Consider the following 56,244-nt stretch of genomic DNA (forward strand, 5'->3'; position numbering starts at 1 on the left):
CGGTTGTGCGCGCGATTCCGCGGGAGCTCAAGGGCAAGCTGGAGCCGGCCGAGGTCTTTCACCAGCTGCTCGACCACCGCTGGTTCATGGCGCAGCACCAGGGCCGCGACATTCCCCTCGCCGAAGCCGTCACCTCGTACGTGCAGGATGTCCTGCGTCACCGTCGCGATGAGGTCACGGTGATCGACCCGCCGACGGGTTCGATCACGATGCCGATCTCGGTAGCCGGCGGGGCCGACGACGAGAGCGACTGGCGGCTGAAGGTCTAGTCACCGTTTCGGTGATCGCGACCACCGCTCGACTCCCCGCTTCTCCGCGAGCAACCAAAATTAGGAGCGGAGGTGTGTCGTGGGCCTTCTGACAGGCTCGTGAGCGCGACACGCCTCTCCGCTCCTTCTTTTGGCCGCGGCCACTCGTCAACCACTGGGATGGGACGACCACCGAGATGCGAAAAACGGTGCCGCCCCGAAGGGACGGCACCGTTTTCGTCAAACGAGAGCGCGAACGCTAGACCGCTGCAGCCTTCGCTGCTTTGTTGGCAGCCTTCGTCGCTGCCTTCACGGTGGAGGCCTCCGCACGCAGGCGGGAGATCTCGTAGAGCGTGACGCTAGCCGCGATACCGGCGTTCAGCGATTCGGCTGCGGCGCTGATCGGGATGGAGACGATCGCGTCGCAGGTTTCGGCGACGAGGCGCGAGAGCCCCTTGCCTTCGCTGCCGACGACGATCACGATCGGGCGGTCGGCCAGGCTGAGGCCGGGCAGCGACACGTCGCCGTCGCCGTCGAGGCCGAGCACGAACACACCGCGCTCCTTGAGCGCCTTGAGCGTCGCGGTCAGGTTGGTCGCCATGGCAACGGGGGTGCGAGCTGCCGCACCGGCCGAGGTCTTCCACGCCGACGCCGTGACGCCGACCGAGCGACGCGCCGGCACGATCACGCCGTGACCACCGAAGGCGGCGGTCGAACGGATGATGGCACCCAGGTTGCGCGGGTCGGTGATGCCGTCGAGGGCAACGAACAACGGCTTGTGGCCGCGGCTGATGGTCAGCTCGAGCAGTTCGATCGGGTGCGCGTACTCATAGGCCGGAACCTTGAGGGCGACGCCCTGGTGCACGGCGTCGCGACCGGCGAGACGGTCGAGTTCCGGACGCATCACCTCGAGGATCGGGATGCCGCGGCCGGTGGCGATCGACAGGATCTCCTTGGTGCGGTCATCCATTTCGATGCGCGTCGCGATGTAGAGGGCCTTCGCGGGGATCTTGGCGCGCAGCGCCTCGAGCACCGAGTTGCGGCCGGTCACGATTTCGTGCTCGTCGATCTGCTTCACGTTGCGGGTCGACGAACCGCCGCCGCCGGTGTTGCCGGTTCCGCCGCGGTTGGAGCCGCGGGCTCCACCGCCCTGCGCACCACCCTGGTAGCCGCCACGCGACTCGGCGCCGTCGGCACCCTGTCGCTTGCGGGTTCCACCGGCCGCGGCAAAGCGATCCTGAGCAGCCTTGCGCTTGCCGGCGGGGTGGTACGGACGGTCTTCGGCCTTCGGCGTCGGCTTCTTGCCTTCGAGCGCCTGGCGCCCCTGTCCGCCCGAACCGACCTGCGGTCCGCGGCTTCCCTTGCGTACGGCGCCGGTGCGCGCCTTGCGCTCTGTGTTCTTCATTAGTCAAAACTCCAATGGGCACCCGATGGGGTGTCTTCGATGGTGATTCCGGCGTCGACGAGTTCGCTCCGGATTCGGTCTGCGGCCGCAAAATCACGGCTCTGCCTGGCGATTTCCCGGTCGGCGAGCAGGCGCTCGACGAGGGCGGTCAGTGCGACCATGGCTGGTTCATCTGTCGCCACGGCCCAACCGGGCGACAGGGGGTTGATTCCCAAGACCTCGCTCATGGCGAGAACGTGGGAGCGGGCGGATGCTGCGGCGTGCAGGTCCTCGGCGTCGAGCGCGGCATTGCCGGCCCGCACAGTCTCGTGAAGCACACCGAGCGCCTGCGGAACGGCCAAATCGTCGTCCATTGCCGCAGCGAACTCATCCGGCACAACTTCGACGCCTGCCCCGGCGAACCGAGTATCGGCGAGTCGGCGGTCGGCACGGTCGAGGAAGCTTTCGATGCGCTCCAGCGCCGCTTCAGCCTCGGCGAGGGAGCCGGGCAGAAAGTCGAGGGTCGAGCGGTAGTGGGCGGCGCCCAAGTAGTAGCGCACGACGATGGGTCGCGCCTGCTCCAACAGTTCGGCCGCGAAGACCGAGTTGCCGAGCGACTTGGACATCTTCTGACCGCCAACGTTGACGAGCCCGTTGTGCACCCAGTAGTTGGCGAAGGCGTCGCCGGCCGCGACCGACTGGGCGAGTTCGTTTTCGTGGTGCGGAAAGCGCAGGTCGAGGCCACCGCCGTGAATGTCGAACTGGCTGCCGAGGTAGCGGGCGGCCATGGCCGAGCACTCGATGTGCCAGCCGGGGCGTCCGTCGCCCCACGGCGACGGCCAGGAAGCGGACGCCGGCTCATCGGCCTTGTGTCCCTTCCAGAGTGCGAAGTCGCGGGGGTCGCGTTTGCCGCGCGGGTCGGCATCGACCGCGGCTTCCATGTTGTCAAGGCTCTGCCGGGTGAGCTCGCCGTAGGCCGGCCAGCTTCCGGTGGCGAAGTAGACGTCGCCGGAGCCGTCGGCAGCCGGGTAGGCGTGGGCGCGGTCGACCAGGCGCGCAATGATGTCCTGCATCTGCTGCACACTCGCGGTGGCCCGCGGCTCGTAGGTGGGGGCGAGGATTCCGAGGCGCTGGTAGCCGGCGGTGAACTCGAGTTCGTAGCGGTAGGCCAGCGCCCACCATTCTTCGGTCGAGCCCTGGGCGTTGACCAGAATCTTGTCGTCGATGTCGGTGACGTTGCGCACGAAGGTCACATCGTTGCCGCGGTAGGCCAGCCAACGGCGCAGCTGGTCATAGACGAGCGCGCTCCGCAGGTGGCCGATGTGCGGCGACGACTGCACGGTGGGACCGCAGACGTAGATCCCGACTTTCCCGGGCACGAGGGGAATGAAGTCGCGAAGGGCTTGAGCCTTCGAATCGTAAAGTCGCACAGTCACGCCTCCCAGCTTAGGACAGCACTCTGCACGGTTACCTGGGGCGTCCCGCCCGGGGCCGAGGAGACGGGAACGGATGCGATGGGAACGGATGCGATGGGAAGGAGAAGGGCGGTGGCCGATGCGGCGATGCCCTCGCCCCGACCGGTAAAGCCGAGCGCGTCGGTCGTCGTCGCCGACACGTTGACCGGGGCGTCGAGGATGCCGCTGAGCCAGGCCTCCGCCTCGGCCCGACGCGGGGCGAGCTTCGGCCGGTTGCCGATGATCTGCACGGCGACGTTTCCGACCCGGAATCCCGCCTCGGTGAGCAGGCGCAGTGTCTCCCGCAGAAACAGCTCGCCGTGCGCATTGGCGTAGCGGGGATCTGAGGTGCCGAAGACGCCGCCGATATCGCCGAGCCCGGCGGCGGAGAGCAATGCGTCGCAGATGGCGTGCACCGCGGCGTCGCCGTCGCTGTGCCCGGAGAGGCCCCGCTCCCCCGGCCAGTGCAGGCCTGCAAGCCAGAGCGGGGAGGCATCGTCGAAGGCGTGAACGTCGAGGCCCGTGCCGATGCGCGGGATGAGCGGCGCGACAGGCGTGTGCGGAGAGAGCAGCAGCTCGGCCCGGCGCAGGTCGGCGTCGGTGGTGATCTTGAACGCGAGCGGGGAGCCGTCGATGACGTGCACGGGGTGACCGGCGGCTGCAACGAGCGCCGCGTCATCCGTCGCCTCGGCCGTTGCCGCGGCAGTGGCTGCCTCGGCCGCGGCGACCAGCATGGCGCGCGGAAAGCCCTGCGGCGTCTGCACGGCCGCAAGCTCAGACCGGTCGAGCGTGGCCTGCACTGCCCCGGCAGCGTCGACTCGTTTGATCGTGTCGACGACGGCGAGGCCGGGCAGAATACCGGCGCCGGTGGAGCAAACAGCGTCGACAACGGCGTCGAACAGCGTTGACGGGGTGAGGGCGCGGGCTGCGTCGTGCACAAGCACCGTGCGAATTTCGGGGCGCAGCACGGCCAGGCCGCGGTTGACGGAATCTTGCCGGGTATCGCCACCCGCCACGACGGTTCCGACCAGATCGAAGCCGCCCGGGATGCCGCGGGCTGCGTGATCGCCCATCGTCCGGGCCTCACCGAGCAGGGCTTCGGGGGCGACGACAATGATCTGCGTCGGCTCCTGCATCCCGAGAACGGAACCGAGTGCGCGCTCGAGCATGGGCACCCCGGCAACGGGCACGAAAGCCTTCGGCAGGGTGCGACCGAGCCGGGTGCCACTGCCCGCGGCGACGACAATGACCGCGACGGTCGGGGCAAGCAGTTCAGTCATGTCAGGAGGCTATCTGGTGGGGCCGACGCCGTAAACGAGCATCAGGGGGAACGGGGAGTGAATGAAAACGAGAAAGGCGGCACCTCGCGGCGCCGCCTGATACTGATGAAAAGACTAGGAAGCAAGTACCTCGTCGAGAACTGTTGATGCCTTCTCTTCGTCGGTCTTTTCGGCCAGGGCCAGTTCGGAAATAAGGATCTGACGCGCCTTGGCCAGCATCCGCTTTTCGCCTGCTGAGAGGCCGCGGTCTTGGTCTCGACGCCACAGGTCGCGCACAACCTCTGACACCTTGATGACATCGCCGGAAGCGAGTTTTTCCAGGTTTGCCTTGTAACGACGCGACCAGTTGGTGGGCTCTTCGGTGAACGGTGCGCGGAGCACATCGAAAACCTTGTCGAGCCCCTCTCGGCCAATCACGTCACGCACGCCGACAAGATCAACATTCTCGGCAGGGACTTCAATGGTCAGGTCGCCCTGGGTAACATTGAGCTTCAGGTACAGCTTCTCTTCACCCTTGATGATCCGCGTCTTCACTTCAGTGATAGTTGCGGCTCCGTGGTGGGGATATACGACAGTTTCGCCAACCTCAAACAGCATGTATTTGTATCCCTTCAGCAACCTCTAGGATACCACAGCGCCAAATGGTAGGGTTCGGCCCGATCACTCTCTGCTCCGAACACCGATAAGCTAAACTCAAAGCGTAATTTTGCGGCGTTCTGACCGGTCAGGTTGAACGTCGAACCGTTGTGGAGGTCTTGTGAGGGCGCGTATCGCTGCATCCGTCGTTTTGGCGGCTGGCATTCTGTTGGGCACGAGCGCCTGCAACTTGTTTGCACCTCAGGCGACCACGATTCACTATGACGCCAGTGATGGCGTCAGTGGCAACGTGGGTGATCTCGCCATCCGTAACGCCATCGTCATTTCTGACAACGGCGAGCTCGGCAACCTGCTCGTCACCGTCGTGAACTCAGGCAAGACATCGCAGGATCTGAAGATCCAGTACGAGGCGAAGGGGGGCAAGAAGGTCTCGCAGGAGGTCGAAATTCCCGCCAACTCATCGATCCCGATCGGTGACCCCGGCTACCCGAGTGTGCAGCTCGAGCGGATCGATACCATTCCGGGCGCCTTGCTTCCCATGTTCTTCCAGTACGGCGAAGAGACCGGCGTTGAGCTTCTCGTGCCGGTTCTCACCAACCAGCTGCCGCAGTACAAGACGCTCGCTCCGACCCCGGAGCCCGTCGCCACGCAGCTTCCCGCAGTGACGCCGACCGCAGAACCGACGGCCGAGCCGACGACTGCCCCGTAGCACCGCTCACAGAAACGCCCGGTCCGTGCGGCTCCTGCCGCCAGACCGGGCGTTTTCATGTGCCTGAATGGGTCACGCCTCGAAGCGGTAGCCCAGCCCTCGAACGGTGACGAGCATCGTCGGCTCGGAGGGAGTCTGCTCGATGCGTGAACGGATGCGCTTGATGTGCACATCCAGGGTCTTGGTGTCGCCGAAATAGTCGGTTCCCCAGACGCGGTCGATCAGCTGACCGCGGGTGAGCACCCGGCCCGCGTTGCGCAACAGAAACTCGAGCAGCTCGAACTCCTTCAGCGGCATCGGAACCACGGCACCGGAAACCGAGACGGTGTGCCGTTCGATGTCCATCTGCACGGTGCCGGAGCTCAGCACGTTCTCGCCGTCGTCACCCTCGTCGATGCGGCGCCGCATCACCGCCCGGATGCGGGCCAGCAGCTCACGGGTCGAATAGGGCTTGGTGACGTAGTCGTCGGCCCCGAGCTCGAGGCCGACCACGACATCGATCTCAGAGTCTTTGGCCGTCAGCATGATGATCGGCACGTTGGAACGCGTGCGGATCTCTCGGCACACCTCGGTGCCAGGGATGCCCGGGAGCATCAGATCGAGCAGAATCACATCGGCGCCGGCTCGGTCGAACTCGGCGAGGGCACTCGGCCCGTCTTCGGCCACCACCACCTCGTAGCCTTCCCGTTCAAGTAAGAAGCTCAACGGTTCGCTCAATGAGCTCTCGTCTTCAACCAGAAGAATGCGTGTCACGGGGTGGTGTCTCCTGTCGCCGCCAGCGCGGTTGTGGTGGGTAGTGCGTTCGGCCCGGTCACCGGAGCTTCCGGAATTCTGATGGTGAAGGTCGAGCCGTGGCCGAGCTGCGACCAGACACGGATGTCGCCGCCGTGGTTCTGCACGACGTGCTTGACGATGGCGAGGCCGAGGCCCGTTCCGCCGGTGTTGCGGGCTCGCGCCTGGTCGACGCGGAAGAACCGCTCGAACACGCGGTCAAGATCGACCTCGGGAATGCCGACGCCCTGGTCGGTGACAGTGATCTCGACGGCGCCGCTGTTGCGGCGCACGCCGACGCCGATCCGCGATCCCTCGGCCGAGTACGCGACAGCGTTGGCGACCAGGTTGTTCACCGCCATCACCAGCAGTTGCTCGTCGCCGTAGACGTAGGCACGGGTCTTCTTGCCGACTGCGATGGTGATTTTCGCGGCGTCGGCGACAACCCGGTTCTGATCGACGGCATCGGCGACGATCGCATCGACACTGACCAATTCGGGCAGCGCGAGCGCCTCCTGCGCCTGCAGGCGCGACAGCTCGATGATTTCCTGGGTGAGGCGGGCGAGGCGACGCGACTCCGACGTCAACCGGTTGGCGAACCGGCGAACCTGCACCGGTTCATCCGCCGCCTGATCGAGAGCCTCGGCGAGCAGGCCGACCGCGGCAATCGGGGTCTTCAGCTCATGGCTGATGTTCGCAACGAAGTCCCGGCGCACCTCGTCGAGCCGGACCGCCTCGGTGTGGTCGTCGGCGAGTAGAAGCACGTAGCGGGTGCCGAGCGTGGCCAGGCGCACCCGAAAGTGCATGCTCGCCTCACCGAACGGCCCGCGGGCGAGTTCGAGGTCTTCGGTGATCGTCTCACCGCTGCGTCGCACCTGGCCGACGAGGTCGACCAACTCGGGATGCACCAGCTGACGGTTGAAGACCAGGCCGAGTGAGAGGGCGCCCGGCGACGCCTTGATGACATTGTTCGACGGGTCGAGTACGACGCCGGCTGACTCCAGCGCATCGAGCACCTGATCGATGCCGTCGGGAACCGCGGGGTTGACCACTTCAGCTGCCTGTCGGCCGTGTCGTTCAGCCGCATAGAGCAGAGTGACGAATCCGGCACCGACTGCCAAACCCAAAGCCAGGCAGACAAGCACCAGCCACGTCGATTCCATTCTTCTAGGTTAGTGACTCGCGCAGGGGTCGAAGCCGGTAAACGAGGTCGGCCACGATACTTTAGGAAGTGTTCAAGCCCGCGGCACCTGCCGTTAACCTGACCCGGGCATGCTAGCTCGGGGACCAGTCGGGTCTCATCGGCCCGCGAGTTGCGCGGCCAGGAAGGACCACACCGATGCGCGAAGTATTCCAACAGGAGCTTGCCGAGGTGCAGGAGCGTCTCGTCGAGATTTCCCGCCTCGTTGCTATCTCGATCGACAAAGCGACACGAGCCTTCAACGAGTCCGATGTCGGGCTCGCCGAGGAGGTCATCGCCGATGACGACAAGATCGACCTGCTGACCGTCGAACTCGATGAATTGGCCATCACCATCCTCGCTCGGCAGCAGCCGGTCGCCCGCGACCTGCGCATCGTCGTCAGCGCCCTGCGCATCAGCGCGTCGCTTGAGCGGATGGGCGACATGTCGACCCACATCGCGCAGCTGGCCCGCTACCGGTTCCCCGACAAGGTGATTCCGAAGAGCCTGCGCCCCACCTTCGCGCAGATGGGCGCGGTCGACGTTGCGATCGCCAACATGCTCACCGAGCTTCTCACCACCGAAGACATGCAGCTGGCCGAGACCATCCGCAATGAAGACGACAAGGTCGACGCGCTGCACCTCAGCGTGTTCGACGCGGTTCTCGGCGAGACTTGGAAGGGTCAGGCTGCTGACACCGTCGATGCGACTCTCGCGAGCCGTTACCACGAGCGTTTCGCCGACCATGCGGTCTCGATCGCGAAGAAGGTTCAGTACCTCGGAACCGGCGACTGGCACCAGGACAGCGGTTCCTAGTAGCCTTCCGGGCCCGGGTTAAGCGCGGGTTAAGTAGATACGACGAAGCCCCGGGAACGTGCGAACGGTCCCGGGGCTTCGTCGATGGCGGAGAGGGGCTACTTCTTGCCCTGCGCGGCAACCGCCGCGGCGCCGGCAGCGGCGGCTTCGGGGTCGAGGTACTCGCCAGGACCAAGCGGCATCAGGTCTTCGCCCAGCTTGTAGACAAGTGGGATGCCGGTGGGGATGTTGAGCTCGGCGATGTCCTCATCGGAGACACCGTCGAGGTGCTTGACCAGCGCGCGCAGCGAGTTGCCGTGGGCGGTGACGAGCACGGTCTTGCCGGTCTTGAGGTCGCCGGCGATGTCGGACTCCCAGTAGGGCAGCATCCGCTCGATGACGTCTTTCAGGCATTCGGTGCGGGGCACCGCGTCGCCGAGGTTGGCGTAGCGGGCGTCGCCGACCTGCGACCACTTGGCGTCGTCGGCCAGCACGGGCGGCGGCACATCGAAGCTGCGACGCCAGAGCTGGAACTGCTCCGGACCGTACTTCGCGAGGGTCTCCGCCTTGTCGAGGCCCTGCAGAGCGCCGTAGTGGCGCTCGTTCAAACGCCAGGAACGCTTGACGTCGATCCAGAGACGGTCGGCCTGCTCGAGCGCGAGGTCGGCGGTCTGGATGGCGCGGGTGAGCACCGAGGTGTGAACGATGTCGGGGAGGATTCCGGCTTCGGCGAGGAGTTCGCCGGCCCGGCGGGCCTCGATGATTCCCTGTTCGCTCAGTCGAACATCCACCCAGCCGGTGAAGAGGTTCTGCTGGTTCCACAGGCTGTTGCCGTGACGGAGGAGGACGAGTGTGTATGGCGCAGACATGTTTCAACTCTAGCGAGAGGGGACAATAGGAGTATGCCGGTCGGAACAATTACACGTGGAACCACGAACACGAACCGGCTCCGCCGCATTGACCGTTGGATCGGTCATCTGCGTGTGCTGCGCCACGTCGCCGACCCGCTCGTTGTCGACCTTGGTTACGGCGCGAGCGCGGTGACCGCCCTCGAGCTGCACCACCGGCTGGCCAAGAAGCGACCGGATGTGCAGGTGCTCGGTCTCGAGATCGACCCGGCCCGGGTGCGCGGTGCGAACGAGCAGCTGGCCGAGGTGCGGGAGGGCAAGACCGGTTTCGCCACCCACGCGCATGTCTCCTTCGCGGTCGGCGGCTTCGAAGTGCCGTTGCCGAAGGGTCGCACGGCCGCGATCATCCGGGCGCAGAATGTGCTGCGCCAGTACGACGAGTCGGAGGTGCTACCGGCCTGGAAGATGCTGGTGACCCGGCTCCAGCCGAACGGTGTGCTGATCGACGGCACCTGTGACGAGATCGGGCGCATCCACGCCTGGGTGGATGTCGCTCCGGGCGGACCGTCCCACTTCAGCATCTCGCTGCGCCTCGACGACCTCGAGCGTCCGTCGATCGTCGCCGAGCGCCTTCCGAAGATTCTGATTCACCGCAATGTGCCCGGCGAGAGGGTGTACGAATTATTGCGGGACCTCGACCGTCACTGGCAGCATCAGTCACCGCTCGGCGCCTACGGCCCGAAACAACGCTGGGTCGCGACCGTTGCCGCGCTCAAAGCGCAGGGCTGGCCGGTGCAGGGCGGGCCGGCACGCTGGAAGCTCGGCGAGCTGACGCTGCCGTGGGCATCCGTGGAGCCGAACGGTTTTCGCTGGGATTAGTCGGTGGTCGAGCCTGTCGAGACCCGGTGGGCCAATCTCGCGAGCCGGTCACGGGATCTCGACAAGCTCGATCACCGAAGCGGCTCGATCACCGAAACGGTGGTCGAGCCTGTCGAGACCCGGTGGGCCAGTCTCGCGAGCCGGTCACGGGATCTCGACAAGCTCGATCACCGAAGCGGCTCGATGAGTGAACGACAGCGAGGGTTGCCTAGCGCGGCGGACGCACGCCGAGCCGCGGCATCCGCGGGATGTCGAGCACCGCGCCGGCCGATTGCGGCACGATCACTTCTTGGCTGGCCGCGATCGAGACGCCCTGCGACTCGACATAGACGGTGACGCTGGCCGGCACCGCCCGCTTGACCACGGCGAGCGCGATCGGTCCGAGCTCGAAGTGCCGGGCACTCGAGGTGATGGCGCCGATCGGGCGTCGTTCGGGCTCGCTGCCGGGCAGCACCCGGTCGGCCGAGACCTCGTCGCCGTGCACCGGAAGGATTGAGTCGGAGCCGTCGAGGTGCAACAGCACGAGACGACGCGGCGGGTGCCCGAGGTTGTGCACCTTGGCCACGGTTTCCTGTCCGCGGTAGCAGCCCTTGTTCAGGTGCACCGCGGTGCGCAGCCAGTCCAGTTCGTGCGGGATAGTCTTCTCGTCGGTCTCCAGGGCGCGGCGCGGGCGCCAGGCCGCGATGCGCAGCGCTTCGAAAGCGAGGATGCCGGCGACCTGCAACGACCCGGCCGTGACCGCGTCGCGCAACTCACTGAGCGCGGCACGCGGAATCAGGGTTTCACGCCAGTGCCAGGATGCGCCGGGGTGCTCAGCGGTCTCGGCGTACTGGTGGCCACCCGGAGTCACGTGTTCCCACGGGTCGTTCCAGACGAGCGCCACACCGTTCGGGGCGGCCGGCGTGAGCACAGCGAGCCGAGTTGGCGCCGCATCCGCGCCCATCGTGCCGATCGTCGCGTACTCATGCGTGTGGTCGCGCACCTCGACACGCAGCATGAAACGCATCTTGTCGAGCCAGGCGTGCAGGCCCGGTAGTTCGGCGGCTTCGACGAGCAGCCAGGTTTCAACGCCGTCGTCGATCACCTGCATCGCGTACTCGACGCGTCCGGTCTGGTCGAGCATCAACGTTTCGGTCGACTCCCCCGGCGTCAGCCCGAGCAGCGCCTGGCTTGAGATCGAGTTGAGCCAGCTCAACCGGTCGGGCCCGGCGACGCCGAGCACGCCGCGGTGGGAGAGATCGACCACGGCATCGCCGGCCAGCAGGTGACGCTGTTCAATCATCKGGTTGCCGTAGTGGGCGGCGACGCCGACATCGAGACCGTCGGCTTGCACCGCCCCGTCGAGCTCAAGAAGGGGGGAAACCATTGGTTCGGTCATGGTGTGTCTATTCCACTCGTGCGAGGCGGCCCGACGCGTGAGTGCGCAGACCTTGGCCGAGGGCGGCGATGTCCCACGCCCACAGCAGATGATTCTCGACCAGGCCGTAGAGCCGGGTCGCCGCCGTGTAAGGCTTTGCAGTCTCACTGTGTACAACGGCGTCGGTGGCCAGATCGATGCGGGGGCCGGCGACCTGTCCGAGGTACAGTTCTGCGACGCCGCCCGGATGCACCAGGGTGACCTCGATGTCGAACCCGCCGGCGTCATTGCGAAGGGTTTCGACCGATTCAGCATCGGTGAAGGGGGCCGCGCTCCGCGCAGGCAAGAGTCCGGGGCCCGGATCGCCGTCACCCTGCGGCCGGTGCAACCGCCAGTAGCCGGTCTCGGTGGCCAACGGGGTCTTCTCGTCACTGTCCGAGCCCTCTTCGGGTTCGAGCCAGGTGTACGAGCTGTAGTTCAGGTACGGCAGTCCGTCATGGCTGAAGCTCATCCGGTGTCCGAATTCGCGGGTGACGCTCTCGTCACCGACCGCGTAATCGAGTACGCCGGAGCCTTCCCAGACCCCGATCAGCCACGACAGCGGCACGAGTTCGGGCGGTAGACCGACCGGCAATTCGATCATTGAAACTACCGCTGACCCCGGAAGAGGTTCAGGAGGACGACCACTGAGACCCACGCGATCGACAGGCTGGCCAGTCCGAGGAGGCCCAGAAAGAGGATTTCGAATGCAAGCGGCGACATGCTTCAACTCTACTGCTCTGCGACCAGCGGTTGCTTCAGTCGGTCAGCGCGTCAGCGCAGTCAGGCAGCGCAGCCAGGGAGATCGGTCAGAGCAGCCCGACCAGAACGAAGATCCCGGTCGCTGCGCCCAGCACGAGAACGGAGCCGACGATGCTGGCGGTCACCCGGTCCACGTAGCCTTCCGGACGCCCACCGGCGAGCTGGATGCACAGTGTCACGATGGTGCAACCGGCCACGGAGAGGCCGATCCAGGCCAGGTATTGGCCGGGAACGGAGAGCAGCCCGACGAGCAGCGCGCAGACCACGCTCAGCAGCCACACAACTGCGACGGATTTCCACTGGCTCTTCACGCTCCCCATTCTGCCCTGCCGCGGCCGGAATCTCGCGCACTGTAGTATTGGCGCACGATCCTTGGAGGATGCGGTTGGCACAGTTGTTGATCCTTACCTCGGCGGTCAACAATGATGTTCTCCCCGCCCTGGCGTTGCTCTCGCACGGCATGACTTATCTCCCTGCCCAGCCGGGACAGATCTTGACAGCGCCTGATTCCGATCTGATCCTCATCGACGCCCGCACGAACCTCGTCGCAGCCAAAGGCCTCTGCCAGATCTTGCGGTCCAGCGGCGCCGAAACTCCATTGCTGCTTATCATCACTGAGGGCGGCCTCACGGCGGTCAGCCCCGATTGGGGCATCGACGATGTGATTCTCGACTCGGCTGGTCCGGCCGAAATCGATGCGCGCATCCGTCTTGCTGCAGGTCGCACCCCGCGCGACGTTCCCGCTCCCCTGATTCGGGCTGCCGGCGTCGTGATCGACGAGGCGAGCTATTCGGCCAAGGTGCATGGCAAGCCACTCGACCTCACTTATAAGGAGTTCGAGCTTCTGCGCTTCTTGGCCGCGCATCCGTCGCGGGTGTTCACCCGGGAGCAGCTGCTCAGCGAGGTGTGGGGTTACGACTATTTCGGCGGCACCCGCACGGTCGACGTGCATGTGCGGCGTCTGCGCGCGAAGCTGGGTGACCAGGAGTCACTGATCGGCACCGTGCGCAACGTCGGATACCGGTTCACTGTGCATGAAGAGGAAAATGGCTCGCGTGTCTCTCTCACTGAGATTTCTTGATCTGACGGATGCCGCCTCCTCGGCTGCATTTCGAGAGGTCGCCGATACGGCAACCCGGTTCGACGGTTACCACCCCTTTAATGAGCAGAGCCTGCTCGATGCGGCGGCGGGACGGCGGCGGGCGGCCTTGATCATGAAAGAGGGAGCTCCCGTCGGCGGCGCGATCCTCGGCGACGGCGAGCTCGATCTGGTGATTCTGCCGGCGTATCGCGGCAACGGGTTGGGAACCGAGGCGGCTGCCGCATTGTTAGGCGAGATCGACCCCGAAGCGGCGCTCACCGCGTGGGCACACGGCGATCACCCGGCTGCCCGCGCCCTCGCACTGCGGTCCGGTTTCGCCCCGGTGCGCACGCTGCTGCAACTGCGGATGCCGCTCGGCGACGTCGGCGGTTCCGTGGTCGCCCCGGCGTCCGAGCCGGGGGTGGCGATCAGCGCATTCCGCCCCGGCGTCGATGACGCGGAGTGGGTGGCGTTGAACGCGCTCATCTTCGCGAGTCATCCCGAGCAGGGCGCCGTGACGCTGGCCGACCTCGCCGACCGCAGGGCAGAGCCCTGGTTCGACGCCGGCGATTTTCTGCTCGCCCGCGAGACGTCGGGCAATGCAGACACCAACGACGCCCCCGCCGGCACCGGCCGCCTGATCGGCTATAACTGGCTGAAGATTGACGAGCCCGATGCCGACGGGCACCGTCTCGGCGAGATCTACGTGATCGGGGTGCATCCGGATGCCGCCGGCCGGGGCCTCGGGCGCATCCTGATGCAGGCGGGCCTCCGACGCCTAATCGAGCGCGGCTGCACCACGGCGGCGCTCTATGTCGAAGCCGACAATGAGGGGGCCGTGCATCTGTATCGGTCGCTGGGCTTTGTCGATCACACGATTGACATGCAGTACCGGCGGTAGCGTGCGTCGTTGATCGCGCAACCGGTGATCGAGGACCCGGTGATCGTGTCTCGACAGGCTCGACAACCGATCGAGATCTCGCAATCGGGTCTCGAGATCGGCCCACCGGGTCTCGACCGGCTCGACCACCGAGAAAGATCAACGGGGAGCGTGTTCACCAATACGGCCCCGAAAGTTTGGCGGGCGGTGCAAAGATGGACGGATGGACGGCGACAACATCCAGGCAGACTCCGATTTCGGCAGCGACTTCGACGACGACTTCGACCCCTTGGTCGGCGCGAATGACCCTGCGCTACCGAGCGAACGGTACCTCGACCGCGAACTGAGCTGGCTTGCCTTCAACCAGCGGGTGCTGGAACTGGCCGAGGATCCCGACTTGCCGGTCCTGGAACGCGCCAACTTTCTGGCCATTTTCGCCAGCAACCTCGACGAGTTCTTCATGGTGCGGGTCGCCGGCCTGAAACGGCGCATCCTGACCGGTCTGGCCGTTCCCACCAACGTGGGCCGTGCGCCTCAGGACGTGCTCTCCGACATTTCGAAGGCCGCGCATGCGCTGCAGAACCGCCACGCGCTCGCCTTTCACGACCTCGTGCGTCCCGCCCTCGCCGAGCAGGGCATCGAGGTCGTCAACTGGGACACCCTGAGCCAGGACGAGCGGGATTCGCTGCGCGACTACTTCTCGAACCAGATCTTCCCGGTGCTGATGCCGCTGGCCGTCGACCCGGCGCATCCGTTCCCCTATATCTCCGGCTTGTCGATCAACCTGGCGATTCGGGTGCGCAACTCGAAGACGGGCAAGCAGGAGTTCGCGCGGCTCAAAGTGCCGCCGATGTTGCCGCGATTTGTGCGCGTCGACCGCTCCGAGCCCGTCGAACACCTGCGCTTCATCACCCTTGAGGACCTCATCGCCAATCACCTCGGCGACCTCTTTCCTGGCATGGAGATTCTCGAGCACCACGTGTTTCGGGTCACCCGCAACGAAGACGTCGAGATCGAAGAAGACGAGACCGAGAACCTGATCAAGGCGCTCGAAAAGGAGTTGCTGCGGCGCCGGTTCGGCCCGCCGATCCGGCTCGAGATCACTGAAGACATGGACGAGGTCACCCTCGGCCTCCTCGTGCGCGAACTCGACGTGACCGACCAGGAGGTGTACCGGCTGCCGGCCCCGCTCGACCTCGGCGGCCTGTTCGACTTCTCCCGCATCGACCGCCCCGACCTGCACTTCGACAAGCATGTGCCGACCACGGCTGTGCAGCTGATGCCGGCCGAGCCTCAAGCGGAACCCGACGTGTTCGCGGCGATCTCCCGCGGTGACATCCTGCTGCACCACCCCTACGAGTCATTTGCGACGAGCGTGCAGGCGTTTCTCGAGCAGGCGGCAGCCGACCCGCACGTGCTCGCCATCAAGCAGACGCTGTACCGCACTTCGGGCGACAGCCCCATCGTCGAGGCGCTCATCGACGCGGCGGAGTCGGGCAAGCAGGTGCTCGCCCTCGTTGAGATCAAGGCGCGGTTCGACGAGCAGGCCAACATTTCCTGGGCGCGCAAGCTCGAGAAGGCCGGCGTGCACGTGGTCTACGGCCTCGTCGGCTTGAAGACCCACTGCAAGCTGGCACTCGTCGTGCGCCAGGAGCGGGGCGTGCTGCGCCACTACAGCCACATCGGCACCGGCAATTACAACCCGAAGACCAGTCGCATTTACGAGGACCTCGGGCTGCTGACCGCGGATGCCCAGGTCGGCAAAGACCTGACCCGTCTGTTCAACGAGCTCTCGGGTTATGCCATCGAGAAGAAGTTCAAGCGCCTGCTGGTCGCCCCGCTGCACCTACGGAAAGCGCTGCTCAAGCGCATCGGCGATGAGACGGCGGCGGCGCTGGAAGGCCGGCCGGCCGGCATCCGGATCAAGGTCAACTCGATGGTCGACGAGGCCATCATCGACGCGCTCTACCGGGCCAGCCAGGCCGGGGTGAAGGTCGATGTCTGGGTGCGGGGTATCTGCAGCCTGAAACCCGGCGTCGAGGGCATGAGTGAGAATATCCGGGTGCGTTCGATTCTTGGGCGCTACCTGGAGCACTCCCGCATCTTCTCGTTTCACAACGACGGCGACCCCCAGGTCTTCATCGGCAGTGCCGACATGATGCACCGCAACCTCGACCGTCGGGTCGAGGCACTGGTGCGGCTCGTCGCCCCCGACCACCTGGCCGAAATCGACTCGTTGTTCGCACGCGCCATGGACGACCGCACCTCATCGTGGTGGCTGAGTGAATCCGGGGAATGGACCCGACATGACCGCGACGATTCGGGTCAGCTCCTCGACGACATGCAAAATAGGCTCATGCAACAGATCGGGCACCGCAAGCGTTTGGCCATCCGTCGATGAAATCAGTGAAGTCGATGACTGACACGGCCGTCTACGCAGCAGGAGCCGTCTGCTGGAGGTTGATTGACGGAAAAATGCACGTGCTGCTGATTCACCGCACCGTGCACGGCGACGTGACGATTCCGAAGGGCAAAGTCGACCCGGGCGAATCACTCCCGCGCACGGCGGTGCGGGAGATCGAGGAAGAGACGGGGCTGGCCGTCGCGCTCGGTGTCCCCCTGCCCATCTCGCGCTACGTGATGCCGAACAACCGCGAGAAGATCGTGCACTACTGGGCGGCCGAGGTCACCCCCGAGGCGATTCAGCGTTCAACATTCGTGCCGAACGGCGAGGTGGCCGCGATTGAATGGGTGACCATCAAGAAGGCACGCACCTACCTCACCTACGAGCAGGATGTCGTGATCATCGACGCCTTCGCCAAGCTCGTCGACGCCGGCGTGACGAGCACCTTCGCCCTGATCGCGCTGCGCCACGGCAAGGCACTTCCGCCGGCCCGCTGGGACGGCCCCGACAGCACCCGCCCGCTCACCGAACGCGGCGTCGCCCAGGCGGCCAGCGTGGTCGAGACGATCACCGCCTGGCAGCCACGGCGCATTGTGAGCAGCACGGCGACCCGCTGCGTGACGACGGTCGCCCCGCTGTCGGCCGCCACCGGCATCCCGATCAAACGCACCGACAAGATCAGCCAGGCCGCACAAGAAGCAGGGACCGCCGATGTGCGCAGCGTGATCGGCAAGCGGGTGCGCTCGCGCAAGACCGCTGTGCTCTGCAGCCACGGCCCGGTGTTGCCCGAGATTCTGCGCGAGATGGCGTTGGCCACCGGCACGACGCTCGGTTCCTACATCTCGTCGGCAGCCGATCTGGAGACCGGCGGGTTCTCGGTCGTGCACCTCTCCGCTGACAACCCCAGCTCGGGAATCATCGCGATCGAAACGCACGCCCCGCGGGTGTAGCCACACCCCGGTGGTCGAGGAGCGCCCGACGGAGTCGGCCGCGTCTCGAGACCTGGCGAGCCGATCTCCAGACCGTGGTTGCGCCCGAGGATCGGCTCACGAGGTCACTTCGACGGGCTCAGTACATCGCTCGAGACACGGGCTCGCTGCGCTCGCTCGTTCCTCGACCAACGAAGTGGGAATGGTCCAGTTTCGTTAACCTCCCGTTTACCGTCATGGGGGAGTCTCGTTAACCACAGGACGTAGCGTCACTGACAAGTCGAGCACAGAGGCACAAGATGTGGTCGGCCCTCGTCCTGTATTCAACCCCTCGAAGGGATTTCCCGTGAACATCAAGCGTTTCAGCGCTCCCGCCGCTTTTCTGGCTGTAGCCGCACTCGCTCTGACCGGATGCGCCGCCAACGAAAGCGGAGCTTCCGCACCGAGCGAGACCGCATCCGCCAGCACGCTTTCCGGCACCATCAACGCAGCAGGCGCATCTTCACAGGGCGCAGCCCAGGAAGCCTGGATCGCACAGTTCCAGACAGCTAACCCTGACGTCACGATCAACTACGACCCGTCGGGTTCCGGCGCCGGTCGTGAGACCTTCGCCTCGGGCGGTTCCGACTTCGCCGGTTCCGACTCGTTCCTCAAGGACGAGGAGCTCGCCGGCTCCTTCGCCAGCTGCGTTCCCGGCACCACCGCCGTCGACCTCCCGGTCTACATCTCCCCGATCGCCGTGATCTTCAACGTCGAGGGCGTCAAGAACCTGAACGTCGACGCTCAGACCCTCGCCAAGATCTTCAAGGGCGACATCACGACCTGGAACGACCCGGCCATCGCCGCGCTGAACCCCGACGAGAAGCTGCCCGCCACGCCGATCACCGCGGTTCACCGCTCGGACGACTCGGGAACCACCAAGAACTTCGCCGACTACCTCAACCAGGTTGCACCGGATGTCTGGACCGAGAAGCCGGCCGACACCTTCCCGTTCCAGTCGGGTGAAGGCGCACAGGGCACCTCCGGTGTCGTCGACGCCGTCACCAACGGCGTGGGCACCATCGGCTACGCCGACGCCTCACGTGCCGGTGACCTCGGTGTCGCAAAGATCAAGGTCGGCGACAAGTTCGTCGGATACACCGCGGATGCCGCTGCTGCAGTCGTCAACGACTCCCCGCTGGTCGAAGGCCGCGCTGCCGATGACCTCGCCATCCAGCTCAACCGCACCACCACCGACCCGACCCACTACCCGCTGGTTCTGGTCAGCTACGCCATCGTCTGCACCGAGTACGCCGACGCCGCCCAGGGTGAGCTTGTGAAGTCGTACGTCGGCTACATGGCCAGCGAAGCCGGCCAGACCGAAGCCGCCAAGTCGGCCGGTGCCGCGCCGCTCTCCGCCGACCTGCAGAGCAAGGTCGCAACTGTGATCGCCACCATCAAGTAACACCAGTCACTATCCGCCCGATCCGGACACCGCAGCGTACGCGATGTCCGGGTCGGGCACACTGAGGTTTCCGGCCCCCGTGTCACAACCTCTTCCCCCAGACATCCACCCAAAACCCCAGGGAGTCGCCAGGAATGACCACCGCAGTTGAGCCGGGCGCCCCGACGACTGGGCGCACCATCAAGGCCAAACAGCGCCCCGGTGACCGGGTTTTCAGCACGCTGACCGTTGTCGCCGGTGGGTTGATCCTCGCCGTTCTCGCCGCAGTGGCCATCTTCTTGCTCATTCAGAGCATCCCGGCATTCTTCGCGCCGGCCGACGCGTTCAAGGGCGAATTCACCAACTTCTGGTCGTACGTCTGGCCGCTTGCCTTTGGAACAATCTGGGCAGCGGCCCTCGCCTTGCTCATCGCGATCCCCCTGGCCATCGGCATCGCGCTCTTCATCTCGCACTACGCGCCGCGCAAGCTCGCTCAGGGCCTCGGCTACATCATCGATCTGCTCGCCGCAGTGCCGTCGGTCGTGTTCGGCCTCTGGGGAATCAGCGTGCTGGCCCCGATGGTGCAGCCGTTCTACACGACCTTGGTCGAGTGGTTCGGCTGGATCCCCTTCTTCGCCGGCCCGGTCTCCGGCACCGGACGCACTATCCTCACCGTCGCGATCGTGCTCGCCGTGATGGTGCTGCCGATCATCACCGCAATCTGCCGCGAAGTCTTCCTGCAGACGCCGGTGCTTCACGAAGAGGCAGCCCTCGCCCTCGGCGCGACCCGCTGGGAAATGATCCAGATGGCGGTCTTGCCCTTCGGCCGGCCCGGAATCATCTCGGCATCGATGCTCGGCCTCGGGCGCGCACTCGGCGAGACCATGGCCGTCGCCATGGTGCTCTCGCCCAACCCGAAGGTCATTTTCCAGCTGCTCACCTCGCAGAACCCGACGACCATCGCTGCGAACATTGCCCTCAACTTTCCTGAAGCCCACGGCATCGGGGTCAACATCCTGCTGGCGACCGGCCTCATCCTCTTCGTCATCACGCTGGCCGTGAATATGATCGCCCGCGTCATCATCAACCGCCGCAAGGCATTCTCTGGAGCGAACTGATGACCACGACAGAGAAGGAACAGTCGCGAATGGATGCTCCCCTGTCCCCGCGCACTCCCGCCCCGAGTTCGCCGGCCGGCCGGCCACTGACCAACTCACTGACCGCCGGCAAGCTGCCGCGCAACACGCCGCTGTGGGTGCTGCTGGGCAGCGTGGTCCTCGTCGGGATCGTTTTTCTGCTGATCGACGTCTCGGACACCACAGCCGGCTTCAACTGGGCTGGAACTCTCTTCTTCGGCACGGTTCTCTTCTGCATCTCAATCTTCGCGCTGTCATTCTTCGTCGAGGGTCTGCGCAAAGCGAAAGACCGCTTGGTGACCGCCCTGGTCAGTGCCGCGTTCGTGATTGCGTTGCTGCCGCTGGTTTCCCTCATCACCACCACCGTCGTCAACGGACTGCCGGCCTTTTTGACTCCGACCTTCTTCACCGAATCTCAGCGCAACGTCGTCGGTGAAGGCGGCGGCGCCCTGCACGCCATCGTCGGAACGCTGCTGATCACCGGTGTCGCCACCCTGATCTCCGTTCCGATCGGCCTGCTCGCCGCGATCTACCTCACCGAGTATGGCCGCGGCCGCTTGGCGCGGGGCATCACCTTCTTCGTGGATGTGATGACCGGAATCCCGTCGATCGTGGCCGGTCTGTTCGCCTTCGCCCTCTTTGCCCTGATCTTCAACGATCCGGGCATCCGCTTCGGGTTCGGCGGCTCTGTCGCGCTCTCGGTGCTGATGATCCCGGTCGTCGTGCGCTCCAGCGAAGAGATGCTCAAGCTCGTGCCCAATGAACTCCGCGAAGCAGCGTTTGCGCTCGGTGTACCGAAATGGCTGACCATCGTGAAGGTCGTGATTCCGACCGCCATCGCCGGAATCGTGACCGGCGTCATGATCTCGATCGCCCGTGTGATCGGTGAGACCGCCCCTCTGCTGATCATCTCAGGATTCACCGCGAGCATGAACTACAACCTGTTCAGCGAGCGGATGATGACCCTTCCGGTCTTCGTCTACACGCAGTACATGAACCAGGGAGCCGACACCCAGGCCTACATCGACCGCGCCTGGGCCGGCGCACTCACCCTGGTTCTGATCGTGATGCTGTTGAATGGCCTCGCCCGGTTGATCGCCCACTTCTTCTCCCCCAAACTCGGCCGCTAACGCGTTCGACCCTGAACTCGAAGGAAACACAGTGTCAAAGCGTATTGAAGTCAACGACCTCAACGTCTACTACGGAAACTTCCTGGCCGTCGAAGGTGTCTCGCTGACGATTGAGCCGCGCACCGTCACGGCGTTCATCGGCCCGAGCGGGTGCGGCAAGTCCACCTTCCTGCGCACCCTCAACCGGATGCACGAGGTGATCCCCGGCACGCGTGTCGAGGGTGAGGTGCTTATTGACGGCAATAACCTCTACGGCCCCGGCGTTGACCCGGTGCTTGTGCGCCGCCAGGTCGGCATGGTCTTCCAGCGCCCCAACCCGTTCCCGACGATGTCGATCGGTGACAACGTGCTCGCCGGTGTGAAGCTCAACAACCGACGGATGCCGAAAAGCGATGCCGACGATCTGATCGAGCAGTCGCTGCGCAGCGCCAACCTCTGGAACGAGGTCAAGGATCGCCTCGATCGCCCCGGCTCCGGCCTCTCGGGCGGCCAGCAGCAGCGCCTCTGCATCGCGCGGGCGATTGCGGTGCAACCTGACGTCATCCTGATGGATGAGCCCTGCTCGGCCCTCGACCCGATCTCCACCCTCGCCATCGAGGACCTGATCGAAGAGATGAAGGCTGACTACACGATCGTGATCGTGACCCACAACATGCAGCAGGCCTCACGCGTCTCCGACCGCACCGCATTCTTCAACATCGCGGGCACCGGCAAGCCGGGCAAGCTCATCGAGTACGACGACACCACCACGATGTTCTCAAACCCGAGCGTGCAGGCGACCGAGGACTACGTGTCGGGTCGCTTCGGCTAACCCTTCCCTCGGTGGTCGAGCCTGTCGAGACCCGGCGAGCCGAGCCTCAGACGTGACGCACGTTTAGAGGTCGGCCGGCGGAGGTCTCGACAAGCTCGACCACCGGTTTGTCGACTACGCCGTGCGCGCGAGCAGCGCCGTATTGATTGCGCGCGTCAGCTCCTGGTCGACCGGGAACGGCTCCCCGTCGAGCTCGGTCACCGACACGGCCAGACGCACGCTGGAGACCAGCCACGCCGCATCCGCTGCACGCAGCTCGTCGACCGTCACGTCGCGGTACTCGGTGCGCTCCCCCTGCGCCTCGAGGTATTCGAAGACGCTCTGCTGGGTGGTGCCGTGCAGGATGGCGCCGCTCGGCGCCGGGGTCACGTAGACGCCGCCTGAACGGATGATCACGCTGGAGGTGGGGCCTTCCATTACGTAGCCGTCGGTGGTGACGAAGATCGTGTCGTCGGCGCCGCGGCGGTTCGCCTCGCGCAGCGCCGCCATGTTGATGGCGTAGCTGAGTGTCTTGGCACCCATCAGCAGCCATGGAGCACGCTCGGCGACCCCGCGCGGGTAGCCGCGGTCAAGGGTGACCACCTTGACGCCCTGCTCGCGCACCCCACGGAAGTCGGCGGCTCGAGTGGCGTGCAGCCAGGCAGTCGGCGCGGGCCCGGCCTCGACCCCGCGGCTGAGCACGAATTTGAGGGCGAGCTCGCCCTCGGTGGGCAGCTGCGACACCGCGAGGGCGATGGCCGCACGCCACTGGCCGGGGTGCGGTTCCGGCAGATCGCAGATGCGCGCCGAGTTGATCAGGCGGCTGATGTGCGGCTCGACCTCGTGCGGGTGCCCGTTCACCACGGTCAGAGTCTCGAAGATGCCGTCGCCACGCTGAGTGCTGAGCTCGGCCACGCGCAGGGCCGGCGCGCTTGAGTCGATCGGGTGGAACGTGTCGTCAAAGTTGGTGCGCGTGGAGTCGGCGGGCACCGGGTCGATCAGCAGCGTGAAAGGCAAGGTCATGAAGCGAGCCTAGTCGCCGGGCGGCCTCGGTTTCAGTGGAGTGTGAGACGACTGCGAGATAGCTGCGAGATGACTGCGCTGCTGCTGCGGAGCGTGAGTCGCGACGTGTGCGCCTCACAAAAGAATGAGGCCAGGCCGCAGAACGCCTCTCGGCGGACGGCCGCTCTTGGCGGCGAATATTGGAGCCCGGGGTTACTGCGGCCCGACCAGTTTCTATTGTAATCGAGGCTGGAGGGCTGTTCGCCCCTGGCGAATGGTCGGGCCGCGACCGGCGGGTGAGGGTGATCGGGCTGTCGCGAGCACCCGGCCCCGACAAATCGTGCCCAGCGGTCGGGTTCGTGTGGCTAACTCAGGAAATCCCGGATGTATCGCCAGATGCATCCCCGGAATCACGCGGCCGATCCACGTGAATTCAGAAGATTTCCTGAATTAGCCACATTCGGGTGTCGAGCGCGCCGCATCCGGCGGTTACTCCAGCGAGTGCTGCCGCCAGAGCCGCGCACACGAGGTGAACTCCTGCGCCGTGGTCGAAAACCGCAACGCCCGGCGGGTGAGCTCGTGAGACCTGGCCGGCTCCGTCGCATCCAGATCGTCGGCCACGCTCGTGCACCCGGTCGCGATCACCCGGCAGAACGCCGCGGCACGGTCAAGCGCGACGGCGAGGTCGCCGGTGAAGAGGCCACGCAGAATCTCGTCGGCGAGCGCGATGATCTCGTCGGGTCCAGTCGGGGCGGATGCGCCGGCGACGACCGGATCGATCGTCACGGCGACTTCGGTGCCGCGTTGGTAGAGGTAGGAGGTGCCCTGCGGGTCTTGCCGAATGAGCAACCGAATCAGGTAAATGCGCCACAACGCGCCCGGCAGGCTGCGGGGCGTCGCCCGCGACCAGAGTTCGGCGACCGCATCGATACCGTGCTCATCCGTGTAGGCGACCAGGCGTTCGACGGTGGCCGGGTCGGGGTCGCTGCGCACCCGGGAGAGAACGGCGTGAGCGGTCTCGTGGGCGATTCGGCTGATCTGGGCCGGATCTTCGCCGCCCTTGAACGACTCGAACTTGCTCCCGGAGAACTGTGTCGGTTTGTGGAAATCTTCGGCCATGGCGTCCTCCTCGCGGTCGTCGGGCGATGGTGTGCATCCGAGCTGACGGGTACTGAACTGCAGCTTCAACGGTAGCGAGAAAAACTGCTCGCAAATCCACGCTAGATTATTAACCGCGGGCCTCTAGCTCAGTTGGTAGAGCAAAGGACTTTTAATCCTTGGGTCGTCGGTTCGAGCCCGACGGGGCCCACCCACTCGTTGGCCCGGTCTCCTCGTGAGACCGGGCCATTCTGGTTTTCGCGCATCCTGCCGATTGCGGGTGTCGCTTCATGACGGCCCGTTCGGGCTCCCCTCTGATCGCCCGAATAGGATTGCTGCGTGACTCAGACCCCTCTCGTGCGTGGCGCCCACCTTGTCGGCTCCATCAACCAGCCCACCGCCGCTGACACTTTTCGCATCGTCTCCGAAAACCTCGGTGCGCACCTGACGCGTCTTCCCGACGGTGAAGTCGGCGAACGTTTTCACTGGATCCTGTTTCAGGGCGCCGCCTTCGACGCCACGCCGGGGCTGACCCGCCTGCCGATCGACCCGATCGTCGTGGCCGGCTTCGACCTGCGCCCGCTACACCTCGACGGAAGCGTGCCGGCCGATGCACTCGAGATCGCACCGCTCGGCTACGCCAGTGCCGCGATCGACAGCTACGCCCAGTTCGTCGCCCTGCGCGACGCCGGAACGATTCCCGCCGGCGTGCGCTTTCAGGTCTGTCTGCCGTCGCCGCTTGCTCCATTGACCGCCTTCGTCTTGACTGCCGACCGCGCCGCGGTCTACCCCGCCTATGAGCGCGCGATCCTGCGCGAGCTTGCGGCGATCACCGCGGCGATCCCGGCCGCGGATCTGGCCATCCAAATCGACCTGGCCACCGAGTTCGCGTACATCGAGGGAGTTTCACTCGGTGGCGGCCCGCTCGTCGCCTGGTTCGCCGACTCCGACTCCGATTCCGCTGCCCACACTGCTGCAGTGATCGATGGATGCGTCGAGCTCGCGGCCCGCATCGCGTCGGCGGTTCCGGCCGAGGTGGAGCTCGGGTTCCACCTCTGCTACGGCGACGTCGCCGAATCTCACTTCGTCGAGCCGCCCGACAGCGCCCACCTCGTTGCCGTGGCCAACGGCCTGCGCGCCGCGGTCTCCCGGCCGATCGACTTCGTGCACCTGCCGGTGCCGATCGAGCGCGATGACGCGGCCTACTTCGCTCCCCTGGCCGAGCTCACCCTCGGCACTCAGACCGAGCTGTTTCTCGGCCTCGTGCATCACGAGGACGGCATCGAAGGCGCCGAGCGTCGCATCCGTGCCGCCGCTGCCCCACTGACCGCCGCCGGAATCAACCAGTTCGGCGTGGCCACGGAGTGCGGCTTCGGGCGCGGCCCGGCCGAACGCACCGCGCCGCTGCTGGCGCTGCATGCGGCGGTCATCGAGGCGAGCTGAGGCACGCAGCGTTCAGAGCCACAACCCGTCGCATTGATGAAGGCTGGCGCGCGGTTGCGACAGGCTCGACCAACGAGGTGTTCGCAACCGCGGAGAATTTGCTCGAATCGCGCGGAACTCGACCAATTTTGTCGAYGTTCTGAAGAATCTCCGCTGTTAGGAACGAGCCGGTACACCGGCCTCGGCCTCCGCGGAGGCCGACGCCACGCGCCGCACGACCTCGGTGCCCCGCGCCTGGAGATCGGCGACCGAGGTGACCCCGACGAGTGTCATCGTGCGCAGCAACTCCTCGGCCAGGATGTCGATGACGCTCGCGACACCTTCCGCCCCGGCTGCGGCAAGGCCGTAGAGGTAGGGGCGCCCGATCGAGCAGGCGTCGGCGCCGAGCGCGAGCGCGATCGCGATGTCGCTCCCCCGACGGATGCCAGAGTCGACATAGAGCTCCATGCTGCTGCCGACGCGCTGCCGTGATTCCTGCAGCACATCGAGCGGGCTCAACATGTGATCGAGCTGACGTCCGCCGTGGTTGCTCAGCTGCACGGCGTCAACGCCGAGGCTCGCCGCCCGTTCGACATCGGCCGGGTTGACCGTGCCCTTCAGCACAATCTTGCCCGGCCACGAGGCGCGCAACGCTTCGAGGTCGTGCCACCCCTGGGTCGACTCGGAGTGCCCGAGAATCTGCTCCCACATCGAGGGTGTGGCCAGGGCTCCTTCTGAGCCGACCGGTTCGAGGTTCGGAAAGCGGATGCCCTCTGCTCGCAGAAAATTCACCCACCAGTTCGGTCGGGTGGCAATGCCGATCAACGACGAGAGCGTGAGCGCCGGCGGGGCGGTGAACCCGTTCTTGCGGTCGCGTTCCCGGGCCCCGAGCGCGCGCGTGTCAATGCCGACCACGATCGCGCGGTAGCCGGCCGCGGCGCAGCGATCGAGCTTCGCGCTCAACGCGCCCTTGTCGGGAGAGAGCCCCACATTGAACCAGCGGTCGAGGGTCGGCGACTGCGCGGCGATGTCCTCCATCGAGACGGTGCTGAGGCCTGCGACGCCGTAGGGAATCTGGGCGGCGGTCGCCGCTCGCGCCACGGCCAGCTCGCCGTCGGGATGGAACAGTCGGGTCGCCCCGGTCGGGGTGAGCGTCATCGGCAAGGCACTCGGGCGGCCAAGAATCGTGGTTTGCAGATCGGGCAGGTCCACGGCACCCCAGGCCGGCATCAGCCCCCACTGCTCGAACACCGCCCGGTTGCGGTTCAGCGTGGCTTCGTCTTCGGAGCCCCCGTCGAGATAGTCGAAGATTCCGGCCGGCAGCGCACGCCGGGCCGCGGCACGGTACTCGGCCACATTGAATGCGTTCGCGAGCACGCGACGTTGCCGCGACAACACCGGAACTCTCACTTGAACGAGCTGCCTGACATCGTTGAGCTTCATGTGATGCCTTTCCGGGTCGAGAGGGGGTCCCGATCGACCGGGTGCCTGCGCCAGCCTAGAATCGCGAGTGTCCGCTCTCTATGGACATCCCCACGAAGACGCAGGGTTCAGATTGTGATCTCCTGCCAGTAGCTCGGAGAGACCACGTGAAAAATCAGCTGAGCGAGCAGACGATCGCACTCGCGAGTGCGACGCCTGCCCCCGACGCCGAGCACCTGCCGAGCATCGCCGAACTCGCCGACACTCTCGGCCCGGAGATCGCCGGCCTCGTCGAAACCACGGCCGACGTGAACCGCACGGTGACCGGCACCGTTCTCTACGACCGGTTCGCCAGAGCTCCGCAGTTTCCGGGGGCCGTGGCCCTGGCGAACGGTCTGGCCCTGTCCGGCGACCAGCTGGTCGGGCAGCTTGAGCAGATGAGGGATGCGGGCTACCGCGCGCTGGTCTACAAGGCCCACGGCGCACCGGAAGCCGAGTTGCATGCGGCCGCCCGAGCCGCCGGAATCGTGTTGTTTCGAGCCGCGGACAGCGTTCCCTGGGACCAGCTCACCGACATCCTGAGTGCGGCCATCACCTCACACGGCCAGTCCGGCCGGAGCCTGGTCGACGTGCGGCCCGGCGACCTGTTCGAGCTGGCCAACAACGTCGCTTCCCTGGCCGGCGGGGCGGTGGCCGTCGCCGATATCGAGCAGACGCTGCTCGCCTACTCGACCTTGCCCGGGCAACCGATCGACGAGACCCGGCGCAACTCGATCCTGCAAATGCATGTGCCGCACACCGACCAGAATGACGTCGACTACCGCCGCGTTCACGCGTCGCGGGAGGTCGTGAGTGTGGCCCCCAAAGCGCACTCCTTCACCCGCTCGGCCGTCGCCATCCGTGCCGGCAGCGTGGTGCTCGGGTCACTCTGGCTGATCGACCCGCCGGATCGGTCGAAATCCGAGACCGATCGCATCCTGCTCGAAGCGGCAAACGTCGCGGCCCTGCACCTGCTGCATGGCCGCACGCACCGGGATTCGGTGCGCGCGCGGCACCTGGAGTTGGTACGCCCGCTGTTGTTCGAGCCGGGCCGGGCCGAACTCGCCGCCGTGCAGCTCGGCATCGCCGCCGACCGCGTGCGGGTGGTTGCGATCGGCACCTGGAACACCGCGGGCACGACCCCCGACGCGGTGCAATCGAGCCTGCGTCTGTTCGATACCGTGCGGGCGGCGTGCGCGGTCTGGCTGCCGACCGCGGTCTGTGGACTGGCCGACAATCTCGTCTACGTGGTGCTGCCCCAAACGAAAACCTCGTCGCAGGCGTTCCTACGCGAGGCGATTCTGCGCATCGCCCACCACACCCGGCGGCTGCTCGATCGCCCGGTTCTCGCCGCGATCGGCGTGGCGATGCCGCTCGAAGCGGTCATCGACTCGCGACTCGACGCCGAGAGCGTGCTGGCGGTGTTGCTGCGCGACAGCGAAGACGGCCGGGTGCTCCCGGGCAGCGACGACATCGTCGCGGATGCGATCACGCTCGGGCCCCGGCTCCGGCTGCGCCAGATCGTTGCCGCCCTGCGTGCGGCAGGTCAGTTGCCGGGCGAGGTGGCGACGGCCATTGCCGCCCATGATGCGATGAAGGGCACCGCATTCGCCCCGACGGTGCTCACCTATCTGGATTGCGGGTCGAACGCGATCGAGACGGCGTCCCGGCTGAAACTGCACCCGAACACGGTGCGATATCGCCTCTCCCGGCTCGAACCGCTCTTCGGGGTGCGGCTCGACGATCCCGAGTCCCGGCTGCTCGTCTGGCTGCAGCTCTGGGCGAACGAGAACTGAGCGACGCGGGTTCGGCGCCGCGGCGCGGGTTGGCTCCGACCCGCGCAGCGGCTCCCGACCCGCGCGACGCCCCAACCCCGACGAACAGGCTCCGACAAACAAACTCCGGCACACAAACCCCGACAGATCAACCCCAGAGGGCGGAGATTGCCTGCGCAGTCGTGAAGATCGCGAGCCCGGCCAGCGCACCGACGACCGTGCCGTTGATGCGGATGAACTGCAGGTCTTTGCCCACTTGCAGTTCGATCTTGTCGGCCGTCTCGCCGGCGTCCCAGCGTTCAACGGTTTCGGTGATCACGCCCGCGATTTCATGCCGATACTGTTGCACGGCGTAGCTCACCGAATCGGCGATCCACCGGTCGATGCGCCCGCCGAGCGAGCGGTCCCCGACCAGCCGGGCGCCGACATCCAGAAGCGTCGACCGGATGCCGCGGCGCAGGCCGCTCTTGGGGTCGGCCAGCCCCTCAGTGAGCGAGGCCTTCACGGCCTCCCACGTCTCACCGGCGAACTCCCGCAGCCGTGGGCTGTCGAGCAGGTCGACTTTAAGCGCCTCGGCCCGAAAGATCGTCGCCGGGTCGTTCTGCAGATCCCGCATCAGATCGGCCAGGTACGCATCGAGCGCGATGCGCATCGGATGCCTCTGGTCGCGGCGCACCGCGTGGATGAACCCGACCACCTCCTTGAATGCCCGGTCGTCGACCATCTTGTCGAGAAAGCCGGGAACCCAGCCGGGCAGCCGCTCGGACACCGCCTGACCGAAAGCCTCCGGATGCATGCGCAACCAGACCTCCGCCTTGTCGAGAAGCAGATCGATTGCCGCATGCTGCTGGCCGGAGGCAACCAGCCGCTCGCCGACCCGCCCGATGCTGGGACCCCACTGGGGTTGGATCAGATGTTCGCGCGCGGTGGTTTCGATCAGGTCTCTGATGTCATCGTCGGAGAGGAGGTCGAGGATCCCCGTTCCGGCCACCGCCAGCTCCTGGGTGAGCCGATTGGCGTTCGCTGGCTCACTCAACCAAGCGCCGACGCGCGCCGAAATGCCCATCGACTCGAGCTTGCCGCGCACCACGGCTTCGGAGAGAAAGTTGGTCTCGACGAACTCACCGAGGGTCGCACCGATCTCGTCTTTGCGGTTCGCGATGATGTTGGTGTGCGGGATGCGGAGCCCGAGCGGGTAGCGAAACAGTGCCGTCACGGCGAACCAGTCGGCGAGGGCGCCGACCATGCCGCCCTCCGCGGCGGCGCGCACGTAGGCGAGCCAGGGGTATTGGTCTTGCAGGGCGAAGGCAACGGCGAAAATCACGGCCATCACGAGAAGCAGTCCGGTGGCCAACCGCTTCATGCCGGTGAGGGCATGCAGCCGTTCAGCGTCGGCCGGGCTGAGCAGGGCCACGCGCGGCGATGTCATCAAGAGTCAGCCCCAGCCGTCGGCCCAGCGAGCGACGCGGCGCCCGGTGCTGCGGACTGGTCGAGGTCGAACCCGTCGTGGCTGATCCCCCAGGTCACGCTCCACCGCTCCCCCGGTTGCAGCCAGCGCAGGCCCGCCCCGCTGTTGAACGCGTTGGCCGGCGCGGTCATCGGTTCGATCGCGATCGCTTGGTGCGTGGCCGGTCCCACACCCTCCGTCTCAGCACCGGCTGGCCCGGCCGGCGACGGAAAGCTGCGCGGTGTGAACACTTGCACGTAGCGCATGTTCTCGTCACCCCACACGGTGAGGAAGCGACCGTCGGGCGCGGTCAACCGGTGCTCGACCTTCCCCGCCTCCATCGTGACGTCGGCGTAGCCGCTATCAAGGTCGAGATCACCGACCACCCGGCCCTGACGCAGGTCGAACGCAGTTCCGTCAACGGCCTGCTGCCCGACCGGATTCTGGCGTTCGTCAACGAGGATGCGCGTCGCCGCGCTCACCTGCACGGTCAACTCACTCGTCGGCACCCCGCCGATCTGTAGATAGGGATGCGCTCCCACGGCGTACGGGGCGGCATCCGAACCCACATTGTGCACTCCGTGCGTCACGGTGAGGCCCTGGGGCGTCAGCGTGTACTCGACGGTCGTGTCGAGGTGAAACGGGTAGCCGGACTGCGGAAAGATCGTGGCGGCCAGCGCGACAGAGCTCTCGCCGCCGCCGATTCGCCGGTAGGGCATGAACCGCAGCAAGCCGTGGCTGGCGTTGCGCTTGGCCGGCTCGGTGATCGCCAGCTGGTGGGTCACTCCGCCCTGCTTCCACTGGCCGTCACGGATGCGATTGGGCCAGGGAACGAGCACGATTCCGGCCGCCATCGGCGGCGTCACGCTTTCGGCGAACGTCTCGACGAGGTCTATGCCGTTCACTGCATACGAGCGCAGCCCGGCCGCCACTTCGGTGACCACCGCGGTGGATCGCCCGGCTGCCGAGTCGACGGAGAGGCGATGCTGGAAACCGGTGGGTGCACTCATGCGCCCAGCCTATTCCGGCTGGATCACTCTCAACCCGGCTTCACGCAGAAGATCGAGTTGGGAAGCGGGAGCGGCGGCATCCGTCACGAGGGTGTCGAAGGCGCCGAGCGGCCCGACGGTGCCGAGGTGGGCCTGGCCCAGCTTCGACCCTTCGGCGACGACGATCGCGCGCTGGGCGGCGGCGAGCATGAGCGTTTTCACGCCGGCTTCCGGCAGGTTGATGTTGGTGACGCCTCGGGCGGCATCGACGCCGTTGCAGCCGATGAAGGCAATGTCGGCGTGCACGCTGCCGAGGATGGTGGCCGCCAACGGTTCGACGAGGGAGTGCTGCAGCGGGCGGAGAGATCCGCCGGTGACGATCACGGTGAAACGGGGAATGGTCGGTTCGAGTTCGAGGGCGATGCTCAGGCCGTTGGTGATGATCACGACGTCGGTGAGCTCGGTGCGCTCGGCCAGGGCCCGGGCAATGGCAAGCGTGGTGGTGCCGACGTCGAGGATGATGCTCTGGCCGCTCTGCACGAGGGATGCGGCCAGGGCACCGATCTGCTGCTTGGGGATGACCGACGATTCCAGCGACTCTTCGAAGGACTGCTCACGCACGGCACCCTGCGTACGCCCGCGCTGCACCGGCATCGCGCCCCCGTGCACCCGGGTGAGCGCGCCGGCCGCTTCGAGCGCGTCGAGATCGGCGCGTGCCGTGACTCCCGAGATGCCGAACGTCGTGCGCAATTCGCTGACCCGCACGAATCCCCGTTCGTCGACGAGGCGTTCGATGCGCTCGCGCCGCACGGCGGCCGGAATGATCTCCCGGTCACGGGGAGCATCCGCGTCGGGATGTGCGCTGTCATCAACCATGCTTCCATCTTCACTTATCGTCGTTTACTTTTCAATGCGCAACCCTGTGTTTCGATTGCGCAAATCAGTTATTCTGGTGACTGTGATGGACACCACTATCGACAGCCCCGCCGGCACGGCCGCGGGCACCACGGTTCGCGCCTTCGTGCGCGACGAACGCATCGCCAGGCRGCAGCACACCCTGGCCGACGGCCGCGAGCTGATCTACTTCGACGACCCGAACACCACGCTCGCCCCCGATCGGGCCCCCGATCTGCGGGAGCTGGCTCCTCGACCGGGCACGGCGTCGATGCGTCAGGATCCCCTGACCGGCGAATGGGTATCGATCGCGGCGGCGAGGCAGAACCGAGTGTTCCTGCCCCCTGCGCACCTCGATCCGCTCGCGCCGACGACGCCCGGCAACCCCTCGGAGATCCCCAGCAACTACGACGTTGCGGTGTTCGAGAACAAGTCACCGTCGTTCGGCCCGCTGCTGACGGATGCCGACGCCCCCGCCGATCTCGACGACCTGTCGACGATCGGCCTGGGTCGCACGCGCACCTCGGTGGGTCGCTGCGAAGTGGTGGCGTTCAGCCCCGAGCACGAGGGATCGTTCGCGAGCCTCTCCACCGTGCGGGCGCGCACCGTGATCGAGGCCTGGGCCGAGCGCACGCACGCGCTTTCCCAGCTTCCGGGCATCCAGCAGGTCTTTCCGTTCGAGAACCGCGGCGAAGCCATCGGCGTGACGCTGCACCACCCGCACGGCCAGATCTACAGCTACCCGTACGTGACGCCGCGCACCCAGCGGGTGATCGACTCGATCGAGCGATACGGACCCACGCTGTTCGCCGACATTCTGGAGTCGGAGCGTGTCGGCGATCGCGTCATCCTGACAGGCGAGCACTGGACGGCGTTCGTTCCGTTCGCCGCCCGCTGGCCCATCGAGGTGCACATGTTGCCGCACCGCCACGTCGCCGACTTCTCCGAGACCTCCCTGGCCGAGCGTGACGAGCTGGCCGTGCTCTACCGCCGGCTGCTGCGCGGCATCGACGAGATCTATGAGACGCCGACGCCCTACATCGCCGCCTGGCACCAGGCCCCGGTTGCGACGCACCGTGACGACATCCGTCTCATGCTGCAGGTGACGAGTCCGCGTCGGGCCGCCGACAAACTGAAGTTTCTAGCCGGATCCGAGGCCGCCATGGGCGCCTGGATCGGCGACATCGCGCCGGAGCAAGCCGCCGCGGTGATTCGGGATGCCGTGGCGACAGCCATCGGGAAGGACACAGAATGAACACCCAGACCCTCGAACAGGCCGCACGCGTCGGCTTCGAAAGCCACTTCGCGCACGAGCCGGTCGGGCTCTGGTCGGCGCCCGGTCGCGTCAACCTGATCGGTGAGCACACCGACTACAACGACGGCTTCGTCTTTCCGTTCGCCATCGACCGGCGCACGGTCGTTGCTCTTGCCGAGCGCGGCGACCGGCTGATCCGTGTCGCCAGTTCGTTCGCCGACGACGCGATCGAGATCTCGCTCGACGAGTTGTTCCCCGAGAACCTGCACGGCTGGTCGGCCTATCCGCTCGGCGTGGCCTGGGCGCTCGGCCAGTTCGGCGCCGACCTTGGCACCCAGACCGGTTTCGAGATCTACATCGACTCGGATGTGCCGATCGGCGCCGGCCTGTCGTCGTCGGCCGCCATCGAAAGCGCGGTCGCCGTGGCGCTCAACGACGTCTGGGATCTCGGCCTTGACCGCCGCACCCTCGCCCAAGTCGGCCAGCTCGCCGAGAACCGCGCGGTCGGCGCCCCCACCGGAATCATGGACCAGTCGGCGTCGCTGCTCGGCGAGACGGATGCCGCGGTGTTCCTCGATTGCCGCAGCCTCGACTCGGAGGTCATTCCGCTCGGCTTCGACGAGGCAGGCCTCGAGCTGCTGATCATCGACACCCGGGTCAGCCACTCGCACGCCACCGGCGGCTACGGCTCGCGTCGCGCGTCGTGCGAAAAGGGCGCTGCGGCGCTCGGCACTGACTCGTTGCGCGACGTCTCGGTCGCCGACCTCGGCCGGGCCGCCGAGTTGCTCGACGACGAAACATTCCGTCGCGTGCGCCACGTCATTACCGAGAACCAGCGCGTGCTCGACACCGTGCGCACGTTGCGCGAGCAAGGCCCGACCGCGATCGGTGAGCTGCTGGATGCCTCGCACGTGTCAATGCGCGACGACTTCGAGATCTCGGTGGCCGAGCTCGACCTCGCCGTTGAGACAAGTCGTGCGGCCGGTGCGATCGGCGCCCGGATGACCGGTGGCGGGTTCGGCGGAGCGGCGATCGCGCTCACCCCGACCGCCCTGATCCCGACCGTCGAGGCGGCGGTGCTCGATGCTTTTGCCGCCGCGGGGTATGGAACGCCGGAGCTCTTCGTGGTGCGCGCCGCAGCAGGAGCCGGCCGCACCGCCTAGTTTCGGGGCCGGCCGAACGCCGGCGCCATCCACCTGAAAGCGCCGGTCGCAGCGAGAGCTGCGACCATTGATGGTGATGGTGTCCAGGCCGCCGTCGGCGACACCCCAGGCGTCCAGAATCTTGCCGTAGGAGCCGTCGTCGACCATTGACTGCATCGCCGCCTGCACGGCTTCGGCCATGCCGGAATCCTTCGTCACGGCGATGCCGTACGGTGCGGCGTCGAAGGTCTTCCCCGCGGTCTGCAGCTTGCCGTCAAGCTTCGAAATGGCGTAGAGGGTGACAGGTGAGTCGGCGGTGAACGCATCGGCCTGGCCGAGCACGACCGCGGTGGCCGCGGCATCCTGCGTGTCGAACGGCAGCTTGTTGATCGCCGGCTTGCCGGCCGCCACGCAGGCGTCACTCTTCGCGGGGATCTCATCGGTGTCCTGGTAGGTGGTGGCCTGAACGGCGACGGTGAGCCCACATGCATTGTCGGGGTCGACATCCTTGCCCGTCGGCGACGCCCACTGGATGCCGGCCACGTAGTAGTTGACGAAGTCGACCTGCTTCTGGCGCTCGGCGTTGTCGGTGAAGGAGGACACCCCGGCGTTGATGCTGCCGGCGACGATGCCGGGAATGATGGTCTCGAATCGGGCGATACTGAAACTCGGCTTCAGGCCGAGTGTCTCGGCGAGTTTGGTGCTCATCTCCATCGCCCAGCCGACCGGCTCGCCGGCGTCGTTCTTGAACTCGTTGGGCGCATAGTTCGGGCTGGTGCCGATCACCAGTGTGCCGGCGTCGGCGACGTTCTTCGGCAGCAGCGCTGCGGCCTCGGCGTTGACGCCGTTGGCGACGGGCGGCTTCGTCTCCGCAGCGTTCGGCGCCGAATTGTCGACGCAACCGGTCAGCAGCAGTGCGCCGAGGGCTGCGAATACGGGGAGTACATGTCGAGCGCGCATTGGTCATCCTTTGTCAGTTATTCATCTGTGAAGCTCTGAACCGGTGCAAGTACGGTGAGCCTAGATTCGCGTTCCGTCACGCTCTATAGACAAACGGATGAAGTGGGCCGGGTCTGCTTGTGAGAACCTGCCAAGGGCGGGCGGCGTGAGGGCCTGGCTCGGCCTCAGGGCGCGACGTTCAGTCAGGGGCGACGGTGACGGCTTCGCCGCCCGTGATCCGCACCAGCTCGTCAAATGTGGTCGGGAAGACCGTGTGCGCATGCCCGGCAGCGGCCCAGACCGTGGGATAGTCGGCCAGCGCCACATCGACGAGCGTGCGGATGGGTGCCGGATGCCCGAGCGGGGCGACCCCGCCGATCACCTGGCCGGTCGCATCCTTCACCGTGTCTGCCGACGCCCGCTTGATCGTGCCGCCCAGCTGTTCGCCGAGCCACACCGTGTCGACCCGGTGTGCGCCAGAGGTGAGCACCAGCAGCGGTGCGCCGTCGAGCGTGAAGATGAGCGAGTTGGCGATCGCGCCCACCTCGATTCCGAGCGCCTCGGCGGCGGCCTGCGCCGTCGGAGTGGCGTCATCGAACCAACGGATGTCGGGGGCGAGGCCGAACGCGTTCAGCGCCTCGCGCACCCGAGTGACGGCGGGATGTGATGTGTTCACCATGCGAGAAGCCTAAGGCGCGCGCCACCTGAATCGTCCGTGAGGTGCCAACTTGCCAACTTGTGCTCGTTGAGCGCGTCGCGCAGGAGCACAAGCCGGCCCCTCACGGGGCGAGAGCACCGGACCCGGCGCTAGGCTGGCCGACATGGCTGTCGATCCTTCCGCTCGCGTTCTGTCCCTGCCGAACCTGCCGGCGCCCGTCGTCGCCGAGTCGGCGTTTGTCGCTCCCGGCGCCGTGCTCGTCGGCCAGGTCACCCTCGGTGAGCGGTCCAGCGTCTGGTACAACGCCGTACTCCGTGCCGAACAGGAGCCGATCTCGCTCGGTGCCGGCTCGAACCTGCAAGACAACGTCTCGTGCCACGTCGACCGTGGCTACCCGCTCACGATCGGTGCGGATGTCTCAGTCGGGCACGGCGCGGTGCTTCACGGCTGCACGATCGAAGACTCGGTGCTCGTCGGCATGTCCGCGACGATCATGAATGGTGCCGTCATCGGCGCCGGGTCCCTCGTCGCGGCTGGTGCGCTCGTGCTCGAAGGCACGGTCGTTCCGCCCGGATCACTCGTCGCCGGCGTCCCGGCCAAGGTGCGCCGCGAGCTGACCGACGACGAGATCGCGGGCATCCGTGTGAATGCCGAGCACTACCTCGCCCACGCGGCCCTGCACGCGCACGCCACCCCCGCGTAACTCCTGAACGCGCCGAGCTTGACCGCCTCGGTCGAGCTACCCCGGTGTGCCGGGGAAAGTCGACCGCACGTGTCAAACTCGGCGCAGGATGGAGGCCGGAACCGACGGCGTCAGTGAACGAGTGAGTCCGGCCGATCTGCGGGGGCCGCCGCAGCGCCATCCGCTGAATCGCCCACAGTGGACGTCCCGGTGGAAGGCCCCGTTGATGGCCCGGTCAGGGTCCCGACGGGAGGCCCGGCAGCTGGCCCCACACCGTTCAGGCGATCGCCCAGCTTGTTTCGGAGCATCCGCACGAGCGGCGGCACGAAAAGGAACACCGCAATGACCGAATAGAGCACGACCGCGAGGGGTTCGCTGACCAACGCTGTGGGGTCACCGGAGCTGATCTGCAACGCCCGGCGCAACTGGCGCTCCATCTCCGGGCCGAGGATGGCGCCGACGATGATCGGAAGCACGGGGAACCCATAGCGTCGTGCGATATAGCCGAGGGATCCGACGAGCAGCAGAATCACAATGTTCATTGCCTGCAGCCCTGACGCGTACGCGCCGAGCGTGGCAAAGAACAGAATGCCCGCGTAGAGGTACGGCCGCGGGATGCGTAGCAACTTGGCCCAGAACGGTGCGAGCGGCAGGTTCAGAACGAGCAACAGGGTGTTGCCGATGAACAGGCTCGCGATCAGCGTCCACACGAGAACCGGCTCGGTCGTGAAGAGAAGCGGTCCCGGGTGAATCCCGTACTGGTTGAACGCGGCGATCATCACTGCAGCCGTTGCCGTCGTGGGCAGACCCAACGTCAACAGCGGCACGAGCGTTCCCGCCGCCGAGGCGTTGTTCGCGGCCTCCGGCCCGGCCACGCCCTCGATGGCGCCGTGCCCGAACTCTTCAGGATGCTTCGACAGCTTCTTCTCGGCGGCGTACGACAGGAAGGTGGGAATCTCTGCTCCTCCCGCCGGAATCGCACCGAATGGGAATCCGATCACTGTGCCGCGCAACCACGGTTTCCAGCTTCGCTTCCAGTCATCCTTGCCCATCCAGGGAACACCGACCGGAATCGTCGCCGGCTTGCCCTGACGCAGATGAGCGGCGATCCAGAGCGCCTCCCCCACGGCGAACAGGGCGACGGCGATGACAACGACGTCGATCCCGCCGGCCAACAGAGGCTGACCAAACGTCATTCTCGGTTGCCCGCTCGTTCCATCCATGCCGACCAGGCCGATCGTCAGCCCGATGAACAGGGAGGCGATGCCGCGAATGCGGGAGGAACCGAGCACGGTGCTGACCGCGATGAACGCGAACACCATCATGGCGAAATAGGAGGGAGCGCCGAGGCTGATCGCGATCGAGACGATGAACGGCGCAACGAACACGAGCGCAGCGGTGGCGATCGTGCCTGCCACAAAGGAGCCGATCGCGGCGGTCGCAAGCGCCTGGGCCCCTCGACCGGCCTTCGCCATTTTGTTGCCCTCGAGAGCGGTGACGACCGAGGACGACTCCCCGGGCGTATTGAGCAGGATCGACGTCGTCGACCCGCCGTACATGCCGCCGTAGTAGATCCCGGCGAACATGATGAGCGAGCCGGTCACGTCGAGCGCGTAGGTGAGCGGCAGGAGCAGCGCAACGGTCATTGCCGGCCCGATGCCGGGCAGCACACCGACCGCGGTGCCGAGCAGCACACCGATCAGTGCGAACAGCAGGTTGTCGAGCGTGAGCGCGTTGGTGAATCCCTGCATCAGCAGGGCGAGATTGTCCATTAGAGAATTCCTGTCAGCAGTCCGGCCGGCAAGGGAATGCCGAGGCCGAGCACAAAACCGTAGAAGGTCGCCGCGGCAAGCGCGGCGCCGATGAGCAGGCTCAGAACGTAACGGCGCGACCCGAGCAGGATCGATGCCCCGACGAAGAGCAGAGCGCTCGAAATGACGAAGCCGAGGATGTTCATCAGCAGCGCCGTGAGCAGGATGAGCCCGCCGAGTCCGAGCAGAGTCGGCCAGTGTGCGCCCTGCGACAGGTCGATGTCCTCACCGTCTTCCTGCTCACCGTGCCCGCCACGCAGCACCGTGACGGTGAGCGCGATCGCGCTCAGCGCCAACCCGAGGGCGATGATGGCCGGCACGACCTGCGGGCCCATCGCCCCTGAGCTGATGGCGGTGTGACGGATGTTCGCAGCATCGACTGCGACGACGAGTGCGGTCACCCCGAGCCCGGCGGCGACGCCGAGCTCGGAGCGGCCGCGCATCAGGGTGCGAAGAGAAGTCACACCAATCCCAGATTTGTCAGAACTGTCGAGACCCGCGAGTCCTGCTCCGTGAGGAAGGATTCGAACGCATCGCCGGTGAGGAAGGCGTCGGTCCAGCCATTGTCCTTCAGAACCTTCGCCCACTCCTTGCTGTCGTGCATCTCGGTGACTGCCGTGACGAGCCTGGCCTGCTCGGTCTTGCTGAGACCCGGCGCAGCGAGAAGCCCGCGCCAGTTGGTGAAGACGAGGTCGACACCCTCCTCGGTCAGCGTCGGGGCATCGATCACCGGAACGCGCTCTTCACTGGTCACAGCGAGGACGCGCAGATCGCCAGACTTGACCTGTTCGAGGAACTCGCCGTAGCCGGATGCCGCGAACTGGAGCTTGCCGCCGAGTACGGCCGGCAACAGTTCGCCGCCGCCGTCATACGCGACATAGTTGACCTTGGACGCGTCAATGCCGACGGCATCCGCCAGTTGCATCGGCAACAGGTGGTCCGGACCGCCGGGTGATGACCCTCCGCCGACAGGGAACGCGGCAGGGTCGGCTTTCCAGGCGACGATCAGGTCGTCGAGGGTTTTGTACGGAGAGTTTGCCGGCACGAAAATGGCGCCCGCCTCTTCGATGAGGCGGGCGATGGGCGTTGCAGCAGCAATCGTGGCGTCGCCTTCGTTGGTGTACGCGGCGCCGACGACACCGAGTCCCATCACGAGCAGAAAGTTTGCGTTGCCCTTTTCGGTCAGTGTACGGGCAAGTCCGACTGTGCCGCCGGCCCCTGCGAGGTTGGTGACCTCTGTACCGGAGGTGATTCCAATTTCGTCCATCACCCGCACCGCGGCTCGGCCGGTGACGTCATAGCCGCTGCCGGGAGCGTTGGGAACCATGACCTGAAGGTTCTTGATCGGGCCGCTCTCGGCGACAGGTGCCGCAGCACTGGTGACACCGCATGCGCTCAGGGCGAGCACCAAGCCCGAAGCCAGGATTGTCGTGCCGATGAGGCGCCGCGCCGTTGCAGGTTTTCTCATTGTGATCCTCTGATTTCATGGTCTGCCTCGTTGCCGACCCAGGTAATGGTGCGCAGGGGCTCACCCAGAGGCACAACTTATGGTCATAGCGAACGTTGTGTAGCTTGTGACCGGTTTTGCTTCTACCCCATTGTGAGGGACTATTTCAGGGGGCCAACGACGACCAACCTGGAGGGCATGTGCATTCGCAACTGCTTCGCCCGCCGTCGCCGTCTCCCTCACCATCATCGGGCCGCGTTCGGACCAGGCTCAGCCTCACCCGCCAACTCCTTGTCTTTCAGCTCAGTCTCCTGGCGATCGTGCTCGTCGCAGTCACCGCTATCTCCCTCGAGCAGACCACCACGAATTTCAACTCTGTGCAGCAACGACGGATGCTCGCGGTCGCCGAATACTCAGCCGCCAACCCCCTCCTGCGCAGCATCCTCTCCGCTACTACCGGACTCGCGGTGCCACGCACCCAGCGATTGGCCGGCCCGGTCGAGTCGTTGCGCACCACGACCGGAGTCGATGAGCTGCTGGTAACGGATGCCGCCGGTCGGGTGCTCGCCTCACCCGCCGACCCGCGCCTACTGGGTAGGACCGAGCACCCCTCCGACAGCCCCAATTCTGACGGCGCCTGGGCCGGCGTGGCTCCGATCGGCGAAATCGACCATGTCGTTGCTCGGGTTCCCGTTCTCGACAACGCGGGTCGCCTTGTAGGAATGATCATCGCCGGGCGCCGAATGCCTCCGCTGTCCGGCTTGCTCGCCGCCGCCGCACCGAATCTGCTCACCTACCTGGGCGTCGCGGGAATACTCGGCACCGCAGGCTCCTGGTGGCTGGCCGCCAGGGTGAAGCGTCAGACACTCGGCCTCGAGCCAGAACAAATTGCGCGCCTTGCCGAGCATCGAGACGCGATGCTTCACGGCATCCGTGAAGGGGTGATCGCCGTCGATGCCGACGGCGTCATCACTCTCGCCAACGACAGTGCTCACACCTTGCTGAGCCTCCCCGACGACGCAGAGGGCCGTTCGATCGGCGACGTCGGACTCGACGCGGAGGCAGTACTCGCCTTGCGTTCTCATCGAACTCTGGCCAGCGACAGCCCCCTGGTCAACAATGGAGTACTGCTGGTGCTGAACCAGACAACGATTCGGCCACCCAACTCAATCCCAGAAGTCGTCACGACTCTGCGCGACCGCACCGAGCTGGTCACCCTCCAGCGCGATCTGGGCAGTAGTCAGCAAGCCACCGACACCCTCCGCGCCCAGACCCACGAGTTCGCCAACCGTCTGCATACGATCTCGATGCTGATCCAGCTCGGCGATGCCGACGCGGCCGTCGACTATATTGACGCGGTGACTCGCGATCGTTCCGAGCTTGATCGCGACGTTCTGGCGCGGCTCCAGGAGCCGTCGGTCGCTGCGCTCGTGATTGCGAAGGCATCCCTCGCTCGGGAGCGGGGGGCCGAGCTTTCATTGAGTCAGGACTCTGCGTTACCTCGCGTTGATGCCCTGCTCGGCGCGGACCTTGTCACGGTGATCGGCAATCTCGTTGACAACGCGCTCGATGCGGTGACCGGCGCGGCGACCCGCGTGGTCACGCTGGACATCCGAGCGATCATCGGTGAACCGGTTGGCCGCAACCCGCTCAGCGACAAAACGATAGGTGGCGGACGCGCGGATGCCCCGACTGTGACCGCGGTTCGGGTGACAGTCTCCGACAGCGGGCCCGGAATCGAGGCCGCACTACTCGGCCATGTGTTTGAAGCGGGGGTGTCCTCCAAGCCGTCGGCCCGCCGAGGATTGGGCTCCGACGGAACGGCCAAAGACGAAGCTCCGCATGACGGCGTCCACCACGGCTACGGACTCGCCATTGTGCGACTCGTCGCGACTCGGCGCGGCGGAACCGTCGACTACCGGCACCACAACAGCACGGTGTTCGAAGCGCTGCTGCCGGCGATGTTGGCCTCCGCTGCGCTGCCGGTGCGGCCGGGGCCGGCCTTCCCGTTGTCACCCCGCGCGCACGCCGCGCCGTGCGCTCCGAGAGAGACCGCCCATGTGTGATGTACTCGTCGTCGACGACGACTTCATGGTTGCCAGGGCTCACGAACGCGTCGTCGATCAGATGGCCGGATTCCGGGTCGTCGGGGTGGCCCACACCGGTGCCGAGGCGCTTGCTCTCATCAGTGAGCTGCGCCCCCGCCTCGTGCTCCTGGACATCTATCTGCCGGACATGACCGGACTCGACGTCATCCGTCGCGCCAGATCGGGCGGGCATGATCTCGATTTCATCGTGCTGAGCGCCGCTCGAGAGGCCGAGACCATCAGCGTGGCGCTGCAGGGCGGGATCGTGAGCTACCTGCTCAAGCCGTTCAAGATGCAGGAGCTTCAGACGCGATTGGCCGGTTACGCCGAGCGCCGGCGTGTGCTCGGGCGCCCTGGCGACCTCAGCCAGAGCGACCTCGACCTGGCCATCGGAGCGTCGGGGGCGGCGTCGGCCCCGCCCGCTCTCCCCAAGGGCCTGAGCAAGGAGACATCGTTGTTGGTTGCGCGCGCACTCCGTGAGAGTGCACCGGATGTCGCAGCGTCGGAGTGCGCGGAGACGCTCGGCCTTTCCCGGGTCGTCGCCCGCAAGTACCTGGAGCATTTCGTGCACACCGGTCAGGCATCCGTCACTCTGCGCTACGGCCAGACCGGCCGGCCGCAACGTCGCTATGCCTCCCGCGCGGTCACGCCCGCCTGACCCGCCTGACCCTGCCCTGAGGGGCCAGCTTCTGCCGTGAGGAGCTATCGTCTGCTGGTGTGCGGGCTCTGTGACAAGCCAAGGTGGCACCTCACGGAAGTTGCCCGCCGTCGGGACTTTCGGCTCTGGAAGTCGTGCAGTAGCGGAGCCAGGATGATTCCAGTGGTCCTGACCCTGCGCGGTCAGGACCACATCTGAGGAATTGATCCGCGTGGATCCCGACGAAGGCAGAGGAATCGATATGAGTGCTGGTAACACGACATTTCGTCACCCCAGCGATGTGTTGCTCACTCCCCTCTCAGAAACCGAATGGCGAGTCAGCGATAGCCGTGTCCCGTGGGACAGCCGCTTCTCTCTCATCGGCTTCATAGAGAGCGTCAACGGCACATTCGAGGTGCTGGAGTTCGGGGATCCGATGCAGATCTTCGTCGTCAGCTCCATGGACTCCGCCCTCGAGAAGTTCGCACCACCCGTCTTCCACGCCGCTCCGGAACCGATCGACGACGAGCCACTTCTCGATGAGCGGCTTGAGCGTGTTCTTCCGCTGTGGGCCCGCGGCCAACTCCGACACGTGAGCTGACGGCATCCGCGTTCGCTCGGATTCCCCTCCCGAGTTGTCACAGTTGACCCGTTCGGCACGTTCAAGGGGCCGGCTGTGACAACTCGCGCGCTCTCAGCAGGCGGGTTTCCGCGGGTGGGGTTAGCGCGTCAGGGCGCGTTCTGCCGCATCGACCACATTGCTCAGCAGCATCGCCCGCGTCATCGGGCCGACTCCACCCGGGTTCGGTGAGAGGTAGCCGGCAACTAATGCGACAGCCGGGTCCACATCGCCGGTCAGCTTTCCCTTGCCGGTCTCTTCGTCTTGCACGCGCGTGATTCCGACGTCGAGCACGGCGGCGCCGGGCTTGATCCACTCGGGCTTGATCAGGTGGGCGACCCCGACCGCGGCCACGACGATGTCGGCGCGGCGTACCTCGGCGGCCAGGTCGACCGTGCGGGAGTGCGTCAGGGTGACCGTGGCGTCGAGGCCCTTGCGGGTGAACAGCAGGCCGAGCGGGCGCCCGACGGTCAGGCCACGGCCGACGACGGTGACGTGCTTGCCGCTGATCGGCACGTTGTAGCGCTGCAGCATTTCGACGATGCCGGCCGGGGTGCAGGGCAGTGGGGAGTGCAGTTCGCCTTCGATGCCGAGCACCAACCGGCCGAGGTTCGTCGGGTGCAGACCGTCGGCATCCTTCGCCGGGTCGATCGCCTCGAGCGCGGCGTGCTCGTCGAGGCCCTTCGGCAGCGGCAGCTGAACGATGTAGCCGGTGACGGCCGGGTTCGCGTTCAGCTCGTCGATCGCCGCACGCACATCGGCGTCGGTCGCCGTGGCGGGCAGGTCGACGCGGATCGACTCGATGCCGACCTCGGCGCAGTCGCGGTGCTTGCCCGCAACGTAGGAGCGGGAGCCCGGGTCGTCGCCGACGAGCAAGGTTCCGAGTCCGGGGATGATGCCGTGGGCCTTGAGCGCGGTGATGCGCGCGGCCAGCTCGGCTTTGACCGCGGTCGCGGTGGCGACGCCGTCGAGGATGATTGCCGTCATTGCATGTTCCGTTCTAGTTGCCCGCTGTGCGCTCGCTGCGCGTCACGTGCGGGGCCCGAGTCCGAGCATCCTGTGCCGAACTGCGGAAATTCTGTGATTCGTCGTGACTTCCGCCCCTGCTCGCCTGCTCCGGTTTACCACGGTGAGCAGAATCTCCGCAGTTCTGAACCGATGCCCGGACTGAGGTGCAGCCTGCCCCCGACTTGCCTGGCCCGCGGTTCCACCCATTCGACGGAGATTCTGGGCGATTCGCCGGTTTCGAAGGCCCAAATGCCCGAAATCCGAAAAATCTCCGTCGAATGGGGAACGGAACCAACGAAAGTGGCTGTGTGGAGAGTAGAGAGAGGGTCAAACTCACGAGTCCCGACCGAAGAAGGGCCGACCGAAGAAGGGCCGAGCGAAGAAGGGCCGGCCGAATTACCCCGGCCGGCCCCGACTACTACTGGTGCAGACCGTTGTAGAGCGGGAACGCGTCGGTCAGAACCTTGACGCGCGCACGCAGGCCCTGGATGTCGGCCTCGGGCTTGAGCGCCTCGGCGATGACGTCGGAGACCTCGGTGAACTCGACGTCGCCGAAGCCACGGGTGGCGAGGGCCGGGGTGCCGATGCGGAGGCCGGAGGTGACCATCGGCGGGCGCGGGTCGAACGGAACCGAGTTGCGGTTGACCGTGATGCCGACCGCGTGCAGTGCGTCTTCGGCCTGCTGGCCGTTGATCGGCGAGTTGCGCAGGTCGGCGAGAACGAGGTGCACATCGGTGCCACCGGTGAGCACGTCGACGCCGCCGGCCTTCGAGTCGTCGGCGGTCAGGCGGTCGGCCAGGATGCTGGCGCCGCGCAGCGTGCGCTCCTGGCGGTCCTTGAATTCAGCGGTGCCGGCAAGCTTGAACGCCGTCGCCTTGGCGGCGATGACGTGCATGAGCGGTCCGCCCTGCTGGCCGGGGAAGACGTTGGAGTTGAGCTTCTTGGCCAGCTCCATGTCGCGGGAGAGGATGAAGCCAGAGCGGGGACCGGCGAGGGTCTTGTGCACGGTGCTCGACACGACATCCGCGTAGGGAACCGGCGACGGGTGCAGGCCGGCGGCGACGAGACCGGCGAAGTGAGCCATGTCCACCCAGAGCTTGGCGCCGACCTCGTCGGCGATCGCGCGGAACGCGGCGAAGTCGAGGTGACGCGGGTAGGCCGACCAACCGGCGATGATGACCTGCGGCTTGTGCTCGAGGGCCTTATCGCGCACGACATCCATGTCGACGCGGAAGGTCTCGGGGTCGACGCCGTAGGCGACCGGGTTGTAGAGCTTGCCCGAGAAGTTGAGCTTCATGCCGTGGGTGAGGTGACCGCCGTGGGCGAGTTCAAGGCCCAGGATGGTGTCGCCCGGCGTCGCGATCGCAGACAGCACTGCGGCGTTGGCGGTGGCACCGGAGTGCGGCTGAACGTTGGCGTACTCGGCTCCGAACAGTGCCTTGGCACGGTCGATGGCGAGCTGCTCCGCCACGTCGACGTACTCGCAGCCGCCGTAGTAGCGGCGTCCGGGGTAGCCCTCTGCATACTTGTTCGTGAGCACGGAGCCCTGCGACTGCAGCACGGCGCGCGGCACGAAGTTCTCGCTCGCGATCATCTCGAGGTAGTCGCGCTGACGGCCGAGCTCCTGCTCGAGAACCGCGGCAATCTCGGGGTCGACGACCTCGAGGGGCTCGTTGAAGGTGTTGATTGGTTGCGTGGACACGGAGGTCTCCTTAGACATTCGAAAATGGATGTCGTGGCCCAGGCGCGCGGCCACTAACCGTGTCAGTCGCTCCCCGATGGTGACCCATCTTCGTGCTACGCCAGTTGCGACGCGCTCAGCCTATCAGCCACGGCGGGGACCTCGTTCAGCAGAGCATCGGCCCTCAGCTGCGCCGCGGACCCATCTCATCGACGATGAGCAGATCGGTGCGCAAGTGCTGCGTGTCGTAGGCCGCGCGGGCGACCAGATGGGCCGACATCGGCGCGGTCAACGCCTGGAATCCGACAATGGCGACCACGAGAGTGACGGTGCCGACCGAGAAATTGTTGATCGCGACATCCGCCGTGATCGCCATCAAACCGAAGATCTGCGGCTTGGTGGCCGCGTGCAACCGGCTGAGCACGTCGGGAAACCGGAGTAGGCCGATCCCGGCGGCGAAGCACATCAGGGCGCCGACCAGCACCAGGATGGCGGTGGCCACGTCGCGGATCGTTTCGGCGTTCATGCGCTGTCCTGCCGCGGGAGGAACCGGGCGACCGAGATCGACCCGAGCACGCCGAAGAGGGCGAGAACGAGCAGCACCGGCAGTGTGTCGGTGTGGTTGTTGAACGCCATGTCGGCACCGAGCGCGCACATGATCGTGGCGACGAGAACGTCGGCGGCGATCACGCGGTCGAGCACCGACGGCCCGCGCACGATGCGGTAGACCGAGCAGAGCCCGGAAGCACCGAGCAATACCCCGACGATGATGGCAACGATGGTCATGAGGATCCTCCTCGTGGTTCTCCGGGATTCCAGGTCGCGCCGTGCTGCGGCGCTTGGCGCAACCGTTTCACGTCTTCGCGCGAGCCGATGGCCAGCACGATACGCCGCTCGGTCGCGAGCACAGAACGGCGAAACTTCTCGGTCTCGACGGCGTCGTGCATGTTCAGAACGTGCAGGTAGAGCGTGGAACTGACCCGGTCGATGTCGATCACGATGGAGCCGGGAACGATTGATGTCGACACCGCGGTCCAGGTCAGGATGAGGTCGCTGCGGGTGCTCAGTTCGATCGCGAGAATCGCGTTGCTGGCCCGGTAGCGCGGCGACAGCGCGAGCGCGGCGACCTCGATCGAGGCCCGCACGATGTCGAACAGCAATCGACCGAAGTAGATCAGCAGGCGCCAGGGATTCAACCGACCGCTCTGCTGCACGGCCGGCAGGTAGAACGTGGCAGAGACGAGCGCGGCGAAGACCGCGCCGGTGAGCAGGTTGAGCCAGGAGAAGTTGCCCCAGAGCAGCATCCAGAGCAGCACCAGTCCGGCGAAGAGCGGCAGCTGGTTCAGGGCGCCGGTGAGGCGATCCTTGCGAGTCGTCATGGCGCACCATCCGGGAACACGGCGTCGATGTAGGTGGCCGGATGCTCGATGTCGACGGCCGCGCGGGAGGCCAGGTCGAACAGGGGGCCGGCGAAGATCGTCAGCGCGATGGTCAGTGCGAGCATCGCGGTTGTCGCGCCGGTCATCAGCGGCGACACCGTCTTGGTCAGCACGGTGCCCTCATCGTGTGGGTCTTCCCGCATCGAGTCGGGTGAGGAGCGTACCTCGGCTTCGGCGCTCGACCGCCAGAACGCCATGTTCCAGGCCCGGGCGAGGGCATAGAGGGTGAGCAGGCTGGTTGCCGCGCCGGCGGCGATGAGCAGGTAGTTGAGCCAGCCGCCGGCCTCGACGCCCGCCTGGAACAGGGCGAACTTGCCGAGGAACCCGGAGAACGGCGGGATTCCGCCGAGGTTCATCGCCCCGATGAAGAAGAGGATGGCCACGAAGGGTGCGGCTTTCAGCATCCCGCCCAGGCGTGACAGCGACGTCGTGCCGCCAACCCGTTCGACCAAGCCGGCCACCAAGAACAGGCTGGTCTGCACCGTGATGTGGTGCACCACGTAGTAGATCGTGGCGGCCATGCCGAGCTGCGTGCCGAGGGCGATACCGAAGATCATGTAACCGATATGGCTGACCAGGGTGAACGAGAGCAGCCGCTTGATATCGGCTTGGGCGAGCGCGCCGAGAATGCCGACCAGCATCGTCAGGAAGGCAGCGACCATCAGCGGAACGGTCAGTGCGCTGTCGGGGAAGAGTAGCGTCTGGGTGCGGATGATCGCGTAGATGCCGACCTTGGTCAGCAAACCGGCGAACACCGCGGTGACCGGGGCCGGCGCCGTCGGATAGGAGTCAGGCAGCCAGAACGAGAGCGGGAACACCGCGGCCTTGACGCAGAACGCGAGCAGGAGCATCACGTTGAGGATGAGTTGCACATCGGCGGGGAGGGCGGGGATCCGCTCGGCCAGCAGCGCGATCGTGACGGTGCCGGTCGCGCCGTAGAGCAGGGCGATCGCGGCGAGGAACAGCAGCGACGAGACCAGGCTCACCACGATGTAGGTGATGCCCACACGGATGCGCGCACCCGTGCCGCCGAGCGTCAGCAGCACGTAGCTGGCCGAGAGCAGCATCTCGAACCCGACATACATGTTGAACAGGTCGCCGGCCACGAACGCGTCGAACAGGCCGGCCGCCAGCACCAAGTAGGTGGGGTGGAAGATCGAGACAGGGGTCTCCCGGTCGCCGTCGATGATGCCCTGGCCAACGGCGAAGATCAGCACGCCGAGCAGCATCAGTGCCGAGATCAGCAGCATGATCGCCGAGAGCCGGTCGACAACGAGCACGATCCCCCACGGCGGCGCCCACCCGCCGACCTGCACGACGGCGGTGCCGTCCCGGTCGACGAGCACGAGCAGGATGGCGCTGATCACCGCGACACTGGTCAGCGCGATCATGCTGACCGCGATCTGCTGGCGGCGTTGACGGCCGAGTGCGAGCGTGATGCCGGCGCCGATCAGCGGGATCGCGACGACCAGGGGAACGAGCACGTTCACGTTCATCGGGACTCCCCTGCCTCATGCGCGTTCGCCGCGGACTCGGGGGTTTCGATCTCGCTCTCACTCGCGTCGAGCACCGCCTGGATGGCGGCCTCATCGTCGGCCGAGGAGCGCAGTGCTTCTTCGGTCGTTTCGGTCGTCTCATCGGCGTGCTCGTCGGTGACGTTGTCCCCCTCGTCGCCGAGGCGGGCCAGCCACCACGAGCGGTAGATCAAGGCGAGCAGCAACGCGGTGATCCCGAAGTTGATCACGATCGCCGTGAGGATCAGCACCTGCGGCATCGGGTCGGCCATGGCGTCGTCGAGGGCGGTACCCGTGACGATGGGCGAGCTGCCCGGGCGTCCGCTCATGATGAAGATGAGCAGGTTGGTGGCATTGCCGACCAGCAGGAATCCGATCAGCACCCGGGTCAGGCTGCGCTCGAGCATCACGTAGACACCGGCGGCATACATCACAGCCATCACGATCACGAGAGTCAGCGATGCACTCATCGGGTCACCTCCCAGGTCTCGCGCCCGGCACCGGATGCCGCGTGCTCGCCAGGCGTGGCCGTCACGTTTTCGACGCCAGCGGCATCCGCTCGCGCCTCTGACGCTGCGGCGCTGCCGGCGTCCGTGCCTCCGTCGTCGTCGTTGTCCTGAGCGACCTCGCTCTGTCGGTCGATTTCGCTGCCGAGACTGCGCAGGATGTCGAGCACCAGGCCGATGACCACGAGGTAGACGCCGATGTCAAAGATCGTCGACGTGCCGAACGAGAGGTGTCCGAGCACCGGAACGTCGGCGGTGAAGTAGGCGGATTCGAGTGGCACGCCGCCGAAGAACAGCGAAGCGATCGCCATGCCGACGGCGAGGAAGATGCCGAGGCCGAGGATCTTGCCGGGATCGATCGGGGCCGCYTCACCGAGCTCGTACCGGCCGCCGGCGAGGTACCGCGCCACGAGGGCGAGTCCGGCCAGCAGGCCGCCGGCGAACCCGCCGCCGGGAGCGTTGTGACCGGCGAAGAGCAGGTAGATCGACACGATGATCGCGGGGTGGAACAGCAACCGCACGAGCACCTCAATCAGGATCGAGCGATTGCCCGGCGCGAGGGTGCCGCCAGCCACGAGCCAGGACTGACGGGTCACATCTTTGCCTGCGTTCGATGCGGTCGGGTCAGGCACCACGCGACGGCGGTTCACCCGCGAGCGCAGGGTACGGGAGCCTTGCACCCTGGGCACGTCGGCGGTGCGTCCCGAGACGAAGAGCAGGCTGGCGACACCGGTGGCTACCACGATGAGCACCGAGATCTCCCCCATGGTGTCCCAGGCGCGGATGTCGACGAGCATCACGTTGACGATGTTGTTGCCGTGGCCCTGCTCGACCGAGAGGCGGGGCAGCTCGGCCGAGATGCTCGGGGCCTGGCGGGCGCCGAGCGCGATCATGCCGATGGTGCCCATCACGACGCCGACCAGGGTGCCGATCAACGCGCGGCGCCCCCGGTGCATCGGCCGGTTGTGTTCGGCGATCTTCGGCGGAAGCCGGCGCAGCACGAGCACGAACACAACGAGGGTCATCGTCTCGACGAGCGCCTGGGTGAGGGCGAGGTCGGGGGCGCCATGCAGGGCGAAGAGGGCCACGAGGCCGTAACCGGTCACGCCGGCGAGCAGCACCGCGGTCATCCGCTGTCCGACGCGTGCCGCCATCACCGCGGCGATCCCCATGATCAGGGCGATGACCACTTGGCCGGGGTAATCCCAGAGCACGATCGCATCAGGCCAAGTGCGGTTGACCAGCGAGGCGAATCCTTGGCCGAGCACGAAGACCACGAGGATCGTCGAGAGGTACTGCGGCAGGCCGCCGCGCTGCACGAAATGGGTGACCCGGGCCGCGGTCCGGTCGATGGCGCGCATCAGCACGCCGTAGCCGTGACCGGCGTCGACGTAGGGCGGCACCGCATCCTGCAGCACCGACACCCGCTTTCTGAACCAGAACAGCACGGCTCCGGCCAGCAGCACGAGTGCGCTGACCCCGAGGGCCGGTTCGAGACCGTGCCAGAGCGCGAGGTGATAGTCGCCGCCGCCCGGCATCGTGTCGGCGTATGGCGCAAGAAACTGGTCGAGCCAGCCCGAGAGCGGGCCGAGCACGAGGGTTGCCGCGGCGAGCAGGCCAGGGGCAAGTTGGATGTCCCAGCGACTGGCGTGCAGCGCGGTGTCCTTCTGCCCGGCCCGGGTGGCGAAGGCACCCCAGAAGAAACGGGCACTGTAGGCGACGGTGAGCGCCGAGCCGATGCCGGTGCCGATGAGGGCGATCCAGCCCCAGCCGTCGCCACTCTGGCCGGCTTCGATGAAGGCGGTGAACACTGCTTCTTTCGCGACGAAGCCGAAGAGCGGCGGAATGCCGGCCATCGACGCCACGACAATCAGGGTGATGATCGCCAGCACGGGTTCGCGGCGGCCGATGCCGGAGAGGTGCCGCCAGTCCCGGGTGCCGGCCCGGTGGTCGATGATTCCGACGATCAAGAAGAGCGCTGCCTTATAGAGCGCATGGGCGAGCAAGAGGGCGAGGCCGGCCAGGGCCGCGTCGCGCGTGCCGAAACCGACGACGATCATCATGAAGCCGAGCTGGCTGACGGTGCCGTAGGCGAGAACGAGCTTGAGGTCGTATTGCCGCAGTGACCGCCAGGCTCCGACGAGCATGGTCCAGATGCCGAGGGTGACCAGCACGGGCATCCAGCCCGGTGTGTCGGCGAAACCGGGAGCGAACCGGGCGACCAGGTAGATGCCGGCCTTGACCATGGCGGCAGCGTGCAGGTAGGCGCTCACCGGGGTCGGGGCGGCCATCGCGGCGGGAAGCCAGAAGTGGAAGGGGATCAGCGCCGACTTCGACAGAGCGCCGACCAGAATGAGCAGAATCGCCCAGTTCGCCACGGCGCCCTCGGCCGGATGGGCCACGATCGCCGCCAGCGAGGTGGTGTGCGATTCGAACGAGATCATCACCACACCGATCAGCATGACCAGACCGCCGAAGGTGGTCACGAGCAGCGCCTGCAGCGCCGCACCGCGACTCTCCCGCTTGGTTGTGTAGTGCCCGATCAGCAGATAGGAGAGGATGCTCGTGACTTCCCAGAGCATGAACATCACGACGATGTCGTCGGCGGTGACGAGGCCGTACATAGTGCCGGCGAAGGCGAGGAGGCACGCGGCGAAGCGGCCGAGCCCCGGCTCGCTCGACGAGAAGTAGCGCGCGCAATAGATCAGCACCAGCGCGCCGACGCCGGTGACGACGAGCGCGAGTAGCCAGGCGAGCGTGTCAACGCGGAACGACAGCGAAATGCCGAGCTGCGGGATCCACGGCGTGCTCTCAGTCACCGCCCCGCCGGCCGTGACGGTGGCCGTTTGGGTGAGCGTGTAGACGAACGCGGCCGCCGGAAGCAGCGCGATTAGGTAGAAGACGCGAGTGCCCATCCACCGCGTGAGAAGCGGCGTGAGAAGCGAAAGGAGCAGGAAAGCGAGGAGGAATGTCGCCATGCGGCCTCCCGGCTGTCTGCAGTCAGAGTGTCAGGAGCAGTCTACCGGCAGGCCGCGGAGCCGCAGTCTCCGATCGCCGCCGAGACCTGCGTCAGGACGACGACGGGTCGAAGCTGACCTCCGCCACCAGTCCGCCGGCCGGGCGGGCGGTGAGTTCCAGAACCGCGCTGTGGCGTGCCACGATCGCAGCCACAATCGACAACCCGAGACCGCGCCCGCGATCGGCCGCCGCGCTCGTGCGCCCACGCCCGCGGAAGAACGGATCGGCCAGCCGGGCAACGGCATCCGCCGCAATCAGGTCGCCGTCGTTGGCCACGGTGATGCGCACCACCCCATGGTCACTCGTGCTCGTGTCGAGGATGACCGTGCCGCCCCGGTCGTTGTGCCGGATCGCATTCTGCAGAAGGTTCGCGACGAGCTGCCGCAACAGCACCGGGTCCCCCTCGACCACGGCCGGCGCGAGTTGGGGCAGTAACAGCACCCCGGCGCGTTCGGCCTCGGCCTGCGTCTCGGCGATCACCGACACGGCGAGGTGGGCGAGGTCGACGGCCTCGACGTGCGACGCCACCGATTCGATCTCGGTGAGATCGAGCAGCGACTCGACGGTGTCGATGCTGCGCTCGTTCGTTTCGCGCAGACGTCCGAGGAGTGCCCGCTGCTCGGAGCTCAGCGGGTTGCTCGGACTCAGCGCGACGTCGAGCATTGCCCGCGTCGTCGCCAGCGGAGTGCGCAACTCGTGCGAGGCGTTGGCGGAGAACCGCCGATGCGAATCGACGGAGCGCTCGATCTCGGTGAGCATCTCGTCGAAGTTGTCGGCAAGCTCCGAGATCTCGTCGCGTGGTCCGGCGAATGCGATCCGGTGGTCGAGTTGGCCGCGGCTCGCCTGACGGGCTGCCGCGTTCACGAATTGCAGCGGGCGCAGCATCCGTCCTGCGACGAACCAGCCGGCCCAGGCTCCCCCGGCCGCGAGGAGCACGAGGGCGCCGGCCGAGACCCACAACAAAAGATGCAGGATGTCCCCGCGCGAGCTGACGGTGACGACCGCGCTGAGGGTGCCAGTGGTGCTCAACAGGCCGGGGTCGTAGAGCATTTCTGCGGGGCCGCCGACACTGGACTCCGGCACCGCGATGCCGAGGGGAGAGGCCGGTGCGGCGATGCCGCCAGGCGCGATCGCGGTGGTGGCGAATTCATAGGAGGGAATCACGCCGATGAAGATCGACACAATTGTGAGCAGCACCACGCCGGCCACGGTGACCAGTCCGGCGTAGGTGAGCGCGAGTCGCGCGCGCACCGTGAGGCGGTGCTTGACCGGTGCGACCGGTGCGCCGACCGTCGCTCCGGAGTTCCTAGCCGGCTGCGTTGTCGATGGCATAGCCGACCCCCGCCTCTGTACGGATCAGCCAGGGCTCCCCCAGCTTGCGGCGGAGCGTGCTCATGGTGGCCTTCACCGAGTTGGTGAAGGGGTTGGCGTTCTCGTCCCACGCCTTCTCCAGCAGAGTCTCGGCGCTGACCACTCCGCCGCGAGCGCGCAACAACACCTCGAGCACGGCAAATTCTTTGCGTCCGAGTCGCACGAAACGCCCGTCCCGAAACACCTCATGACGAAACGGGTCGAGGGTCACCCCTCCGGCAGTCAGCTGCGGCGGATGGGCCGTGAAAATACGTCGACCCAGCGCCCGGATGCGTGCCGTCAGCTCCGGAAAATCGAACGGCTTGGTGAGGTAGTCGTCGGCTCCGAGCTCCAACCCGCCGACCTTGTCGTTCATCCGCCGGGCGGCGGTCAGCATGAGGATCGCCGGCCGCTCGGGCCGGGCCGACAGGATGCGACAGACCTCGTCGCCGTGAGTACCGGGGATGTCCCGGTCGAGAACAATCACGTCGTAGGAGTTCACATCGATCGCGGCCAGCGCTGCATCGCCGTCGCCGACGACATCGGCCGCAATCGCCGCCAGAACAAGACCGGCGCGCACCGCCTCAGCCAGATACGGCTCGTCTTCGACCACCAATACACGCACGCCGATCACCATCCTTTCCTCCAGTAGAACAGAGCAGAGGTCAAAGAAAGGTCAAGGCTGCGCTTGACCCTCTCGCGACGACGCTCGCGGTGTGCTGGTTTCGCCCCTCAGCCGAGGAGGCGACAGAGAGGACACACCATGCCCATCATCGAAACCCGAGGTTCCCGCCTGCGCGGCGGCCGCACCGGTCTCGCCCTGTTCGCGGCGATCGGTCTCGTTGCCGCGCTGAGCGCCTGCACGGCCGGTTCCCCGAGCGGCGGGTCAGCCGACGCCGGCGAATTGAAGAGCGGAAACGAGCAAGCTGCCTTCGAGGATTGGCAGCACGACTTCACGAGCTGCATGAAAGACGAGGGCGTCGAGATGGGGAGCTTCGCCGTCACGTCAGTCGATGGTGCTTCCGGCGGTCTCGACGACGACTCAGAGTCCTCCGGCTCGACGATGACCACGCAGGAAGGCGACTTCGACATCAAGGAGTATGAGGCCGCCTCCAAGGTCTGCACGAAGAAGCTCGGTGAGATGCCGATTCCGCCGGGCATGCCGAGCCCGGAAGAGATGCAGGAGAGCATGCTCAAATTCGCGAAATGCATGCGTGAGGCCGGCTACGACTATCCGGATCCCGAGGTGAGCAAGGGCGGCGGAATCACAATCAAGGCGATGCCGGCCGACGAGTACGACCCCGCCGTCATGGACTCGTGCAGCGAGGAATCCGGTTCCCCGATGATGCAGATGAAGGCGGAGGTGGGCGGCGAATGACCATCACCATGCGACGCCGCCGCGCACCGTGGCTGATCGGCGGGGCCGCTGTCGCCGTCGCCGCTGTGGTCGCCGCGCTGATCCTGATTCCCCGACCCGGTGCATCCGCTGACGCCTCACACGAGGTCGTCGACGTGGAAACCGTCAATGTCTCCCGCGGTGACCTCATTGAGCGGGTGCGCGTCAAGGGCACGCTCGCCTTTGCCGGCACTCACGAACTGGGCACGACTCTTGGCGGCACGGTCACCGCGGTGACGGATGCCGGTGCGACAGTCGGTCAGGGCGGCGAACTGTTCCGAATCGACGACCAGCCCGTTCTGCTGTTTCTCGGCAGCTTGCCGATGTGGCGCGCGCTGTCGCTCGGCGTCGAAGACGGACGCGACGTGTTGCAGCTCGAGCAGAACCTCGCCGCCCTCGGATTCTTCGAGCGTGAACCTGATGAGGAGTTCGCCCAGAGCACGGCGACTGCCATCGAGAAATGGCAGAAGTCACTGGGCCTTGAGAAGACCGGCGCCATCGAACCCGGCCGCATCGTCTTCGGCGCGGCACCGGTCAGGATCGCCGAACGCAAGGCGGCGATCGGTGATGCGGCGGGCCCCGCCATCGTCTCGGTCTCTGACACCGAGAAACGCGTGAGCGGCTTCATCGCGCCGAACCTCAAAGAGGTCGCGGCGGTCGGCAGCGCGGTCAGCGTCATGCTGCCCGATGGCACTGCGGTACCGGGAACCATCACGACGGTCGGTGCCCCGGTCGAGAAGGACGACGGCATGGGCGGCAAATCGCTCAAGCTGCCGATCACCATCAGCCTCGACGATCCGGCCCAGGCCGACGCGTTCAGCGATGTGAGTGTGAGCCTCACGCTCGCGCTCACCAAGAGCGCCGACGCGCTGCTCGTTCCTGTGCTGGCCC

The 56,244-nt window shown here is 66.3% G+C and carries 52 protein-coding genes, 1 tRNA gene, 1 pseudogene and 1 riboswitch (2 of these 55 only partly in view); of the genes and pseudogenes, 23 read left to right on the plus strand and 31 right to left on the minus strand.

The window, feature by feature from the left end; all coding sequences use genetic code 11:
• Window positions 1-269: the end of a DUF4032 domain-containing protein gene (locus AB4Y63_RS09530; RefSeq protein ID WP_441790815.1), read on the plus strand. It extends 1,024 nt beyond the left edge of the window; the window shows 269 of its 1,293 coding nt (coding positions 1,025-1,293); the start codon falls outside the window, past its left edge; the stop codon is at window positions 267-269.
• A 238-nt stretch (window positions 270-507) separates the two neighbouring features.
• Here AB4Y63_RS09530 and rlmB read toward each other — a convergent pair whose 3' ends face one another.
• The 4 genes from rlmB to AB4Y63_RS09550 all read right to left on the minus strand — a co-directional run bounded on the left by rlmB (window position 508) and on the right by AB4Y63_RS09550 (window position 4,963).
• The gene (gene rlmB, locus AB4Y63_RS09535) at window positions 508-1,653 is read right to left on the minus strand and encodes a 23S rRNA (guanosine(2251)-2'-O)-methyltransferase RlmB (protein WP_441790816.1); all 1,146 of its coding nucleotides are present in this window, start codon (window positions 1,651-1,653) and stop codon (window positions 508-510) included.
• A complete protein-coding gene (gene cysS / locus AB4Y63_RS09540) occupies window positions 1,653-3,068 on the minus strand; it encodes a cysteine--tRNA ligase (protein ID WP_441790817.1) in 1,416 nt (471 codons plus the stop codon). The genes rlmB and cysS overlap by 1 nt, the downstream gene beginning before the upstream one ends.
• The gene (ispD, locus tag AB4Y63_RS09545) at window positions 3,065-4,366 is read right to left on the minus strand and encodes a 2-C-methyl-D-erythritol 4-phosphate cytidylyltransferase (protein WP_441790818.1); all 1,302 of its coding nucleotides are present in this window, start codon (window positions 4,364-4,366) and stop codon (window positions 3,065-3,067) included. Before ispD ends, cysS begins: the two co-directional genes overlap by 4 nt.
• Window positions 4,367-4,480: 114 nt before the next feature.
• Complete coding sequence (locus AB4Y63_RS09550; protein ID WP_345068979.1) at window positions 4,481-4,963, minus strand: CarD family transcriptional regulator; 483 nt, start codon at window positions 4,961-4,963, stop codon at window positions 4,481-4,483.
• Window positions 4,964-5,123: 160 nt separating this feature from the next.
• On the opposite strand from AB4Y63_RS09550, the gene AB4Y63_RS09555 reads away from it, so the two are divergent.
• A complete protein-coding gene (locus tag AB4Y63_RS09555; RefSeq protein ID WP_441790819.1) occupies window positions 5,124-5,672 on the plus strand; it encodes a hypothetical protein in 549 nt (182 codons plus the stop codon).
• A gap of 72 nt (window positions 5,673-5,744) precedes the next feature.
• Here AB4Y63_RS09555 and AB4Y63_RS09560 read toward each other — a convergent pair whose 3' ends face one another.
• Window positions 5,745-6,425 (minus strand): response regulator, encoded by a 681-nt coding sequence (locus AB4Y63_RS09560; RefSeq protein WP_441790820.1) that lies wholly within the window; start codon window positions 6,423-6,425, stop codon window positions 5,745-5,747.
• Window positions 6,422-7,606, minus strand: a complete 1,185-nt coding sequence (locus AB4Y63_RS09565; protein WP_441790821.1) for a sensor histidine kinase — start codon at window positions 7,604-7,606, stop codon at window positions 6,422-6,424. Before AB4Y63_RS09565 ends, AB4Y63_RS09560 begins: the two co-directional genes overlap by 4 nt.
• 176 nt (window positions 7,607-7,782) lie before the next feature.
• On the opposite strand from AB4Y63_RS09565, the gene phoU reads away from it, so the two are divergent.
• Complete coding sequence (gene phoU / locus AB4Y63_RS09570; protein ID WP_441790822.1) at window positions 7,783-8,439, plus strand: phosphate signaling complex protein PhoU; 657 nt, start codon at window positions 7,783-7,785, stop codon at window positions 8,437-8,439.
• 98 nt (window positions 8,440-8,537) lie between these two features.
• On the opposite strand, the gene AB4Y63_RS09575 is transcribed toward phoU, so the two are convergent.
• Window positions 8,538-9,287 carry a phosphoglyceromutase gene (locus AB4Y63_RS09575; protein WP_441790823.1) on the minus strand — a complete coding sequence of 250 codons (750 nt, stop codon included), beginning with the start codon at window positions 9,285-9,287 and terminating at the stop codon, window positions 8,538-8,540.
• Window positions 9,288-9,320: 33 nt separating this feature from the next.
• Between AB4Y63_RS09575 and AB4Y63_RS09580 the strand changes: the two genes are divergently transcribed.
• Window positions 9,321-10,145, plus strand: a complete 825-nt coding sequence (locus tag AB4Y63_RS09580; RefSeq protein ID WP_441790824.1) for a class I SAM-dependent methyltransferase — start codon at window positions 9,321-9,323, stop codon at window positions 10,143-10,145.
• A gap of 208 nt (window positions 10,146-10,353) precedes the next feature.
• On the opposite strand, the gene ygfZ is transcribed toward AB4Y63_RS09580, so the two are convergent.
• The 3 genes from ygfZ to AB4Y63_RS09595 form a co-directional block, all read right to left on the minus strand.
• The gene (gene ygfZ, locus AB4Y63_RS09585) at window positions 10,354-11,523 is read right to left on the minus strand and encodes a CAF17-like 4Fe-4S cluster assembly/insertion protein YgfZ (protein ID WP_441790825.1); all 1,170 of its coding nucleotides are present in this window, start codon (window positions 11,521-11,523) and stop codon (window positions 10,354-10,356) included.
• A gap of 7 nt (window positions 11,524-11,530) precedes the next feature.
• Window positions 11,531-12,145, minus strand: a complete 615-nt coding sequence (locus AB4Y63_RS09590; protein ID WP_441790826.1) for an FABP family protein — start codon at window positions 12,143-12,145, stop codon at window positions 11,531-11,533.
• Window positions 12,146-12,350: 205 nt separating this feature from the next.
• Entirely contained in the window at window positions 12,351-12,614 is a 264-nt protein-coding gene (locus tag AB4Y63_RS09595; protein WP_441790827.1) for a hypothetical protein, read from the minus strand.
• A 74-nt stretch (window positions 12,615-12,688) separates the two neighbouring features.
• On the opposite strand from AB4Y63_RS09595, the gene AB4Y63_RS09600 reads away from it, so the two are divergent.
• From AB4Y63_RS09600 to pstB, 8 genes are all read left to right on the plus strand, one after another.
• Window positions 12,689-13,384, plus strand: coding sequence for a winged helix-turn-helix transcriptional regulator (locus AB4Y63_RS09600; RefSeq protein WP_441790828.1), 696 nt, complete (start codon window positions 12,689-12,691; stop codon window positions 13,382-13,384).
• Window positions 13,359-14,285: a mycothiol synthase gene (gene mshD / locus AB4Y63_RS09605; RefSeq protein ID WP_441790829.1), complete on the plus strand. Its 927-nt coding sequence runs from the start codon at window positions 13,359-13,361 to the stop codon at window positions 14,283-14,285. Before AB4Y63_RS09600 ends, mshD begins: the two co-directional genes overlap by 26 nt.
• A 202-nt stretch (window positions 14,286-14,487) precedes the next feature.
• Entirely contained in the window at window positions 14,488-16,665 is a 2,178-nt protein-coding gene (locus AB4Y63_RS09610; RefSeq protein WP_441790830.1) for an RNA degradosome polyphosphate kinase, read from the plus strand.
• Between the two features lie 14 nt (window positions 16,666-16,679).
• Entirely contained in the window at window positions 16,680-17,618 is a 939-nt protein-coding gene (locus AB4Y63_RS09615) for an NUDIX hydrolase (protein WP_441790831.1), read from the plus strand.
• 325 nt (window positions 17,619-17,943) lie between these two features.
• Entirely contained in the window at window positions 17,944-19,041 is a 1,098-nt protein-coding gene (gene pstS, locus AB4Y63_RS09620; RefSeq protein WP_441790832.1) for a phosphate ABC transporter substrate-binding protein PstS, read from the plus strand.
• Between the two features lie 134 nt (window positions 19,042-19,175).
• A complete protein-coding gene (gene pstC, locus AB4Y63_RS09625; RefSeq protein WP_441790833.1) occupies window positions 19,176-20,138 on the plus strand; it encodes a phosphate ABC transporter permease subunit PstC in 963 nt (320 codons plus the stop codon).
• Complete coding sequence (gene pstA / locus AB4Y63_RS09630; protein ID WP_441790834.1) at window positions 20,138-21,286, plus strand: phosphate ABC transporter permease PstA; 1,149 nt, start codon at window positions 20,138-20,140, stop codon at window positions 21,284-21,286. The genes pstC and pstA overlap by 1 nt, the downstream gene beginning before the upstream one ends.
• A 31-nt stretch (window positions 21,287-21,317) precedes the next feature.
• Complete coding sequence (gene pstB / locus AB4Y63_RS09635; protein WP_441790835.1) at window positions 21,318-22,097, plus strand: phosphate ABC transporter ATP-binding protein PstB; 780 nt, start codon at window positions 21,318-21,320, stop codon at window positions 22,095-22,097.
• A 114-nt stretch (window positions 22,098-22,211) separates the two neighbouring features.
• Here pstB and AB4Y63_RS09640 read toward each other — a convergent pair whose 3' ends face one another.
• A complete protein-coding gene (locus tag AB4Y63_RS09640; RefSeq protein WP_441790836.1) occupies window positions 22,212-23,099 on the minus strand; it encodes an aminodeoxychorismate lyase in 888 nt (295 codons plus the stop codon).
• Window positions 23,100-23,567: 468 nt separating this feature from the next.
• Window positions 23,568-24,197, minus strand: a complete 630-nt coding sequence (locus AB4Y63_RS09645) for a DNA-directed RNA polymerase subunit beta (RefSeq protein ID WP_441790837.1) — start codon at window positions 24,195-24,197, stop codon at window positions 23,568-23,570.
• A gap of 117 nt (window positions 24,198-24,314) precedes the next feature.
• Here AB4Y63_RS09645 and AB4Y63_RS09650 point away from each other — a divergent pair.
• Both AB4Y63_RS09650 and AB4Y63_RS09655 read left to right on the plus strand, forming a co-directional pair.
• Window positions 24,315-24,387: transfer RNA gene (locus tag AB4Y63_RS09650), tRNA-Lys, on the plus strand.
• Between the two features lie 128 nt (window positions 24,388-24,515).
• Complete coding sequence (locus AB4Y63_RS09655; protein WP_441790838.1) at window positions 24,516-25,619, plus strand: hypothetical protein; 1,104 nt, start codon at window positions 24,516-24,518, stop codon at window positions 25,617-25,619.
• A gap of 156 nt (window positions 25,620-25,775) precedes the next feature.
• Here the strand turns inward: AB4Y63_RS09655 and AB4Y63_RS09660 are convergent, their stop codons facing one another.
• A complete protein-coding gene (locus tag AB4Y63_RS09660) occupies window positions 25,776-27,041 on the minus strand; it encodes an alpha-hydroxy acid oxidase (protein ID WP_441790839.1) in 1,266 nt (421 codons plus the stop codon).
• Window positions 27,042-27,187: 146 nt separating this feature from the next.
• Between AB4Y63_RS09660 and AB4Y63_RS09665 the strand changes: the two genes are divergently transcribed.
• Entirely contained in the window at window positions 27,188-28,855 is a 1,668-nt protein-coding gene (locus tag AB4Y63_RS09665) for a PucR family transcriptional regulator (protein WP_441790840.1), read from the plus strand.
• A 127-nt stretch (window positions 28,856-28,982) separates the two neighbouring features.
• Here AB4Y63_RS09665 and AB4Y63_RS09670 read toward each other — a convergent pair whose 3' ends face one another.
• Genes AB4Y63_RS09670 through AB4Y63_RS09680 form a run of 3 tightly spaced genes read right to left on the minus strand, consistent with a single transcriptional unit; the run spans window position 28,983 to window position 32,146 of the window.
• A complete protein-coding gene (locus tag AB4Y63_RS09670; protein ID WP_441790841.1) occupies window positions 28,983-30,263 on the minus strand; it encodes a DUF445 domain-containing protein in 1,281 nt (426 codons plus the stop codon).
• Window positions 30,263-31,291 (minus strand): aldose 1-epimerase family protein, encoded by a 1,029-nt coding sequence (locus AB4Y63_RS09675; protein WP_441790842.1) that lies wholly within the window; start codon window positions 31,289-31,291, stop codon window positions 30,263-30,265. Before AB4Y63_RS09675 ends, AB4Y63_RS09670 begins: the two co-directional genes overlap by 1 nt.
• A 9-nt stretch (window positions 31,292-31,300) precedes the next feature.
• Window positions 31,301-32,146 carry a DeoR/GlpR family DNA-binding transcription regulator gene (locus tag AB4Y63_RS09680; RefSeq protein ID WP_441790843.1) on the minus strand — a complete coding sequence of 282 codons (846 nt, stop codon included), beginning with the start codon at window positions 32,144-32,146 and terminating at the stop codon, window positions 31,301-31,303.
• A gap of 85 nt (window positions 32,147-32,231) precedes the next feature.
• Here AB4Y63_RS09680 and galT point away from each other — a divergent pair, with 85 nt between their 5' ends.
• Together galT and galK are read left to right on the plus strand one after the other, a co-directional pair.
• Window positions 32,232-33,419, plus strand: a complete 1,188-nt coding sequence (galT, locus tag AB4Y63_RS09685) for a galactose-1-phosphate uridylyltransferase (protein ID WP_441790989.1) — start codon at window positions 32,232-32,234, stop codon at window positions 33,417-33,419.
• Window positions 33,416-34,582: a galactokinase gene (galK, locus tag AB4Y63_RS09690; protein ID WP_441790844.1), complete on the plus strand. Its 1,167-nt coding sequence runs from the start codon at window positions 33,416-33,418 to the stop codon at window positions 34,580-34,582. The genes galT and galK overlap by 4 nt, the downstream gene beginning before the upstream one ends.
• 114 nt (window positions 34,583-34,696) lie before the next feature.
• Here the strand turns inward: galK and AB4Y63_RS09695 are convergent.
• Both AB4Y63_RS09695 and AB4Y63_RS09700 read right to left on the minus strand, forming a co-directional pair.
• Window positions 34,697-35,521 (minus strand): annotated as a pseudogene (locus tag AB4Y63_RS09695) (ABC transporter substrate-binding protein); the annotation flags it as partial.
• Between the two features lie 178 nt (window positions 35,522-35,699).
• A complete protein-coding gene (locus tag AB4Y63_RS09700) occupies window positions 35,700-36,179 on the minus strand; it encodes a YbaK/EbsC family protein (protein ID WP_441790845.1) in 480 nt (159 codons plus the stop codon).
• A 142-nt stretch (window positions 36,180-36,321) separates the two neighbouring features.
• Here AB4Y63_RS09700 and AB4Y63_RS09705 point away from each other — a divergent pair, with 142 nt between their 5' ends.
• Window positions 36,322-36,861, plus strand: coding sequence for a gamma carbonic anhydrase family protein (locus tag AB4Y63_RS09705; protein WP_441790846.1), 540 nt, complete (start codon window positions 36,322-36,324; stop codon window positions 36,859-36,861).
• A gap of 110 nt (window positions 36,862-36,971) precedes the next feature.
• Here AB4Y63_RS09705 and AB4Y63_RS09710 read toward each other — a convergent pair whose 3' ends face one another.
• From AB4Y63_RS09710 to AB4Y63_RS09720, 3 genes are read right to left on the minus strand one after another with little or no spacing between them, the layout of a single operon-like run.
• Window positions 36,972-38,612: a tripartite tricarboxylate transporter permease gene (locus AB4Y63_RS09710; protein WP_441790847.1), complete on the minus strand. Its 1,641-nt coding sequence runs from the start codon at window positions 38,610-38,612 to the stop codon at window positions 36,972-36,974.
• A complete protein-coding gene (locus AB4Y63_RS09715; RefSeq protein ID WP_441790848.1) occupies window positions 38,612-39,115 on the minus strand; it encodes a tripartite tricarboxylate transporter TctB family protein in 504 nt (167 codons plus the stop codon). The genes AB4Y63_RS09710 and AB4Y63_RS09715 overlap by 1 nt, the downstream gene beginning before the upstream one ends.
• Window positions 39,112-40,119 (minus strand): Bug family tripartite tricarboxylate transporter substrate binding protein, encoded by a 1,008-nt coding sequence (locus AB4Y63_RS09720; protein ID WP_441790849.1) that lies wholly within the window; start codon window positions 40,117-40,119, stop codon window positions 39,112-39,114. Before AB4Y63_RS09720 ends, AB4Y63_RS09715 begins: the two co-directional genes overlap by 4 nt.
• Window positions 40,120-40,418: 299 nt before the next feature.
• Between AB4Y63_RS09720 and AB4Y63_RS09725 the strand changes: the two genes are divergently transcribed.
• The 3 genes from AB4Y63_RS09725 to AB4Y63_RS09735 all read left to right on the plus strand — a co-directional run bounded on the left by AB4Y63_RS09725 (window position 40,419) and on the right by AB4Y63_RS09735 (window position 43,423).
• Window positions 40,419-42,164, plus strand: a complete 1,746-nt coding sequence (locus tag AB4Y63_RS09725; protein WP_441790850.1) for an ATP-binding protein — start codon at window positions 40,419-40,421, stop codon at window positions 42,162-42,164.
• Window positions 42,157-42,843: a response regulator gene (locus AB4Y63_RS09730; RefSeq protein ID WP_441790851.1), complete on the plus strand. Its 687-nt coding sequence runs from the start codon at window positions 42,157-42,159 to the stop codon at window positions 42,841-42,843. Before AB4Y63_RS09725 ends, AB4Y63_RS09730 begins: the two co-directional genes overlap by 8 nt.
• A gap of 241 nt (window positions 42,844-43,084) precedes the next feature.
• Complete coding sequence (locus tag AB4Y63_RS09735) at window positions 43,085-43,423, plus strand: hypothetical protein (RefSeq protein ID WP_441790852.1); 339 nt, start codon at window positions 43,085-43,087, stop codon at window positions 43,421-43,423.
• A gap of 120 nt (window positions 43,424-43,543) precedes the next feature.
• Here the strand turns inward: AB4Y63_RS09735 and AB4Y63_RS09740 are convergent, their stop codons facing one another.
• From AB4Y63_RS09740 to AB4Y63_RS09785, 10 genes are all read right to left on the minus strand, one after another.
• Window positions 43,544-44,428, minus strand: a complete 885-nt coding sequence (locus AB4Y63_RS09740) for a bifunctional methylenetetrahydrofolate dehydrogenase/methenyltetrahydrofolate cyclohydrolase (protein WP_441790853.1) — start codon at window positions 44,426-44,428, stop codon at window positions 43,544-43,546.
• 439 nt (window positions 44,429-44,867) lie between these two features.
• Window positions 44,868-46,169, minus strand: coding sequence for a serine hydroxymethyltransferase (gene glyA, locus AB4Y63_RS09745; RefSeq protein WP_441790854.1), 1,302 nt, complete (start codon window positions 46,167-46,169; stop codon window positions 44,868-44,870).
• An 11-nt stretch (window positions 46,170-46,180) separates the two neighbouring features.
• Window positions 46,181-46,269, minus strand: a riboswitch (ZMP/ZTP riboswitch).
• A 45-nt stretch (window positions 46,270-46,314) separates the two neighbouring features.
• Entirely contained in the window at window positions 46,315-46,656 is a 342-nt protein-coding gene (mnhG, locus tag AB4Y63_RS09750; protein WP_441790855.1) for a monovalent cation/H(+) antiporter subunit G, read from the minus strand.
• Window positions 46,653-46,916: a monovalent cation/H+ antiporter complex subunit F gene (locus tag AB4Y63_RS09755; RefSeq protein WP_441790856.1), complete on the minus strand. Its 264-nt coding sequence runs from the start codon at window positions 46,914-46,916 to the stop codon at window positions 46,653-46,655. Before AB4Y63_RS09755 ends, mnhG begins: the two co-directional genes overlap by 4 nt.
• A complete protein-coding gene (locus AB4Y63_RS09760) occupies window positions 46,913-47,509 on the minus strand; it encodes a Na+/H+ antiporter subunit E (protein ID WP_441790857.1) in 597 nt (198 codons plus the stop codon). The genes AB4Y63_RS09755 and AB4Y63_RS09760 overlap by 4 nt, the downstream gene beginning before the upstream one ends.
• Window positions 47,506-49,065 (minus strand): Na+/H+ antiporter subunit D, encoded by a 1,560-nt coding sequence (locus tag AB4Y63_RS09765; RefSeq protein ID WP_441790858.1) that lies wholly within the window; start codon window positions 49,063-49,065, stop codon window positions 47,506-47,508. Before AB4Y63_RS09765 ends, AB4Y63_RS09760 begins: the two co-directional genes overlap by 4 nt.
• On the minus strand, window positions 49,062-49,553 hold the full coding sequence (locus tag AB4Y63_RS09770; protein WP_441790859.1) for a sodium:proton antiporter: 492 nt from the start codon (window positions 49,551-49,553) through the stop codon (window positions 49,062-49,064). Before AB4Y63_RS09770 ends, AB4Y63_RS09765 begins: the two co-directional genes overlap by 4 nt.
• Complete coding sequence (locus AB4Y63_RS09775) at window positions 49,550-52,567, minus strand: Na+/H+ antiporter subunit A (RefSeq protein ID WP_441790860.1); 3,018 nt, start codon at window positions 52,565-52,567, stop codon at window positions 49,550-49,552. Before AB4Y63_RS09775 ends, AB4Y63_RS09770 begins: the two co-directional genes overlap by 4 nt.
• Before the next feature lie 91 nt (window positions 52,568-52,658).
• A complete protein-coding gene (locus tag AB4Y63_RS09780; RefSeq protein ID WP_441790861.1) occupies window positions 52,659-53,939 on the minus strand; it encodes a sensor histidine kinase in 1,281 nt (426 codons plus the stop codon).
• A complete protein-coding gene (locus AB4Y63_RS09785; RefSeq protein WP_441790862.1) occupies window positions 53,914-54,582 on the minus strand; it encodes a response regulator transcription factor in 669 nt (222 codons plus the stop codon). The genes AB4Y63_RS09780 and AB4Y63_RS09785 overlap by 26 nt, the downstream gene beginning before the upstream one ends.
• A 138-nt stretch (window positions 54,583-54,720) precedes the next feature.
• Between AB4Y63_RS09785 and AB4Y63_RS09790 the strand changes: the two genes are divergently transcribed.
• Window positions 54,721-55,335: a hypothetical protein gene (locus AB4Y63_RS09790; RefSeq protein ID WP_441790863.1), complete on the plus strand. Its 615-nt coding sequence runs from the start codon at window positions 54,721-54,723 to the stop codon at window positions 55,333-55,335.
• A protein-coding gene (locus AB4Y63_RS09795; protein WP_441790864.1) for a peptidoglycan-binding protein crosses the window boundary here: on the plus strand, window positions 55,332-56,244 show its 5' portion. Its footprint extends 155 nt past the window's final position; the window shows 913 of its 1,068 coding nt (coding positions 1-913); it begins with the start codon at window positions 55,332-55,334; its stop codon lies beyond the right edge, outside the window. The genes AB4Y63_RS09790 and AB4Y63_RS09795 overlap by 4 nt, the downstream gene beginning before the upstream one ends.

The organism is Leifsonia sp. YAF41 (genome assembly GCF_052113185.1).
GTDB lineage: Bacteria > Actinomycetota > Actinomycetes > Actinomycetales > Microbacteriaceae > Cryobacterium.

Coding starts and splice junctions, on each gene's coding strand:
- rlmB (WP_441790816.1), bottom strand. CDS start 1,653: ATGAAGAACACAGAGCGCAAGGCGCGCACCGGCGCCGTACGCAAGGGA.
- ispD (WP_441790818.1), bottom strand. CDS start 4,366: ATGACTGAACTGCTTGCCCCGACCGTCGCGGTCATTGTCGTCGCCGCG.
- AB4Y63_RS09550 (WP_345068979.1), bottom strand. CDS start 4,963: ATGCTGTTTGAGGTTGGCGAAACTGTCGTATATCCCCACCACGGAGCC.
- AB4Y63_RS09565 (WP_441790821.1), bottom strand. CDS start 7,606: ATGGAATCGACGTGGCTGGTGCTTGTCTGCCTGGCTTTGGGTTTGGCA.
- phoU (WP_441790822.1), top strand. CDS start 7,783: ATGCGCGAAGTATTCCAACAGGAGCTTGCCGAGGTGCAGGAGCGTCTC.
- AB4Y63_RS09575 (WP_441790823.1), bottom strand. CDS start 9,287: ATGTCTGCGCCATACACACTCGTCCTCCTCCGTCACGGCAACAGCCTG.
- AB4Y63_RS09580 (WP_441790824.1), top strand. CDS start 9,321: ATGCCGGTCGGAACAATTACACGTGGAACCACGAACACGAACCGGCTC.
- AB4Y63_RS09590 (WP_441790826.1), bottom strand. CDS start 12,145: ATGATCGAATTGCCGGTCGGTCTACCGCCCGAACTCGTGCCGCTGTCG.
- AB4Y63_RS09610 (WP_441790830.1), top strand. CDS start 14,488: ATGGACGGCGACAACATCCAGGCAGACTCCGATTTCGGCAGCGACTTC.
- AB4Y63_RS09615 (WP_441790831.1), top strand. CDS start 16,680: ATGACTGACACGGCCGTCTACGCAGCAGGAGCCGTCTGCTGGAGGTTG.
- pstC (WP_441790833.1), top strand. CDS start 19,176: ATGACCACCGCAGTTGAGCCGGGCGCCCCGACGACTGGGCGCACCATC.
- pstA (WP_441790834.1), top strand. CDS start 20,138: ATGACCACGACAGAGAAGGAACAGTCGCGAATGGATGCTCCCCTGTCC.
- AB4Y63_RS09640 (WP_441790836.1), bottom strand. CDS start 23,099: ATGACCTTGCCTTTCACGCTGCTGATCGACCCGGTGCCCGCCGACTCC.
- AB4Y63_RS09645 (WP_441790837.1), bottom strand. CDS start 24,197: ATGGCCGAAGATTTCCACAAACCGACACAGTTCTCCGGGAGCAAGTTC.
- AB4Y63_RS09660 (WP_441790839.1), bottom strand. CDS start 27,041: ATGAAGCTCAACGATGTCAGGCAGCTCGTTCAAGTGAGAGTTCCGGTG.
- AB4Y63_RS09670 (WP_441790841.1), bottom strand. CDS start 30,263: ATGACATCGCCGCGCGTGGCCCTGCTCAGCCCGGCCGACGCTGAACGG.
- AB4Y63_RS09675 (WP_441790842.1), bottom strand. CDS start 31,291: ATGAGTGCACCCACCGGTTTCCAGCATCGCCTCTCCGTCGACTCGGCA.
- AB4Y63_RS09680 (WP_441790843.1), bottom strand. CDS start 32,146: ATGGTTGATGACAGCGCACATCCCGACGCGGATGCTCCCCGTGACCGG.
- galK (WP_441790844.1), top strand. CDS start 33,416: ATGAACACCCAGACCCTCGAACAGGCCGCACGCGTCGGCTTCGAAAGC.
- AB4Y63_RS09700 (WP_441790845.1), bottom strand. CDS start 36,179: ATGGTGAACACATCACATCCCGCCGTCACTCGGGTGCGCGAGGCGCTG.
- AB4Y63_RS09705 (WP_441790846.1), top strand. CDS start 36,322: ATGGCTGTCGATCCTTCCGCTCGCGTTCTGTCCCTGCCGAACCTGCCG.
- AB4Y63_RS09710 (WP_441790847.1), bottom strand. CDS start 38,612: ATGGACAATCTCGCCCTGCTGATGCAGGGATTCACCAACGCGCTCACG.
- AB4Y63_RS09720 (WP_441790849.1), bottom strand. CDS start 40,119: ATGAGAAAACCTGCAACGGCGCGGCGCCTCATCGGCACGACAATCCTG.
- AB4Y63_RS09730 (WP_441790851.1), top strand. CDS start 42,157: ATGTGTGATGTACTCGTCGTCGACGACGACTTCATGGTTGCCAGGGCT.
- AB4Y63_RS09735 (WP_441790852.1), top strand. CDS start 43,085: ATGAGTGCTGGTAACACGACATTTCGTCACCCCAGCGATGTGTTGCTC.
- AB4Y63_RS09740 (WP_441790853.1), bottom strand. CDS start 44,428: ATGACGGCAATCATCCTCGACGGCGTCGCCACCGCGACCGCGGTCAAA.
- glyA (WP_441790854.1), bottom strand. CDS start 46,169: ATGTCTAAGGAGACCTCCGTGTCCACGCAACCAATCAACACCTTCAAC.
- mnhG (WP_441790855.1), bottom strand. CDS start 46,656: ATGAACGCCGAAACGATCCGCGACGTGGCCACCGCCATCCTGGTGCTG.
- AB4Y63_RS09755 (WP_441790856.1), bottom strand. CDS start 46,916: ATGACCATCGTTGCCATCATCGTCGGGGTATTGCTCGGTGCTTCCGGG.
- AB4Y63_RS09760 (WP_441790857.1), bottom strand. CDS start 47,509: ATGACGACTCGCAAGGATCGCCTCACCGGCGCCCTGAACCAGCTGCCG.
- AB4Y63_RS09765 (WP_441790858.1), bottom strand. CDS start 49,065: ATGAACGTGAACGTGCTCGTTCCCCTGGTCGTCGCGATCCCGCTGATC.
- AB4Y63_RS09770 (WP_441790859.1), bottom strand. CDS start 49,553: ATGAGTGCATCGCTGACTCTCGTGATCGTGATGGCTGTGATGTATGCC.
- AB4Y63_RS09780 (WP_441790861.1), bottom strand. CDS start 53,939: ATGCCATCGACAACGCAGCCGGCTAGGAACTCCGGAGCGACGGTCGGC.
- AB4Y63_RS09790 (WP_441790863.1), top strand. CDS start 54,721: ATGCCCATCATCGAAACCCGAGGTTCCCGCCTGCGCGGCGGCCGCACC.